Raw genomic sequence first — 52,717 nt, forward strand, 5'->3', positions numbered from 1 at the left:
GGGGCGGAAGGCCCTAAGGGGCCTTACCCCCGGCCTGACGGCCGGGGCGCCGCTGACGCGGCGTCAGCCGGGGGTGCCGCCTACGGCGTCACCGTGCGTGGTGTGGCCTCGGCTGCGCCTCGGCGGGCGGTGGGTGGTTGGGGGAATTCGCCGGTGGCGAATTCGTGGGGCGCGGCACGCGCCGTTGGGGCGGGCGTCGGCGTCGCTGCGCTCCGCCATTCTCGGGGCGTTGTGCCGGGCCTACGGCCCGTCAATCGGTCGACTTTCCCGTCTTGTTGGGCCGGTGTTTTCACGGCCCTACGGGCCGGTTTGCTGGCAGGGTTTCCCGGGCTGCGCCCGGGGGTTCGCGTTGACGATGTGACGCGGAATTCAGGTAGCGGCCCCTTGCCCCGTTCGGGCGGGGGGCCGGCCCCGGGCCTGCGGCCCTGGCGTTGACGATGTGTCGCGGACTTCTGGTAGTAGCCACAACCCCACCCTCGGGGCCCTTCCCCGGTCCCGGCCGGTGGCCGGTCCCGCCTTGCGGTTGCTGGGCTGTCGGCCCATCCGCCGCCCTCGGAGCGGGGCCTGCGGCCCTCGGGAGTAGCCTGCGGGCCGCCGGGCGGGGCTCGGGCCTCCACCGCCTCGTGGCGGGCCCTCACGAGCGGCCCGGACGGCGGCCCCTGACGGGCCCTCAACCGAGAATCCCGGCCGGGCATCCGAAGCCTTTCCGGCGGTGCTTTCCCGGAGCGTCGTACGGCTCTATCCTACCGGTCCGCGACGGGCGCGGGACGCAAACACACAACCTCGCAGCAACCATCCGTCCCGGCCCTATCCGGTGACACTCCAAGCCGGAATGCGAATTCCCTTCCACTGTCCTTTCACACCGCAATCCGAAAGCCCCGAGCGGCGCAGCGAGCAGAAATCCCATTCAGGCACGCCGGAAAGGGGCCTACGGCCCTCCAGTCCGACACCATGACCGCCGTTCAAAGCCGCCCAGAAAATCCCGACCAGCGTCAACCGAGCAATTCCCGGAGCAGCGACACCGAACCGAACAACGGACCAGGACGGCGGCCAGGACGGCGGCCAGGGCGCAGCAGCGGCGCGCGGCGCCGGGCGGCGTGGACGGGCAGCGGGAACCCGCCGAGGCCGGCGGACCGGGGCAGCCGCTGCAACACGGACTGCAACACGCCCGCCCGCCCCCGCTCCCGGCCACATAACGCCTGGTCAGACCCGCAACACGGCCCCGTGTTGCACCCCCGTGTTGCACCGCGTTGCACCCCCGCGTTGCACCCCGCACCCACCACCCGGCCACCAGCCACCGGCCGCCGAGCACCACCACCAGGACCAGGCCGCCGGGAAGGCCGGCCTTCCCGGCGGCCACCGCCGAGCAGCAGCCGCGGCCCCGCCCCGGCACCCTGTCGCACCCACCTGTCGCGCCCAGACCACACACAGGGGAACAGGGGCATCCGCCCACGTCACACCACACGACACCACCCCAACGCGACAAGCAACGCGACAGCACGCGCGACAGGCCACCGACTACTCCCGAGCCGCCCGGCGAAGGGCGTCCCAGACCGCTTCCTTGGCTCGCCGCGCCTCCTGCTCAGCCAGCTCGACCGCACAGAACTCCTGCCGCAGCCGGTACGCCACTGCGCGGCGCAGCCGGATGCCGGCAGGCCAGTGGGTGCCGCGGGCGTGCCGCCACGTGCCGGGCCTGACCTCGAGCCAGAAGGCCAGCCGCCGCACCGCCCGGGCGGTCGCCTCGTCCCGCCGAGGCCGGCGGTCCAAGCAGAGCAGCTGACCATCGATGTGCCGGCCGAGAAGGGCCAGGAGCTGGGCCTGAACGGTGGTGTAGGCGTCGATCGGGCAGCAGCCCGGACGGCGGGCGGTCAGAGCAGCGTGGTCCCGGCACACCGCCGGGCAGGTCCTGGTCGTCATGGCCCGCACCCTCCGACCAGCGACCTGTGGACAACGGAACAATCCACCGGAACCGAACACCCGCCCCCTCCATCACCCCTGGCCCGCAAATCCAACCCGAATTCACACCACCACCCGGCAACCAACCCGCCAAAACAGCCCAACGAAATTACCGGCGAAATTCAGCGCCGAATGCAGGCCCACAACACGCCACCCGCCCTCCGAACAGCCCCACCCCACCCCCGACCCCACCCCGCCACCACACACAGTCACCACACCCCGGACCACACCCACCCCGACCCACACCCCCAACAGGCACAACCAAAGGTCCAGACAACCCCGCCACCGAGGCCAAAACACGCCCACCACAACCAACAGGTCACACCCTGCGGTCGTGGCGGATCTTCTCATTCGGGCCCGGTGTCACTGGATCGGCACGTAGCGTGGCTGGGTATTGCTGCTGGCAGATCGGAGATCACACGTGTTCGACCAGGCCACCGAACTTCCGCTCCACGTCGTCACCGGGGTGCTGCTCGACGCCGCGCTCCTGTCGCTGACCAGCCCTAGTACCACCGCGTTCCGCAAGAAGTGGGCTGAGGGAGAGGCCACTTACGAGAGCGCGCAGTACGCCGGTCTGCCCGACCCAACGCCGCAGACGGCGCAGGCGCTACGGTGGTTGCTGAACGATGAGCGGCCCGCCACCCGTACCTACGGTCTGATCGCCCACCAGGCCCGTCACCGGTACGACATCCCGGTCCCCTTCACCGCCGGCTGGTTGATCTCCGCCATCAAGTGGGGCGGCAGGGCGGACTCCTTCCCCGTCGAGGCCGACGTCGAGGCCTTCGTCCTGGCCGCCACCACCGAGGCTGCTCTCAAACAGCTCTGACCCAGCACACGGCATGCCGAAGGCGCCGACCACTTGGTGGTGGTCGGCGCCTTCGGTGACCGGATTCAGCGGTGTCGTTCGGGTTCCGTGCGGGGTTGAGTAGGCAGGTCAGAGCCTGCGGTTGAGCAGCAGGGCCAGGATGGTACGGGCTTCGCGTCGGCGGGCCGTCGTGGGGGCGGCGATCGCGGTGAGCGCGAGGACGGTCACGGTGGCCACGTAGCCGGCGGCCGAGGTGGCCAGGGCGAGGGTCGCGGGGTCGTGATTGAGCACAGGGAGTCTCCTGGGGTCGGTGCGGGGCCCGGGCCCGCGCGGTCGGTGCGCGCAGGCCCGACGGGTCAGTGGGCGGCTAGTTCTTGGAGCTGGTGGGCGATGTCGCCGGTGGGCAGGCTGAACGGCCCGCACATCTCGTTGTTGGCTCCGGGCAGTCCGTCGATGGCCTCGCGCAGTGCGTGGTCCGGGCTCGGCAGGCAGGCGGGATCGGGCAGCGGCGGGGCCATGAGCGCCGCCAGGTGCGGGTAGCCGGGTACGTCCGGCAGGGCGGGCGGCAGAGGCGCCGGGGCGTCTTCGTCCATGCGGGCGGCCTGGTGGAACCAGTGCTCCGCGTCACGCAGTTCACCCATGCGGATGTGGTGCAGGTAGAGGCAGTAGGCGGCAGTGAGGTTCCCTGCGCCGGCGGCGAATTGCCACCACCACTGGGCGTCGTAGGGCTGGCCCGTGAGATCGAGCAGGCAGCCGAAGACCAGGCCACCACGCGGCTCCCACCTCGTCACGAGGCCGTCCAGCCAGCTGTAGGCGTCCGGGCCGTTGATCACGAGCTTGGCCAGAGCCGTCAGGTCCCGGTCGGCGTCGTCGAGCTGGGACTCCTTCGCGGTTCCCGCCCCGGCCGGTGCGGCGGGCCGGGGCACGCACACGTCGGACGGCGTGGCCACGGCGGGAACCGCGGCTGCTCGACGAGCGGCCTGCCGGTCGGCGATGTACCGGCGGCCGGCGTCGAAGTCGTACCGGGGGCGGGCATCGGGAGCGGGGGCGGCGGCCTCCAGCAGGCGGTCGATGTTGTGGGTCACCGAATCACTCCTGGTCGTGCTTGGCGGGGCCGGGGCGCAGCAGGCGGCGCGGCGCGAGACGGGCTTCGATCTTGGCCTTGGCCTGCGAGGTGAGCGAGCGGACGGTGGTCTCGTCGACGCCCATCGCCCGGGCCGTGCGCGCGACGCTGTACCTGTTGAGGTAGCGCAGGATGATGACGTCGAACTTGGCTCCCGACAGTTCCAGGACCGCGGCCGCCACCGAGACGCCCACCTCCAGGTCCGTGACGTCGGCGTCGATGCCGGCGATCAGCGGCTCCGCCTCGCGGTGCACCACGATGGAGAACACGACCCGCTCGACCAGCAGGCGGTGCTCCTCGTCCCGGACCCGCTGCGCCTCGACGGTGTGGCGCAGCGCGGCCCAGGCGTAGGCGTGGGGGTTGGGTTGGGTGAGCACGCGGTCCCAGCGGTCGACGAGGGCGAGGAAGACGTCGTCGACGACGCGTTGTGCGAGGGCCGGGTCGTCGAGGACGGTGAGGGCGTAGTCGAAGTAGGGCTGGGCGTGGAGTTCCTGGAAGCCCTGGAAGGCTATGGGCAGGTCGATGCGCGGGGCGGTTCCGGCGGCGTCGGTGAAGGACGGCTCGCTCATCACGCCTCCCGGGCCGGGTGCGGGACGCTGGCGTGCGGCCGCAGGGAGCCGTCGGTCCCCAGGGTGGGGCTGGAGGGAGGGCGGCCGGAGGGTCGGGCGGGGGCGGGGATAGGGGTGTGCATGGGTGTAGGGGTTTCCTCACTGAGGGCGCAGGAAGGGTGTTGGCGTGACGCTCCGTCGGTGATCGGTGGCCGGAGCGTTGCGACAGGCAGCATCATGTCGCTCGAACACCCGGATCGTTCACGGCTCGAAGGTAAAGAGTTGCGGAGCGTCACATTCCAAGGTTTGGGAACCGGTTCCATGTAAAAGCGGACCGATCGGGTCGAAGCCTGACGGTGGCGCGGCCGGGCGACCCCCACGAAGGCTTCAAGTCGTGACGGCGTGCCCAAGCCGGTTTCGAACGGTCCGGAGACCGAGGCTGGGCGATTTCGCGGTCGATGAGGCGGCGCAGGCCGGCCCCCTCGAGCGGCTGGTGGAGCGGGCTTGCGGCGAGGCGCCGCCGAGCAGCGGTTAGGTCACCCGTACGATTACGCGGTGGGAAAGCAGAAGACCTTCGAGTATCCCGACGACTTGATCGAGGCGCAGCAGGCGCTGGTGGCTGTGCAGGCCGAGCGTCGCGCCCACCTGGCAGCGCTGCCTTCCTGGAGCGGCGATCTGGAAGCCGCCCGGCAGGGCCTGAGCGAGGAACAGCTGGCCGAGTCCGCTCGGCTGGAGGAGGCCGAGCGGCAGGCCTCCCATCTCGTGTGGGCCGACGACTACTGGGCGAAGCTGTCGGGTGAGGATCGTGTCGCCGCCCGCTCCCAGCTCAAGCACATCGACGGTCCGGTGTCGTCGGACGAGGTGGCGTAGTCGGCGGATCCTGCGGCTTCGAACATCTGCGCGCCGAGCCCTGAGCCGGGGCCGGCTGAGTACGCGTCCCACGCTGTCTCGGATGTGCCGTGGCAGCGTGGGACGCGGGGATCACGCGGCGATCGCCAGGTCCGGCTGTCGGCCGGGAAGCCATCCCCGCTGTCGCAGCCCCGGGGCCCGGCGACCACACCAGTTGGTGCAGTAGCGGCGGGCCCGGCCGGTGAAGGCCGGCGGCATCGCCTGGGCGCAGACCGGGCAGTGGCCCGCCGGAACGGGGGTGGCCAGGCGTTCCAGCAGGCGCTGGACTCGGTACTGCTCGTCGAGTTCGAAGGGTTCCTGGTCGGCGGTGCAGTTGATGAGGAGCTCAGCGAAGGTGGCCCGCAGTTGGGTGAGGTCGCGGCAGCGGGCGCCGAGGAGGGCGAGGTAGTCCTCGACGGGCCAGGTAGCCAGGGTGGCGGTGCGGGTGAGGTAGAGGCCGACGGTGTCGATGCGGTGGTGGTCGGGGGTGTCGAGGAGGAGGTAGCCGAGGATCTGCCAGGCGGTGGCCTTCTCGAAGCGGTGGGGGTGGCGGGTGCTCTTGATCTCGATCAGTGTGCCGTCGGCCAGGAGATCGGCGTCGGCGGTGATGTCGATACCGGCGAACATCACGCCGCCCTTGCAGTCGGCGGGGTCGGTGGTGGCGCGCAGCGCCTGGAGGGGGCCGGTGGCCGCGTGGTCGAGCTGGGCGGTGACGTCGTCGACCAGGTCGCGGTGGGGCAGGTCCAGGAGGCGTTCCAGGGTTAAGTCCTTGGGGGCTTCGACAGCGGCCAGGAACAGCGGTGTGTAGGTGAAGCCGAAGGGGTTGCGGGCGGCGACCTGGTACCAGGCCGCGGCGAGTAGGAGCCGTGCGAGGTCTTGTTCCTCTTCCCAGGAGCGGTCCATCGGCAGGTCCCGGTTGTCCGGGTCCAGGGCGTGGACGGTCTCGGCCAGGCGCTGGAGGAGCTGTTCGCCGACGACGCCCATGCGCTCGCCGGCCTGGCGGCCGCCCATGCCCCGGCTGATGTCGATGCCCAGGTGGGTGGCCAGGTCGACGGGTTCGGCGGCGGTGAGGGCCAGGCGCAGGCGCTGGTCGATCGCGGTCCCGACCGTCCCGGCCTCGGTGCCTACTCCTTCGGGCGGCATCAGGACGGGCTCGGTGGCGTACCGGGTGCGGAAGTTCTCCCGCAGCGGCTTGGGGCCCGCCGACATCTCCCGGTCCAGGAAACGGCGCAGCGGTGTCCGGGGGCAGCTGAGGCCGGAGGTCAGGCTCATACCGTCCACCGCCCCTCGGTGGCTCTGCTGCGGGCCTGGCCGGCGGGGAGCAGCGGAGAAATGGGTGTGGTCGGCGTGGTGGTGCGCAGGTGGTTCGTCATACCGGGGACGGTAGGGACGTCCTCTGACAGGTTGTAGGACGAACGGAGCAGGCGTGTCGCCCGGCCGGGGACGTCTTCACCCGGCCAGGCGAACCGGTCTTGCGCGTCAGGCCGGGTCCTTCGGCGGGAAGCGCCGCTGAAGGATCTCGGTCCACATGGGCAGGCTGACAAAGCGGTCGGTGTCGTCGGCCTGGGCCTGGACGAGTTCCAGCAGGGCCGCGATGAACGGCGCTGCGGCGTTGTCAGCCGGGACAGCGGCTGCGGCGTCTTGGAGTCGCTGGTGGGCGGCGGGAAAGGCTTTCTTGGCCTGCGCCTCTTGTTCCTTGACCTTCGCGGCGCTGGCCTCCATCAGGATCCGCTCGACCGTGTAGGTGGGGCACTGGTCGGTGTGCCAGATCTCCGTGGCGGCTCCGTCTCGTCCGATCGAGATGGTGCGGATGTCGCCGTTGTCCGGCCCGGCGTGGCAGTCCTCGCAGGCGATATGGCGGTGGGTGTTCGGCTGCTCGGCGTGGGGGTCGGTCACAGGGCACCGGTTCCTTCCTGCGCGGCGGGCCGGTTGTGGGGACCGGCCCGGGAGCGCCATCCAACGCCCGCCGAACAGCAAGGTCAACACCTTTCACCAGGGCACGCCCTGTCAGAACCGGTTGCGCCGTACGACGGGCCGGGCGGGCGGGGCCTGCTCGGTGCCGCGCAGTGCGAGGGCCGCGGTGCGGGTGCGCTCCAGCCAGCTCATGACTTGGCGCAGCGTGGCGGGGTCGAGGGTGCGGGTGAGGTCGCGGACGGCCTGGTGGTCGGCGTCGGTCAGGTTGTAGAGGCCGGCGCGGTCGAGTGCGGTGTAGAGGGGCTGGGCTGCGGTGCCGGCGAGGGAGCGGTGGGCGGCGTCGGTGGTCTGGCGGGCGCGGAGGGCGGCCTCGCGAGCGCAGGCGGCGACGTCCTGCCGGTGATGCTCGAGGCGCAGCGCGTGCTGGAGTGCGGTGTCGTGGTCGGGGTCGTAGCGCTCGGCGCGGGTGGCGGCGGTGTGGTCGTGGATGCGCTGCCACTCGGCGAGGGTGTCGGCTGCGGTGGCGTAGGCCCTCTCGTGGCCGGCGTCGGTGTGCCGGTCGGCGCAGCGTTCCTCGAACTGGGCTTGTTCCAGGGCCTGCTGGATGTTCTCCAGGGTCATCCCGGCCGCCCGGCGGCGGACCCGGCTGGGGAGGTCGCCGAGCAGACCGTGCTCCTGACCGTCGGGCTCGTCCTCGTCGTGGGTGTGGTCGGGGCGGGCGGGGTGCTGGGCGAGGGCGGCGTGCAGCGTCGCGCCGGCCTCCCACGACTCGGCGTGCACGACCGGCTCCGGCGGGCCGTCCGGGCAGGCACTGTGGACGATCCGGCCCTCGACCAGGGCCACCCAGCCGTCCAGGCCGTCGACGTCCTTCTCCACCCAGCCGCGGGCCAGGTCCGCGCCGTGGTGAAGGGTGCGGATGCCGTCATGCCGGGTCCAGCGCAGCCACATCGCGCCGCGCACCGGCGGGGAGTCGAGGATCGGTCGGCCCAGGTCCCGGTCGGCGGGCGCGGGCCGGCTGCTGTACAGGGCCAGCTCCAGCCGTTCGGGTGCGGTGGCGGGGTCGGGGCGGGTGGTGTTGGTCATCGCGCGGTGCCTCCGGAAGTCGGGAACGAGGTGCGACGACCGTCCCGGCCTGGTGGGCCGGGACGGCGGGGTCTTGCGGGGCGGGTCAGCCGGTGACGGTCTCGGCGTGCCGGGTGAGCGCGTCCAGGAGCGCGGCCTGGTGGTCGGTCAGCTTGCCCTCGATGCGGGCCTTGTCCTGCTTGCGCAGCCACGTGCCGGGGCGGAAGGTCGGGTCGTCGCCGAGGCCGGTGCGGTTGGCGGGACCGTCGAGGGTTCCGCCGGCGGCGAGGTAGGCAAGCAGGCGGCGGTAGGAGCGGTTCCAGTCCGGCTCCAGGCGCCACAGCTCGTCCAGCGCGTCGAGCTTGGCCACCTGGTCCTTGGTGAGGCCCGCGGCCTTGCGCTGGCGGCGCATCCACGCGCCGACCGCGTAGTCGTCGAGCTTCGCGGTCGCCGGGATCGCCAGGTGACCGTGCTGGTGGTGGAACGCGGCGGCGTAGGCGTAGCCGCGTTCCCAGGCGTTGGCGTTCTTCGACCAGATCATCCCGAGGGCGTCCAGCTCCGAGACGCGTGCCGGGTCGAGCAGGCCCTGGCCGTTGAGGTGGCGCTGGCGGGTGAGCCACGAGATCAGCTCGGCGTGCTTCGCCCTGTCGGTGGGGTCGAGGTGGCCGTGCCGGAGATGGAAGACCGCCGCGACGGCGTGCATCCGCTGCCACTCGACCGCGCGCGGATTGAACGCCCGGAGCTTGACGGTCTGGAGGATCTTCGCGGCGTGCTGCCGGGCGTTGATCCGCAGCCACTCGATCGGCGACTCGACCGGGGCCGGCTGCTGCTCGCTCTCCCCGGCCTCCGCGGCCTCGCCCTCGGCCGGCTTGGCCGCGGTGGTGTGCGCGGTGCCCTGCGAGCGGCTGGCGCGCAGCTCGGTGATCCGGCCGACCACCCGGGCGTCGTGCGCGGCCAGGGCGCGCAGGACCCGCCAGATGGTGCGGAACGAGCTGGCCTCGATCTCGGCGTCGGCCTCCGCCTTCACGGCCTCCCCGGCGTCGTGGACCTCGGACGGGTGCGCAGCGGCGGTGTCGTCGCCGACCTCCGGCGTCGGCAGGTAGACCGGGATGATGACCCAGGACACCTTGCCCTGCCGGTAGGACTGGCGCAGCGCTCGCCCGACCGCCTGGACGATGTCGATGACGCTCGACTTCGGGTCCGCGAAGCAGATGGCGTCCACGGCGGCGACGTCGATGCCCTCCGTCAGGAGCCGACTGTTGCAGAGGATGCCGCACTCCTCGCCGTCTTCGCCGGTGTGGGCCTTGAAGTCGGCGAACGCGGCCCGGCGGTCCTTGAGCCGGTCGGTGCCGGCCACCGCCCTCGCCCAGATCCGCTCCGGCCGCTCCGCGTCGGGCAGCAGCTCCGAGGCCTCCAGCAGGGTGCTCGCGAACTCCCGCGCCCCAGCCACCCGCGAGTGGAACGTGATCACGCGGCGCAGGCTGAGGTCGGCGACCGCGCGCAGCACCGCGACCTGGAGGGCCAGGCGCAGCAGTTCCTCGTTGCTGCGCTGGGAGCGCAGGTCGGCGACGGCGGGGAGGTTGAGCAGCTCGCGCAGGTCCTCGTCGGTGACCACCGGCACGAGCACCCGGTAGTCGGCGAGGTAGCCGTGCTCGATCCCCTGTCCGAGCGTCCAGGTGAAGCAGACCTTGCCGTAGATCTCCTCCGAGTCCATGGAGCAGAGCACGGGCAGCTTCTCGGCGCCGTCGGCGTCGGCGAGGTCGGCCAGGCCGTCCTTCGCCCGCCGGTCGTCCGCGATCCTGGGCGTGGCGGTGAAGTACAGCCGGCGCTTCGCCGGGACCTGGGCGTCGTCGTGGATCGCGGCCCACGCCTTGCCCTCCGAACCGGCCGTGCGGTGGGCCTCGTCGATGACCACCAGGTCCCAGGCGGGGAGGCCGAAGTCGCGGTGGGCCTGGACGATCCGCTCCAGGCTCGCGTAGGTGGCGTACACGGTGACCGGCTCGCCGGGCTTCTCCTTGGCGAGCAGGTCGGCGATGCGCGGGGCCTGTGTGGTCACCTGGGCGTGGACGCGGCCGCCGGCCTCGGCGCTCTCCAGCGCCTCCTCCCGCGAGCACGCCGCGACGGCCAGGCCCCGGCGACCGCCCCGCAGCGACCACGCTTCGGCGGTCTGCTCCAGCAGCTCGATCGTCGGCACCAGGACCAGCATCCGGCCGCGCGCGGCGAGGCGGCGGGCGCAGCCGGCGGCGATCAGCGTCTTGCCGGAGCCGGTCGCCGCGACAACCGTCGCGCGGCCGCCGTCCTTCACCTCGCGCACCGCGGCCGTGACGGCGTCCTTCTGGAACCAGTGCAGAGGCAGCGGGTTCACCGCGGCCGTGCCGGACGGCTGCGCCGGGACCGGCTGAGCGGCTGCGGCGCAGAACGCGGCCGGCACGTCGGCCTCGGTGGCGGTGGTGGTCTCCACGGCGGTGCTTCTCCTTCGGATGCTGAGACGGCGGGGCCGGTGCGGGCGGTGCTGTGGGAGGGTCGGGGCGGGCGGCCTCTCCCCGGGGCCAGGTCATGGATGGGGAGAGGCCGACCTGTGACTGAGCGCTTCACTTGGCCAGTTGAGCAAATCCGCTGACCAGCGGCGATGCCTCAAGGCCATCCCTCCGTGGAACGGGCCTTGGGGCTTCGCAACCCGCTGACCAGGAACATCGTCGGGCGCTCAACTGGCCAACTCGGCCGCTAACTGGCCAAGTGAAGCGCTCAGTCACACGACCGGACTCTCTACTGCTGCTGGGGCGGCACCCAGCCGCGGACTTCCAGGTAGGCAATGTCGGCGTCCTCGACCGCGCGGCCGGTCTCCACCAGCCAGGCCCGCATCGCCTCGGTGACGTCGCCGTGGTGGTCGGCGACCCGCTGGGACCACTCGGCGGCGTCGAACCCGCCGGTGGACGCGGAGCCGTAGGTGCGCTCCTCGGTGCCGTCCGCGCGGGGGATGAAGCCGCGGCGCAGGCCCGGGGAGTCCTCGGTTGAGCCGGCCGACATCGTGTACTGGTTGGCCTTCATCCGGACGGTGAAGGCCAGGCGGCCGCCGGCCTGGCCGGTCTCGTGCACCACGGGCGCGAGGTGGGAGGCGCCGGACTTGATGGCCTGCTTGCCCGCGCGGCCGGCCATCGACTCGCCGGGCTTGCCGACGACGTCCTTGCCGCGCACCCGGGCCTTCTGTCCCGTCTTGGTGGTGCGGCGCTTGGTGTTCGCCTCGGCGATCCCGGACAGCGCCTCGGTGTCGCGCTCGCCGCCGCGCACCGCGCGGACGACCTGGCGCAGCGCGCCGACGAACGCCTTGCCCTTGCCCTTGGTGAAGAACTGGCTGACCAGGCTCGCGTCGCGGCCGAGCATCTTGGCGACCTGGCGCTTGGTGTAGCCCTGATCGATCAGCTCCTGGGTCAGCCTCGCGGCCTCGTTCGGGTTGTTCGGGTCGGCCGGGCTCACTGGTCAGCTCCCATCTGCGCGAGTTCGGCGCGGCCCAAGCCGCGCAGCTTGAGGTACTGCTCCTGAGAGGTCGGGTGCTCCACCGGACCGGTCAGGTGGCCCTTGAGGAGGTAGTCGCCGGGCTCGCCCCGGTACGGCCACGGCTGGCGCTCGGTCAGCGCGATGCCGTCCGTGCCGAAGTACACGACCGTGCCGGGCTTCGCGTGGAGAGCCCCGGCGTAGCCGATGACCTCCTTGCCCTGGCGGTACTTCATGTCCAGCAGCGCCGCGCGGGCCCCCGACCACACGTAGGCCGCCCACTCGGGGTGTGCGTACGGGTCGCGGGAGAACCCGGCCTGCCGCTGCCACGTCACCACCTCGCCGTCCTGGCCCAGGATCTCCACCCCGGCCGGCAGCGCCTCGCCGAGCGGGGTGGTGCCGGAGACCAGGCGCGGGCGCTGCGCGAAGCCGCCGAGACCGAACAGCAGCACCGACCTGACCGCACGAGAGGCGAGGTAGGCCGCCTGCCGCTGCCGCTCGTCGCCGTGCAGCTTCGACAGGTTGGTCAAGTCCGCCCAGGCGGCCTTGAGGCGCTTGCCCCACTCGTCGAGCGGCTTGCCGTCCTCGAAGAGCAGGCCGCCGAGGACCTCGATCCGCCACGGCGCGATGTGGTTCGACAGGGCGAGGTGGACCTCCGCACCGCCCGCCCAGGTGGTGAAGGTTGCGCCGGGCTCGCAGGGGTAGATCCAGGCACGGTCACCGGTGACGGGGGCCGGCAGCAGGCCGACGTGGTTCCAGCCGGCCGGGACGGTCACCCGCACATTCCAGTGCGAGCACGACATCAGCACCTTCGTCTGCTCGGCCTCCGTCATCGCGGCGAACGCGCTGGCGGTGATCCGGCGCGGGGTACCGACCGGGGACTTCCACAAGTGCTTGGCGTAGGCGAAGGTGCGGTCGTACTCGACCAACGCCGGGAGCTGCTCCGGCACCCGCGGGGGCAGGATCAGCTCGGTGCGGCCCTGGCCGCCGGTGGCATGCAGCAGGCCGCGCAGTTCCTCGGACAGCACCGGGTAGCCCCCGGCCCACTTGCCGGTCGTCGGGATGGTGCGCGACCACAGGTCCCGGCCGGTCTGGCTCGGGGAGCCCATCAGGACCGCGTCGTCCCAGTGGCGGCGCAGCGCCTGCCACAGCAGCGTGAACGCGTGACGGCAGGTCACGACGTCCGCGCCATCCGGGTCGAACCACTCCCCCATGCTCCGGATCTCGGTGGTGCCCCCGTCGGGCGCGCTCACGGGGGCATAGCGGCCGACCGGCTGGCGCTGGTGAACGAAGTGCCCGGCCAGCTTGTCCCGGCCCGAACCCACCGCGGTCGTCCACCGCTCCGACGGCGTGTTCAGCCAAGCCGCGACCGCGTCCTTGAGCGTGGAGTAGCGCTCGGCTCCGTCGTGCCACGGGGCGCCGGCGGTGATGTAGATCCGCTCGGTGCCGGGCGCGGCGTGCAGCACGGCGTCCAGGATCTCGCCCGGGGTGCGGGCGCCGAGGTCGACTCGGACGACCTGGTCGCGGACCGCGAGCATCCCGGCCGCCGCGTCCAGGAACACCGTGGAGCGGGCCTGTTGCGTGAAGTTGGGGCGCTTGGAGACCAGGCCCGTGGTGACGGCCTCGAACCGGGCACCGGCCGGGCCCTCCGGAAGGGTGGGCAGCTCACGCGGACCGGCCTCGACCACCGAGCGCGGCGCGGCAGCGACCGGAGCGACCGAGGCGGCCGGGACGACCGGCGCAGCGGCGGGGGCGGGCTGCTCGGCGACGGCCTGGTCCTCGACCTCGGTCGGCGCCTTGGTCACCGGGGCGGCCGGAGCCGGCTGCTCGATGACGGGGGCCGGGCAGGTCAGCGCCGGGGCGACCGCGACGGCGGGCTCGGCGACCGGCGCGGCATTCGCCGCCTCGACGGGCGCAGCGGCGGCGGCCTGGTCGTCGGCCTTGGGGGCACGCACGGCGGCCGGGGTCGGGTCCAGCAGCGGCGCGATCCGCACGACGTCGCCCACCGACAGCCCGGAGGCCTTCGCGATGGCCGGCGCCTGGGCGCCCTCGTACCCCGCCAGCCCGGCAACCCGGCGCGCACGCTGGGCGGTGAGCTTGTCCAGCTCCTTCTGCGCGGCCGCGACCGCCTTCTCGGCGGCCGTGATCTCGGTACGCAGCTCGCGCAGACCGGCGAGCTCGGCGGTGTACGACTTCCGGTCCATCAGGCTTACTCCCCCTCGTCGGTGGTCGGGTTGGTGGTGACGTAGGCGATCGGGCCGCCCGACACCGACGGCAGGCGGGTGCCAAGCAGCAGGCCCGCCAGGCGGACGTCCTCGGGGTCGGCCGGGTCGGCGGCGTTGGCGGGGGCGGTGAGGTCGGTCAGGTAGCCGGCCATCCGCGCCTTCGGGAATCGGAATCGAGCCGCGGTGCCGACCGTGCCGTCCGACTCCCACTCGGTCAGGCCGGTCAGCACCGCGACGACGAACCCGGCCACCGTCACCGGCAGCACTCCGCCGCCCGCGACCCGGGCCGGGTCGCACCGCCACCAGCCGGACAGCGCGGCCAGCAGCTGCGCCTCGTTCAGCGCGGTGCCGAAGCCGATCCAGTCGCGGTCCGGCTCGTCCACCTTCGCGGGGGCATCCGAGCGCAGCACCGCCACCTCCGGGGTGCCGAGCACGGTCAGGTCGGCGGCGGGCCGGGCCTGCAACTGCTGGAGAGCGGCCAGCGGGAACACCTGCCGACCTTGCTCGCGCACGCCGGGGACCACGCCGGTGGCCATCAGCTTCTTCACCGTCGGGATCGAGCACCCCAGTGCCGTCCCGGCTTGACCGGTCGTCACGAACACACCCACAACCTCCACGCCTATTCATCTAACTTGAAACGCTAGGGCGACTCTACGCCTCCCCTCCGACACTGTCCACGCCTTTTTAGTAAGTCGTACAAGCATGTCCGGTGAGGCGGTCCGCCCCGGTTTGTCAGTGCCTGGTGGGACCGTGGTCGGTTACCAACCCCGGAAGGAGCTGAAGAAGATGACTCCTCGCCAGCAGAAGGCCGTGGTGATCCTCGGCGCGGCCCTGGTCGGCACCTACGTGCTCGGCAACGTCGCCAAGGGCCAGGCCCGCGTGCTCGGCCTCAACGCGGCCCAGCTCGCCGCGCTGAGCGCGGGCGTCGCGTTCGCCCTGCGCAACGCCTAAGCACGGCCCGTACGGTCCGGCCCGGTCACCATCACGGTGGCCGGGCCGGACCGCTTCCCCGGGCCTACTCGGCGTCGGCCTCCGGGCGGGGCGCCGGGCACGCGCCGCAGCAGCCCGGGGCGGGGAGGCCGGCCGGGGCCTCGGGGGTGCGCAGCTTGCGGACGGCGGCCACGGCGTTCACGGCGGCCGGGACGGTGGAGAGGACGGAGCTGAGGTTGCGGACGGCGTGGGCGAGCTGGTCGGCCTGCGGGCCGGCCGGGTCGGCGACGGCCTCGGCGAGGAACTGCAGAGCGGACTGAACGGTCGTCATGACGCCCCCCTTCGAGAGAGGTGTGTTCCTTCACCCCTTCGAGGCGCTCAGAGTCCACCACCAGACAGGACCCGCGCGCAGAAACGTCTATGGCCTGGGGCGCAGCACCACGATCCGGCAAGAGATTTCGGGATGGGTAATGGCACGGATACGCCCCCGCCCCGGCACCGTTGGGGTGCTGGGGCGGGGCCGTGGCGCGGTGGTGTCGTCAGGGGCGGCCGCGTCCCGGGCGGAGTCGGCGCTGTGGTGGTGTCCGCGTCCATGGCGGGGGTTGGCTACGGGACGTCGTTGGCCGGTCCGGCTTCCGGCTCGGACCGAAGGGCGGCCGGGTCCATCGCGGCGACCGCGCGGGCCAAGTTCATAACGGAGCCCAGGACGTTCTGCGCCTCTGCGTTCGTCTCGACGCCAGGGTCTCGCAGCATGCCGATCGCGCGGCCGAGTGCCTCGGAGAACCGCTGGCTCCGCAGTGGCCAGTCCGGCAGGGTGGCCGCCATGCAGCGGGCGATCGCGTCGGGGCCGGGGTCGCCCTGGTCGCCGAGCAGGAGATCGTTGGCCAGCTGCTGGTCGGCTCGGCTGGGGGTCCACAGGTCGGCCTGGAGTTCGTCGCGGATGTCGCCGACCGTGTCGCCGACGGCGGTCCCGGGAGTGAATCCGGACTCGACGATGATCTGCTTCAACAGCGCGCGGCTCTCTTCCGCGGTGGCGCCGCGGTCGGCCCATCGGGGTTTCCAGTCCGTGCCGCACCGGGTGCAGATCAGGGTGAGCTCGTCGTCCCAGCGTCCCTGTGCGATGTGGCCCATCGTCAACGAGCACCGGTCACAGGCCAGCGGGAGGAGGACCTCCGAGACGAAGTAGTCCCCGCTCAGGGTCGAGTAGTCGGCGACCAGGCCCTCCGGCAGCGGGGCCACCCAGTCCACCGTCCGCACCCTGATCTCGCCGGCGATTCTGAGCTGCCACAGATGTCCGGTGGTAGCGCCTGGAGGAAGTGCGTATTCGATCGCCATGCGGGGCCTTCCCCTGCTCGATTCCGATGGCTCTGGGATACCACGGCCGTCGCCCTCCCCGGGACGGGAACGGCACATCCCGCCTACCCCACCGCCGGCCGGTCCGCAGGTGTGGTCAGTTCCTACCAAGCGTCAACACCGTCGAACCCGACCGGCCCGCTGTCCGCCTCCCGCCCTGCCCAGCCCTGCTCCAGCGCCTCAGACTCACCGCGCAGCAGGTCGCCGATCCAGTCGGCGACGCCAGCCGACAGCACGACGGTGCGCTGCTGGATGCCGTGTGGGGTTCCGATCGTGACCCAGATCTCCTGAGGATCACCGGGGGCTGCGGCCAGGTCGGCGAAGGACTCCAGGACATCGGCGAGATCGTCGGCCGCGCCCGCGCTGTCGGCACTCACCAGCCCGCCGGACCGGTGCCGGGGGATGGCTCCGGAACCTGCCGGACGGTCGCCGGGCTGAACAGGTACCAGGCCCAGTCGTCCGGGTCGGCGCCCCAGCGCACCAGCGCGACCCAGCGGGTCGATCCCTGGTGGAGGCGCCACAGCTCGACCCGGCCGGGCCTCCACCGGCCGCCGATTCGAATCTCCACCCAGCGCCAGCGTGGCTCCACCGTCCAGCAGCGGCCGGGACCAGACATCAGCTCGCGCGGGGCGCGCTCCGCGTCCCCGGGCTGGTACTCCGGGTGGCGGGGGCGGGAGAAGGGAACGGCGGCGGTCACATCCCCACCTTATCGCTCATATGTTCGATTCACTATTCGAAGGACGCTCCCGCCCAGGTCAGAGCCTGTCGGCCGACGCGAGAGCGCGGGCGCAGCATGGAGGAGAGGAGGCATGCGATGCCGAACGCGATCGCCAAGATGACCGTCAGTTTCTCGCTCGTGTCGATCCCAGTGACCCTCTTCGCGGCGACCGGCCGGCACACGGTGCCGCTGCACCAGGTCCACGCCGCCGACGGCGGCCGGATCAGGCAGAAGCGTGTATGCGAGCTGGACGGCGCGGAGGTGCCGTACGAGGACGTAGCCCGTGGCTACGAGGCCCCGGACGGGCGCACCGTCGTACTGACCCACGACGACCTCGCCGACCTCCCGCTCGCGACCACCCGGGAGATCAAGGTCCTGGGCTTCCTGGAGGCCGCCCGGGCGGATCCGGTCGCCTACGACAAGGCCTACTACCTGGGACCGTCCAGCCCGGCAGCTGCCCGCCCGTACGCACTGAACCCCGGGGAATTGCACTGAATGCAAGCTGGTCTCCCGGTGAAGGCCGAGCACCTGGGACTCTTCGGCGCGCGTATGTTAACGCGGAACCACCCTCCCGAGCAGCCACGTTGCCACTGGCCGTGCATGTGATGCATGATTCGCGCGGTAAGTGAACGGCGCGGCTGGCGGGGAGGGGCCGGTGACGGACACGGGAGCCCGGGACGGACGTGCTCGCATGGTCCTGCTCGACGGCGTCGCCTTGCTGCACCCGGAAGACGCCGTGTTCGAGGCCATGCTGGAAGGCTGGGCACGGCAGCAGCGCGGCGGACGCCGCTTGAAGAAAGACACGATCGAGCGGCGGCAGCGGATCGTGCGCCGGTTCATGGAAGCCGTCAACGAGTACCCATGGACGTGGACCGCTGGACACGTTGACGAGTGGATGACCTATCTCGTCGCTGAGAAGGACCGGTCGAAGGCGACCGTCCGTGGCTACCAGGAAGCGCTGCGGTTGTTCTGCGACTACATAACCTCGCCGTACTACGCGTGGCCCGAGGAGTGCCAAACCCGTTTCGGCACCTACCCAGTGCAGGTGTGTCACGAGTGGAACACCGCTGCCCATCTGTCCGACTATGAAGGGCGCCCCGAGCGGCGCCCGATGACCCGCGAAGAGATCCAGTGCTTCCTCGATCACGCTGACGAACAGGTCGACCGAGCGGTGCGGCTACGCCGCAAAGGCGCGCTCGCCGCGTACCGGGACGCGACGGTGTTCAAGGTCATCTACGGGTGGGGGCTGCGCTGCAACGAGGCGTCGCAGCTCGATACGTGCGACTTCTACCGCAGTCCGAAGGCACCCGAGCTGGGCCGGTTCGGCAAGCTCCAGGTCCGCTACGGCAAAGCGAGCAAGGGCTCCCCTCCACGCCGTCGGATGGTGCTCAGCGTCATGCCCTGGGCGGTGGAAGCGGTCGAGGACTACGTCGTCAACATCCGCCCGCGGTACCAGGCCAGCGACAAGCCGACGCTGTGGCTGACCGAACGGGGAGGCCGACTCAAGCCACGGGAGATCGAAGACCGCTTCGCGCAGTACCGCGACGAGCTCGGGCTGGACAAGGATCTGACCCCGCACTGCCTGCGACATTCCCACGTGACGCACCAGATCGAAGACGGTGCGGATCCGAAATTTGTGCAGGAGCAGGTCGGCCACCGGTTCGCGTCAACCACGGCCATCTACACCGGAGTCAGCGGAGACTTCATGGACACCATGATGCGTAAGGCCCTTGACCACGCGTACGCCGCAGACCAGGAGATGCGATGACCGCCAAGCTCGACTACCAGTGGCACCTGCGCACCATCATGGCGAACCGGGGCATGTTCTCTACGACCGACTTGCGGCCGTTGCTTGCCGAGCGGGGCATCGACCTGTCGCCGAGCCAGGTCTACCGATTGGTGGTCGAGAAACCGGAGCGGCTCAGCTTGAAGACTCTGGTGGCGCTCATGGACATTCTCGGCTGCCGGATGGAGGAGCTCGTCGAACCGGTGGCTGCCGCTTCCCGGGGACGCCGGCGTGCCGCGAGCGGCGGCGGGGAGGCAGGGATCGGCTCGTTCAGGCCCACGCCGGCCCGCATCGTCCGGGAGACCGACGGGTGACCACCACCGAGGAACTGCCAGGGTATGCCGCGGACCCGGACGGCGTGATCAGCCAGGCGGTCCTGCGCGCCGAGCCAGGGCTGAGCGCGGACATCGTGGCGCAGGTCGTTTCGCAGGTGGCACCCGACCGCGTGCGTCGCCGCCGTCTGGCCAAGAGTCTCCAGGAAGATCCCGACCTGCTGATCTCCGGCCGGCCAGTAGGCCCGCGCATCGTCGGAGACCTGATCGACGCACTACGGCGGGCTGGGGCGGCCCGCGTCGTGCCTCCCAGTTGCGGACACTGCGGTCGGCAGAGGCGTCTGACCTACGTCGAGGGGACAGTACGCGTCTGCGGAACGTGTGGACACCGGCGGTTCGCACGCCCGGAGGCGTGCAGCGTCTGCGGCATGGCCCGCGCGGTGGCCCGCAGGGACCGGAACGGGCTCAGCCAGTGCGGCCAGTGCGCTCGGCGCGACGACCCGGACCAGTACGCGGCCGTGGTGCACGGTCACCTGGTCGGGCTGGCGACGGGCTTGGACGAGGAGACGTTGGCGGAGGTCATACGACAAGCAGCCCCCAAGCCGTTCGCCATTCGCAAGCTCGCCTACGAGCTGGAGGCGCGCCCCTCCCTCCTCACCGGTGACGGCGCCCACGGGTCGGGTCGACTCATCACACTCCTCGAACTCCTCACCGCGCGTAAGGCCCGGAACGTCGTACTGCCGCCGTGTCCCTGGTGCGGACGCCTCGTGAAGCTGACGACGACCCACGGCGGTCTGCGCTGCTGTTCCTGGTGCCCCAAGCGTCTGCGGGTTGTGCCGTGCTCCGAATGCGGGGAAGTCCGGCGCTCGTACGGCCTCAGCCACGACGGGCGGCGTTTGTGCCGGTCGTGCCGCGACCGCGACCAGGCCAACCACGAGCAGTGCCTTCGATGCGGTCGCACAGGCGAGGTGCGCCAGACAGGTGACCTGGCAGGCGTGTGCTTCGCGTGTGCTTCGCGTGTGCACGGGCCCCCGTCGCGGTCTGCTCCATCTGCAGGCAGACCACCCAATGCCACCGCGCGAACACCGAATCGCCCCGGTGCCCGGCGTGCTCCAAAAAGCCTGAAGAATGCAGCAGCTGCGGCAAGCTGCGGCCCGTCACGACCCGTACCGACGCCGGCGCTCCGCTATGCCGCTCCTGCCACGTCATCGTCAAGAACTGCGACCGATGCGGGCGCCAGACACGCGTCACCACACGTCGCACCAGCGGCGCAACCCTGTGCTACTCCTGCTACCTCAAGGACCCGGACCGCCTTCAGCCATGCGCCGGATGCGGCACCATCGCGATCCCCTACCGCCACGGCCTGTGCAAAGTCTGCGCCGCACCCGCCCGCCTGCGCGAACTCCTCGGCGACGACCGAGGCGTGGTAGCCCCCGCCATGGAACCCCTCTTCCGCGCCCTGGCCGCTGGCGAGCCATCTTCGGTGCTGGCGTGGCTGCAGCAGCCTGAGCGGGCCGCGCTGCTGAGCCAGATCCGCGACACCGGCTCCCCTGTCACCCACGAGCTGCTCGACCAGCTCACCCGTGTCGGCAGCACGCGCCTGCTGCGCATAATCCTCATCGCCACCAGCGTGCTACCCGCGCGCGACGAACAGCTCGCCGCGCTCGAACGCTGGGTCCCGCAGTTCCTCCTGAACGTCCCCAATGCCCCGGAACGCCAGCTCCTGCACACCTTCGCCAACTGGCACTATCTGCGCCGTCTGCGCCGCAGGCACAACTCGAACCGGCCACTGTCACCCCACACCGCAGCCAGCATCCGAGGCTGCCTCACCCAGTCCGCGCAGTTCCTCCAGTGGCTGCGGCAGCGCGGCACCTCACTCACCACGTGTGGGCAGCACGACATCGACAGCTGGCTCTCGGAGGGCACCGTGATGCGGTTCAAGGCCCGCGGCTTCGTGCTGTGGGCCGCCGCCCGCAGCCACATCCCCTGCCCGGTCACCTTCCCACCGATGCCCAGCGACAGGCCGAACAGGACGCTGCCCGACGACGCCGACCGGTGGCGCCTGGTCCACCGCTTCCTGCACGACGCCTCCATCGACACCGTGGACCGCGTCGCCGGCCTCCTCGTCCTCCTCTACGGCCAGCCCCTCACCAAAATCACCAGCCTCACCACCGACCACGTTCTCACCACCGACCACGTTCTCACCACCGACAAGGGCGTCCGGCTCGCCCTTGGCCCCCATCCCGTCCCCGTCCCTCCACCGCTGGACAAACTCCTGCTCACCCTCACCGAAGAACGCGACGGTGCCCGCGCGCTCGGCCGGAACACCGACCACCCCTGGCTCCTGTCCGGCACGCTCCCCGGCCGCCCGCGAAGCGCCCGTCAGCTCCGCGCACGCCTCGCCGCCTACGGCCTCCCCTCCCGTCGCGGACGCAACAGCGCCCTGCTGGACCTCGCCGCTCAGATGCCTCCCGCCGTCCTCAGCGACGTCCTCGGCGTCGCCATCAGAACCGCCACCGACTGGGCCACGGCCGCTGGCGGCACCCGCGCGCAGTACGCCGCCGAGCTCAGCCTCCGCTCAGAGGCGAAGCCGCTTCTTTAGCTGGGCGTCTCGTCGGAGAACGTCGGACCGACGGGGAAGCGGATGGGACTGAGCAGGTAGGGTGTCCGGCCCGGGGCTGGCTCGTTGGCCAGCCAGGGGCCCAGCACCGTGAGCAACTGGTGGGTCATCTGGGCGAGTTCGTCCGGGCTGAGCCAGAGCGTGCCCTGGCGGTAGGAGACCGCGTCCGCGACCGGGTCGGCGCCGTCGCGGTCGAGGTAGGCGTTGAACTCTGCAATCAGCACAGCCATGGCGGCGGCAAAGCCGCGGCGGTGATCGTCCGGCGACATCGCGGCGGCCGCGTCGGCGTCGACGACGGGGCGGTCCTGGCGCAGCCGGTAGTGCCGCTCGACGGCGCCGCGCACCCGTTGCTCGTCGGCCACCTCCAGGAAGCCCGCCTCTGCCAGCAGGGCGACGTGCCGGTACATGGTCACCTTCGGGACCTCGGGCATGCGCTCGCACAGCTGGGAAGTGGTCAGCACCCGGCCGCCGGAAAGCGCGTGCACCACGCGCAGACGCACCGGGTGGAGAAGCACTTCGGTGGTGTCCATGACTCTACTATTTCATAATCGATACTATTATCGAAGCTGGAAACGTATCCGCGGAGGGGAACATGCGTCAGGCATCGGGGCGGGCAGTGCAGGTGAACGGTCGGTCCGTCTACGTGGAGGAGTCCGGCAACGGACCGGACTGGGTGCTCTTCGAAGCAGGCCAGGGCCTGGGGCGCACCTGCTGGGACGCAGTGCTGCCGCTGCTGGCGGATCGGGCGCACCTGGTGGCCTACGACCGCGCCGGCTTCGGCCGCAGTGGCCGGACGGCGGTACAACTGGGCATCGACGACATGGCCGCGGACCTGGTCGCCATGGCTGCGGCAGTTGTCGCCGGCCGGTTCGTGCTGGTTGCCCACAGCATGGGAGGGCTGGTCGCGCGCCGCGCCGTGGAGAGTCTGGGGCCGCGGCTGCAAGGGCTGTTGCTGCTCGATCCGACACCGGAGAGCGCGCCGGTCTACGACACGTTCGACCAGACCGCCAGGAAGGTCGACCGCGCAATGGGCGTAACGCAGGCGCTCGTCCGCTCCCGCCCGCTGGCCCGCATGGTCAGCGGAAACATCGGCCGCGTCTTCCCGGCGGACACCTACGCGACCATGCTCGCCGAGGACTTCGTCCCGGCCGGTATCGCGCAGACGAGGAAGGAGTTCAAAGCCGTCGCCGCGGCCATCCCCCGGTTCCGCGCCGAACCGCCCGGCCTCCCGACGTGCCCGACGCTCCTGCTCTCAGCATCCCGCCCCGTCAAGGGCCGGGAACGGCAACACGCCGTCATCACCGAGCACCAGCGGCGTTGGGTCGAGACGCTGCCGGACGGGCGGTTCGAGAAGGTCGACTCGGCTCACTTCATCCAGGCCGAGCAGCCGGGGATCGTCGCGGACAGAATCACAAGCCTCCTCGACCGACCCAGCCGGACCGGCGCCCGGTCGTCCTGACGACACCCAGGCGCCCACACAGAGCGCCAGGCGGCGCCTCCGAGCCAGCCAGCCCAACCGCCGCTCGTCCGTAACCCCGTTCCATTGCACAGATACAGCGAGGTGAACTCGAACTATGGACGCTTCACAGCCCACTGAGGCTACGCCCGGTGACCCCGACGCGCACACAGGCACTCCCACCGACTCAGCACTGCGCGCATCCGATGCCGACCGCGAGCGGGCCGCAGACGTACTGCAAGCCGCCACAGCCGACGGCCGAGTCTCCACCGGCGAGCTGGAAGAGCGTCTGGAACTGGTCTACAGCGCCAAGTCCAAGGACGAACTGACCTCCATCGTCATGGACCTGCAGCCAGTCCCCTGGTCGAGCGGCGCACCGACCTCGACCAAAGCCGTCGGCGTCCTCAGCAATTTCGTCCGCAAGGGACGCTGGCTGGTGGGAGACAGTCATCGCAGCACCGCGGTCATCAGCTGCGGGGTGATCGATCTCCGTGAGGCCCAGTTCACCGGCCCGGAAACGACGATTCACGTCAACGCATGGCTCGGCACCGTCTACGTCGTCGTCCCCGAAGACGTCGAGGTGCGTGTCGAGGGCACCGGCATCCTGGGCGGGTTCACGCAGGACCGCGAAAGCGCCAACTACTCGGCAGCCCACCGGATGAACATCACCGGCATCGCCGCCTGCGGCAACGTCCATGTCGTCCACCAGCTCCCCCCAGCCAAGGAACGCCGGCTCCAAAAGCGCGAGCAGAGAAGCATCGAAAGCTAGCGGTCCGCAAGTAGATCAAGATCTTCCCGCCCCGGGCGGTCCGAGCCGAGGACCCGTGACGGCGTCAGGCACTGTGACAGGGATGACGGCGACAACGGGCGGTTCGCTCGCAGGACGACCGGCTACTCCACACCCGCCCGCTCCCCGGAGGACATATTCCGCAGCTTCGAATACCCGGGTTCACCAGTACTGCGCCAGGCCATGCTGGAGGCCGGCCAAGTCGCCGTCGCCCGCGTGGCGATCCGCACCCGCGAGTGCCTGGCCGTCCTACGGGTGCGCGAAAACGTCCTCGTGCTCCAGACCTTGCTCTGGCCGGACGAGATCCGCTCCGCCGCCGACATCGCCCCCGAGACCGTCCAGCTGCGCCCCACGGAGGTCCAGCTCGCCCGGACCTTGATGGACGCCATCACCGAGGACTTCCAGCTCGAGACCGAGCACGACGAGTACGCCCACGCCCTGGAGCAAGTCGTCGAAGCCCGCCTCGCCGGGATCGAACCCCCACACGCCCCCGAGTCGCGAGTCCTGCCGCCCGGCGGAACCGTCCTGGACCTCATGGCCGTCCTGGAGCGCGCCCTCGCCGACGCCAAGGAGCGGCACCCGAAGACCAGCGATGCCGTAAAGAGCACCAGCACCACCAAGCAAGCCGGCAAGAAGACCGCAGCCCGCAAGAGCACCAGCAAGGCCCTGCCGCCGAAGGCCGGCGGGGTTGCACGAGGTAAGGGGCCGACCGGGCGCGCATGAGGCCCGGCCGCCGCCCGGCCGTCTTTGCTTGGGTGCCCCCGACAGCAACCTCGAGAAAGGCCTCGTCGTTCGATCGGCGCCTCGGCCGATCCGTCGACATAGCGAGCCCCCGAGCCGAGGCTGTGGGGCGATCGGGGAGTCTGCGGCAGGTGATCTTCAACTTGCCCTAGAGTTACGGGAGTTCCCGGTGGCGAGCCTGCTGCCGGGACTTCGTGTTTCCCGGACGGGTGTGGATCTTGCGATACGTGCGGTTGCTGCGGCGAGGCCCGGTTCTTCTCCTGTGGGGCGCGCAGACGGCGTCGGTATTCGGTGACCGGCTGTACGCGCTGGCGGTGATGTGGCTCGCCTGGCAGAGATCCGGCGGCGCGGCGATGGGGCTGGTGGCTATCGCGGAGTCGGTGCCGTACATCGTGCTCGGCACCATCGGCCGGCGGGTAATGGAGCGGTTCACCACGCTGCGCTCGCTCGCCGTGGTGGATGTGGTCCGCATGGTGCTGGTCGCGGCGCTGCCGTGGACGTGGGAGGTGTTCGGCACGCCCGGGTTGCTGGTGTCTGCCGCACTGCTCGGGGTCGGCGGGGCGCTCTTCGATCCGAACCTCGGTGCGCTCGTCCCGGACCTCGTGCGGCCGCAGGAGGTGCAGGCCGTCAACGGACTGATGGACTCGACCAACCGGATCGCCCGGGTCGCCGGCCCCGGCTCTGCCGGTGTGCTGCTCGCGGTGATGCCGATGGCCGGGCTGTTCTGGCTGGACGGGGCGACGTTCGCGCTGTCCGCCGTCGCGCTGGCCGTGCTGGGCGCCCGCGCCGCCAGCAGGGAGTCCGGGCCGGCGCGTGCCACCGTCGCCTCGGGCGCCGGGCCGCGGGCCCGGACCCTGATGCGCACGCACCCGGAGACCGGGGTGGTGCTGGCCGTCCATGGGGTCGCGATCTTCGCGGGTGCGGTGTCGATCGTGATGCCCGCGCTGGTGGCGGTGCGGCTCGGCGGCGGTGTCGGTACCTACGGCGTGATGCTGGCCGCGACGGGGGCCGGGTCGATCGTCGGCAACATGGCCGCCGGGAACGTCCGTCTCCCGAAGTCCCTCCCACTGTTCTACTGCATCGCCTGGAGCGTCTCCGGGTTGCTGATGGCGGTGACCGGGTCGGTCAGCACGGTCACCGAGCTGGTCGCGGTGTCGGCCGCGTACGGGGCGGTGTCGCCGTTCCTGGCGGTGTCGTTGTCCACGCACCTGGCGCAGTTCCCGCCGGCGGCCCGCCGGCGGCTGCTGACGCTCGACCAGACGGTCATCCGGACCATGGGCACCCTGGCGATGGCGGGGATCCCCGCGCTGGCGGCGGCCCACCCCCGGGCCGGGTTCACCGCTGGCGGCGTCGCCACCGCTCTGGTGGGCCTAGCCGGGTGCGCGGTCGTGGTGTGGTGGGCGAGGACCCGCACGCCGCTGCCGGGTGCGGAGCCGGTGCTGGAGAGCGTGCGCAGCTGATGACGCGAGCGGGGCCGGCCTCCCGGGATGGAGGCCGGCCCTTCGCACTGTCGGTCTCAGATCACGCGATCAGGGACCAGTGGGTGACGGTGATGTCCTCGAGCGGGATGCCCAGCTGCTGGTAGATCCGCTGGTGCATCGCGCCGAACCAGGCGTCGCGCCGGTCGGCGAAGAACGCCGGGTCGTACCAGGCGACGCCGAGCAGCACGGTGCCGCCGCCGTTCGGGTTGCCCGGCTCGGGCTCCCAGTAGGTGCACTGCCAGTCCCAGAGCATCAGCTCCTCCGGGCGGCTGCGCAGCCGCTCGTCGGACTCGCGCAGAGCCTCGATGCACCGCTCGGCGGTGGCGGCGTCGGGGCAGTAGTAGGTGCAGTCGGACTTGCCGATCGGGGTCTTGTCCGCGCGGCGGGCCGCGTCGGCGTCCTCCCCGGTCAGGACGCGCACGCGGGTCACCGCGGTCGCCTGGTCGAGCGTGTCGAGGATGGTCACAGTGGTGCTCTCCTCTCCCTTGTCCTGCCGGACTGCCAGCCCGTGCCGCTGATCGGCACGATGCTGGGGCTCTGGGGGTCGCGCCGCAGGATGGCGCCCGGCGGACGTTCAGCCCGATGCGGGCGCCGCTACCGGTGTTGGTGCCGGAGCGGTGCACCAGGCGGCTGTCCATGAGGACAGCGCAGCCGGCGCGCAGCGGCACGGGGATGGTGGTCTCGGGGGTGAAGCCGACGGCCTGGTCGGCCCGGCCGCGCCCGGTGCCGTTCGCCGGCTCTTTCTCCACCGGCAGGTAGCCAGCCGACTGCGATCCCGGGGCTACCTCAAGGCACCCGTTGGCCTCGGTGGCGTCGGTGACGGCCAGCCACGCCGAGACCGAGCGCTCAGGGTCCAGCTCCAGGCGGGCGTCAATGCCGTCCTGGTGCCACGGGATCTCGAACACCTTCCCCGGCCACTTCGCGACGAGGAACGTGTTCTCCACGGCGACGTCCGGCCCGAGGACAGCCTGGACGGCGGCGAGCAGATTCGGGGAGCGGACGGCCAAGGCGGCCCAGTCCTCGGTCAAGTGGGGGCTGCGGACGATCTCCCGGTCGCGGTGGGCGGCGACCAGGAGAGCGCCGCGGCCGCGCGCCGCGCCGGGAGACGACCACTCGATGGGCGAGCTCATGCCGCGTCGGCCGAGGATGCCGTCAAGCTGAGTGAGCACGGTTTCCTCCGTGGATCGGGCAAGAGCAGCTCGGCCAGCCGGCCGCGGGATGGGTGGCGTGGGCCGGAACGTCGTCGGGGTCGAGGGCGAGCGGGCCGGTGTCGTGGGACCGGGTGCCGTCAGGGCCGACGTCGTAGGTTCGGATGGTCAGGCCCCGCTGGCGATCGGCTGGCGGGACGAAGTCGGCGCTGTTCACCGCGCCGCCCGGCTGCGCAGCTCGCGGAACAGCCGGGCCCGGCGCAGGGCGGCGCTGTGGTTCGGGATGCGGACCACCGTCCTGCCATCGACCATCACCACCAGGTCGTGGCCGGGGTGTCGAGGATGCGGTCTGCTCACGGGCATGGCGGTGCTCCAGCACGTCGCGGGGGTGGGTCGCCACCCGGGGCGTCCACGGTGCCGAGGGGGATCGGCCCCGTCCTCGCACCGGGCGGCATCAACGACGGTAGCGAGTAGCGAAGTGGTCACTCAACGAAGTTGCACGGGATTACACGGATTCATCCGAGGGCGTCGATCGCCGCCGTGATCAGGGCCCGTGCCGGCGCGCCGCGTACCGCGACGTCGGACAGCTCGGCAAAGACCTTCTCGTACATGGCGATCTCGCTGGGCTGGGTGATCGTCAGGTACCCGGAGACCAGCTCCACGTTGACCTGGGTCTGGTCGTAGATCCAGAACCCTTCCACCGGCCAGCCGTTGTCCCGGTCCGGCCGCATCGGCACCACGCCGAGGCTCACGTTGGGCAGCCGTCCGACGGTGAGCAGGTGGCGCAGCTGCTCCAGCATCACCGGGCGGCCGCCGAGGCCGTTGCGCAGGACGCTCTCCTCAATCAGCAGGGCGAAGCGGTGCCGGCCTTCGTAGAGGATGTGCTGACGATCCATCCGCTCGCCGACGGCGGCCTCGACATCGTCGACCAGGCCGCGGCGGTCGCGGATCGCGGTGAGGACCCTGGTGGTGTAGGCGCGGGTCTGCACCATGCCGGGCAGCACCCACGGCGCGTAGGCACGGAAGGAGCGGGTGCGCTCGTAGAGCGGCCGCACGGACTGCTGGGCCTGGCGCAGGCCGGAGCGTTCCATCCGGCGCCACTCCAGGAACATGGCGTCGGCCTGGCGGCTGCGGGCGATGAGGTCGCCGGCCTGGTCGTCGGCGCCGCACGCCGCGCACCAGGCGCGGATGTCCGCGTCCGAGGGCGGGGTCTTGGCGTTGATGATGCGGGAGGTCTTGGCAGGGGTCCACCCGCACCGGGCGGCCAGCTGCTTGCCGTTCAGGCCGGCGTCCAGCATGAGCTCGCGCAGGCGCTCGGCGACGGCTTTGCGGGCGGCCTGGGCGCTGGACGACGGGGAAGCTGGCATGGTCCGGTGCGGGTGGAGGTGATCGGGTCAGACCGTGTACCGGTCGTGCGGGACGGCGCGCTCCCAGACCGCCTCGAACGCGGCGGCGCAGTGCTTGGCCAGGGCGGGATCCTGGAGGATCTCCTCCCCGGCCTCGGCGAGCTGCCCCTCCCCGGTGAAGTGGTGGTAGTGCACCACCTGGTCGTCGAAGACCCAGAAGTCCAGACCCGGCAGGCACAGGTCCTTGGTGTTGCGCCGGGGCAGCCAGCGGACCTGTTCGCCGGCGGCCAGGTTGCCGAAGGTCAGGTCGTGCTCGTAGCGGATGTAGTCGTGGACCGGCTCGGAGACGATCCGCGCCCGCCGCACCACCACCCCGCGGCCAACAGCCTCGGCCACCGCGTCATGCCACCCGTGCCACCACGAGCCGCGATCGGCCGGGTTCAGGCGCTTGCCGTGCTGGAAGGCGATGAACTCCGGATCGTCCAGCATGTAGTGGTCGCGCATCTCCAGATGCACCGCCGAGCGCTGCGCGCGGGCGAGCGCCTTACGAACCGGTGTTGCCACGTGGGGCCTCTCCGTCGGGCCGCGGGATGAACTGAAGCATGTTGGCGGGCAGCCGGATCACCGTCTCGTGCTCCGGGACGTCGGTCGTGTGGCCGGGCACCGAGCCGACCTCCTGCGCCTGCCGGACCGTCGCCTCATCCGCCTTCCAGGACTGGATGATCAGGTCCCCGGTCTCCTCCTCCAACCAGATCGTCGGGGACTGGTCAGATGGGGTGTTCGGCCAGATCCCCAGAAAACGTAGCGTCACAAGAGCCTCCCGCACCAAGCCGGTTACACGGACTTGCATGACGCTCCTCCCCTGGGCGACGACCCGTCAAGGGCACATGGCCCTGCGGTCACCTTTACCGCGGTAAAGGCCGGCGTTCTGGCATTCCTAACGTGTCGAGCTTCGCTCACGGCTGGCGGCGTTAGTAAGGTACCGCCCATGAGTTCCCCAGCCACCTCCAACGACCGCGAGAAGGTCGTATCCAAGCTGCCAGGATGGCTCTGGCAAACGCTCAAGGTCCGAGCGGCACAGCACCGCGTCGAGATCCAGATCGCCGTTGAACGGGGTATCGCGGCCTGGATGGCCCTGGCTTCTGCTCCGGGCACCATCGACACCTCCGGCGCCGAGTCGTTCTCCACCTTCCTGCCCAATGGGCAGTGGGAAGCATTCCGGCAGACGGCGGCCGACCGGGGCGTCTCCCTGACGCAAGGGCTCGCCCAATCCGTGCAGCTGTGGCTGGAGACGAATCCGGCTCCCACCGTGAAACGCGCCAAGCACCCGCGCCGCCGCATCGTCTGCAACCAGAAGGGCGGTGTCGGCAAGACAGCTGTCGCGGCCGGCCTTGGCGCGGCGCTCGCGGAAGACTCCGAGGCGCTTCATCCGGTACGCATCTCCAAGCACTTCGCTGCGCGCCTGGAAGACGTTCAGGGCCCTGACCCGCTCGAGCTCGAGGAGCTGCCCGGCCTCGGCCGTCGCACGCTGCTGGTCGACTTCGACCCGCAGCGTCACCTCACCAAGCAGCTGGGGCAGGAAGAGATCCCCATGGCCCCGGAGATCGACAGCCTCAGCAAGCACATGACGGGGGAAGCCAAACGCGACATCCGCGACCTGGTGGTGCCGATCCAGGACGACCGGTACGGCGGTCGACTCGACCTGCTGCCAGGCTGTCAGGACGGCTTCCTCCTGGACGTTGCCCTGTCGAAGGTGCGCTTCCGGGAGGCCGCCCTCGAGCGCGCGCTGGCCCCGCTTGAGCCGTTCTACGACGAGATCATCGTGGACTGCCCGCCCAGCCTCGGGCTCAGCATGGACGCGGCCATCTACTACGGCCGCCGGCGAGAGGACGAAGACCCCGGGAGCTCCGGCGCCCTGATCGTGGTGCAGGCCGAGGACAGCAGCGCCGACGCCTACGACCTGCTCATCACGCAGATCGAGGACCTCCGCAACGACATGGGCGTAGAGATCGACTACCTCGGCATCGTGGTCAACCTCTACGACCCACGCCGCGGCTTCATCGCCACCTCATCGCTCCAGGCCTGGATCGACATAAAGGATCCGAGGGTGGTCGCAGTCATCGGTGACCTCACCGACCAACGTAAGGCCGTCCGCGTCAAGCAGCCCCTGCTCTCCTTCGCACCGCGCGGCGAGCAGGCCGCCACGATGCGCGCTCTGGCCCGGGAGGTGTCATGACCCGCGTCGCAGACCAACTCGGCACCGGGGCGTCCTTCGCCCGAGCGCAGGGCGGCGTCAGCGCGCGTCGCCAGGCCGTCGCCGCCAGTACCGGGGCGCCCACCACAGGCGCCCCTGACAGCCGACTGCGCGCCTTGCCGCTCACGCAGCTCGTACCGACCCGGTTCAACCCGCGCCGGAACTTCGGTACCGAGGAGGAGCTGCGAGAGTTCGGGCTGAAGCTCAAGAAGAAGCAACTGCAGCCCGCCGTCGCGGTCACTCGTGACGCCTACCTCAAGCTGTGGCCGGGCGAGGCGGAGAACATCGGTGGCGCGCTCTACGTCATCGCCAACGGTGAGCGCCGCTGGCGGGGCTCACGTGCAGCCGACGTTCCCACCCTCGATGTGGTGGTCGACGACGAGGTCGCGACGTCCCGCGCCGACTTCCTGGACGCGGTGCTCTCGGAGAACAACGACCGCGAGGATCTCGATCCGATCGAGCGAGCCCTCGGCATCAGGACGATGGTCGAAGAGCTCGATGGCAAGGCCAAGGTCGCGGAGCACTACGGGAAGTCGGCCGGCTGGGTCACCCAGCAGATGTATCTGCTGGACCTGGCACCGGAACTGCAAGAGCTGGTGAGCTCAGGCGAGCTCCCCCTGCGGGAGACCCGGGCGCTGGCGAAGCTCCCGGTGCGCCAACAGGTGGATGCCTGGCGAGCCCGATCCGCTGAACGGGAGGAGGAGAAAGCTCAGCCACGGCAACCGAGGAACCGCCAGAAGCAGTCGAGCGATGCAGACGCACCCGGCAGCGACGCGCAGCCGGGCTTTACCGCGGTAAAGAAGAGCGCGACCGACGGCGCCGCCGAGGCCTCCGGAGCCGTGGGCTTTACCGCGGTAAAGCCCACGGGCGAAGCCGCGCCTTCCTCAGCAGCCCAACGTGATGCCTCCGTGCCGCATCAGGCCTCGGCGGAAGGCAGCTCAGCAGCCGACCCACTTGCTGACTTTGCCGTCTACGTCAGTAAGGCCGGCGCCTTCGCCGACTCGGTCCAGGGCCTGGCCCAGGCGTACGCCAAGGCCAGGGAGACTGACCCGGACCGTACGGCCGAACTCGCGGCGCAGCTCCGCGCCTACGTGCTGCGCGTTGTTGACCAGCTTCCTGACGTGGGCGCCGCCGAGGACGCGACGGCGTAGGCCGCAGAACGCAAAGAGGCCCCGTATCGGCGCGAATGCGCGGGTACGGGGCCTACATGTTGATACTGCTGCTGAGGGGGTGGTCGGGCTCGCCGAGAGCCGCACCGGGGAGCTGGGCCCAGCGGCTACGAAGGCGCCGGGGCCGACCCGGGGGCGGGACTGACTTTAGGGGTAGCCGGGCCGGCGTTCGGCGAGGTCGTTGTCGCCCCAAGGTGTCGAGGCGGGCGATGATCCGCCGGGCGGTGCCGCGCCGCGCCGCCCAAGATCATTCTTGCCCGATTGTCCAAGAATGATCTTGGGTGGAGGGTTCCGAAACGCAAAAAGGCCCACCCCTTCGGCTGATGCCGAGGGGTGGGCCCGTTGTTCAGGTCTGCGGGACGGTGGCGATCAGGCTGCCACAGCTGGGGTCGGGACGGATCGGGGAATGCCGGGCCAGATGGTGCCGCAGGTGCGGCACTCGTGACCGAGCGGGCTGGGCGCACCGAGGGCCCGCATCTTGGCCGACATGTAGTGGCCGGTGGTGGTCAGGCGAGCGCAGTCGGGACAGCGGCTGGGGACGGCGAGCAGCTCGAAGTCACCCAGGCCGGGGATGTCGAGCAGGGTGACCGCCTGGGCGCCGGCCTCGTCCTGGTCGGCGAACTCGAAGTTCCAGGCTCCTTCGCTGTCCTCGTCCAGCGGCTGCGCGGTGAGGGTGCCGAAGGTGTGGGTGATGCGCGGGAGCTCGCTGACCATCGGCCGATAGCGCTCGAGGCGCTCGGTGCGCAGCAGACGGTTGGCGGCGGCGGTCATGCGGCGGGCGTCGTGGTGGCCGAGGGCGAGGAAGGCTTCGGCGTCTTCGTCGCAGCAGGCGATGGTCAGGCAGTAGAGGGTGGTGAAGCCGGCGGGGGCGGTCATGTCGGTGGTCCTCCTGGGGGTCAGTTGGCGTGCTGGCGCAGGTGCTTGGCGACTTCGGGGGTGACGAGGAGCTTGAGGTAGTTGGTGACGGTCTCGCCGCAGGCGGAGCAGGTGGCGCCGTAGCCGGTGCGGCCGGTGCAGTCGCTGGTCGGGTCCTTGGGGCGGCCAGTGCGCTGGTTGACCTGGTGGGTGCAGGGGGTGCCGTCGGCGTGGACGCCGGTGATGGGCATGGTCGTGCGGGGCATGAGGCCTTCCTGGATCAGGCGGTGGTCGGGGTGTGCTGGCGGCGGCCACGGCGGCCGCGGCCCTTGTCGGCGTACATGGCGAGGTCGGCGGCGTGGAGGAGGGCGGGGAGGCTGCGGTTGAGGTGGCCGGCGGGGGTGGCTGAGCCGATGGAGGCGTCGACGGCGACCGTCGTGCCGTGGTGGTCGACGGGCTGCTCGAGGAGCGAGCGAAGGTCGGCGATCCGTGCGGGCAGGCTGGCGGGGTCGGTGTCGAGGACGGCGGCGAACTCGTCGCCGCCGAGCCGGCTGACGACCGCGCCCGGCCCGGCCCAGTCGGCCAGGCGGCGGCCCGTCGCGGTGAGGACCGCGTCACCGACCTCGTGGCCATGGGGGTCGTTGACGGCCTTGAAGTCGACCAGGTCCAGCATCAGCACCGCGGGTGCTGCGGCCGTGGCGAGGAGCCGCTCGGCAGTGGCGGTGAAGGCGGCGCGGGTGGGCAGGCCGGTGAGCGGGTCGCGGCGGGCGTCCTCCAGGCGCCGCGCGAGGTCGTCGCGTTCGGCGAGCAGCACCCGGGCGGCGGGCAGGAGGGCGAGCAGGTCTCGGTGCAGGGCCCGGGCGGCGTCGGCGTCCTCGGGACCCGGGGCGTGCTGGTAGCGGTCGAGGGTGGCCTCGGCGCGGGCGATCAGGGCGGTGGCTGTGGTTATGGCGGTGCTGCTCCCTTCCGGGGACGCGACGGGGCTGGCGGCCCGGGTGGGGCCGCCGAGGGGTTCAGGGCTGCTTGGGCTGGAGGGTGAGGAGCCGTCCGATGCGGACCTGGTCGTGGCCGGCCCAGCCCCGGCCGGGGTGGTCCGGGTCCGGGGCGAGGTGGACGTGCTGCTCGGTGGCGAGCGACCAGTCGGCCCAGGGCAGGTCGGTGATGCGTGGGGAGTGGACGAGGCGGGTGGCGGTGGCGATGCGCAGCAGGAACAGGGCCATGCGTTGGCCGTAGGCGGCGGGGGACTCGCTGCGGCCGCGGGCGGGGTTGGACGCGGCGGCGAAGTCGCCGAGGGGACGACGGGCGGTGCCAGCCGGGCCGTAGGGCCGCTGCTGGTGCAGGCCCCAGGCGCGGTCGAGCAGCGGGTCGTCCGGAGCGCAGTAGCCGATCACCGCCTCGGTGCGGCCGCCCACGGGCCGGGTCGTGTAGAGCAGCGCGTAGGCGCCCCAGTCAGGCCCGGCGCCGCCGCCGACGCGGGACAGGGTGACCCTGCCCGCGCCGGCGGCGTGGCCCGGCACGGTGTGCGGGCGGGCGGCCATGGTCAGCTGGCCTGGGCGAGCGCGTCGGGGTGAGCGTCGTACCAGGCGCGCAGCACCGTCTGGGGGATGACGCCGCGGTCTGCGACCGGGTGCCCGTGCTGGTTCGCCCAGGCGCGGATCGTGTTGCGGACGGTCTTGTCGGCGGGCTGCGCCAGCTCGGCGGAGCCAGCAGTCCTCCCGGCCGAGGTGGCCCGGATGCTCGCCGAGGTGGCGGGCTTGCCGGCCTTGGCGTCGCGCAGGGCCTGCTCGGCGCTCGCCAGCTGCGCCTTGAGGGTGGCGACCTGCTGCTCGTACGTGGCCACGGCCTGGTCGGCCTCGCGCTGTCCGGCGAGCTTCTCCAGCGCCTGGCGGGCCTGGTCGGCCAGGCGCTGGACCTTGGCCTGCGGGTGCTGGGCGCCCCAGGCGAGGAGCTCGTCCACGGCGGTGCCGAACTCCGGGCCCGGCCCGGCCTCGGTCTGCGGGTGCCGGGCAGCGAGGGCCTGCAGCTCGGCCTCGGTCAGGCCGGTGGCAGCGAGGATCTTGAGCGGGCTGTCGCCCCGGTAGCGCATGGACAGGGCGACCTCTCGGGTCATCGGGTCCAGGTTCGCCAGGACATCCCCCTGGTCGGCCGGCTCGGTGGTGAGGGTGTCGGACACGGTGGTGCCTCCGTGGGTCTGGTCGGGACGGCCGGCGGTGTCGGCCTGGGTGGTGGGTTCGGTGCGAGCCGGGCGAGTTCGTCCTCGCCGCTGGGCAGGCCGAGCGCGGTCAGGAGCAGGACCAGGTCCTCCTCGTCGCGGGCGCTGCGGGCGGTGCGCACGGCGGCGTCGGCGTCCTGGCGCGGCTCGGTGGGGGTCAGGTCGATGCTCTCGGCGGCGATCATGACGGTGGCCGGGTTGGCAGTGTCGCTGGGCATCGGTCAGCCGATCGCGGTCGGCGCGGTGAGGAAGCGGACGTCCCAGGACGCCAGGGTGTAGAGGTGCAGGACCTCCAGGAGCAGCTCGTCGATCTCGCCGTCGCCCGTCGGGTCGTCCGGGTCGGATACGTAGATGGTCGGAGGGCTCGTCAGGCGCAGGTGGATGGCCAGGCGGTGGGCGGGGGCGTCGTCGGGGTCGACGTCGGCGCGCAGCTCCCAGATCTGGCCGGGCGCGGCCAGGATGAGCGGGTCGCCGTCGGTGGCGCGCTCGCACGCCAGGCGCAGCGCGACGGGTTCGGGCAGCAGGTCGTCGTGCTGGAGGGCGGTGGCGGCGCGGCGGATGACGGTGGCGGCCAGGTGGGGGCCGAGGATCAGGTCCAGCGGCACGGCCTGGTCGTGGGGGTCGGTGCTCATGCTGCGGTCCTCCTGGGGGTGGTGGTGCGCAGGGCGGCCAGGAGCTGGGCGCGGTGTTCGGCGGCGAGCGGGTCGGCGGCGACCGGCCCGGGCTGGGTGGTGCGGTTGCGGCGGCGGGCCGGTGGGGCGGGGCACTGGGGGACGAGTTCGGCGGCCAGGCGCCGGTCGAGGTCCTCGGGCAGCACGTGGTTGGTCATCGCGCACCGGCCTTCGGCGCCCCGGGGAGGACCGGGCTCATCAGCAGCAGGTGGAGCAGGGAAGCGTCGTCGCTGGAGTGCGTGGCGGGCAGGCCGCAGGTCCAGCAGTCGGCCTCGGGCCCGGACCAGGCCACCGAGCAGGTGGCGCAGGCGTAGCGGGAGCGGTGCGGGCGGGGGGCGAGGCGTCCGATGGTGCGGATCGCGGCGGCGGCCTGGCGGCGCTGGTCGGGGCTGAGGGCGGGGGAGGGGAGGGTGTGGGTGAGGACGGCGGTGGCCATACTGAGCTGTTCCTTCGGTCTCGTGTCGGAGGGATGGCCCGGGTTCGGTCGGTCGGCTGTGAGAGGCATTGGTTCGGCCGGATCCGGGGAAGGCCGCGGCCCGCCTGATCCGTCAGGCGGGCCGCGGTGCTGTGAGCGGGAGGTGTCAGCCCGGGTAGTCGTCGGCGCTGGCGTACGGCGCGGCGCTGGCCCAGGGGTCGTCGTCCGGTAGCGGGTGGGGTGACGGTGGCAGGGTGGCGAGGCAGCGGTGCCGGTAGCCGCCCTCGAAGGTGTAGCCGCTGCCGCCGCACTCGCAGGCCTCGCCGTGAACGTGGTGCTGGCGGCCGACAGGGCAGTCGACGGGCTCCTGGTGGACCGGTACGAAGATCCCGTCGCCCTGGTCGTCCCAGGTCATGACTTCCATAACTTCACCGGTGCCGCCGCATCCGCCGACGCAGTTCGCGTCGTGCGGCTCGTCCGGGCACGGGGAGCCGTCGTCGACGTAGTCGACCTCGCCCAGGACGTCGGCGGCCCGGCGCAGCAACTGCTCGGCCTCGTCCATCTGGAGGGCGAGTCCGGGGTGGCCAGCGGCGCGCAGGTCGGTGGCCAGGTCGCGGACCAGGTCGCCGAGCAGGTGGGCCGGGGCCTGCTCCTGGAGGGCCTGGAGGACGTCGGCGGGGTCCGTCCAGTCACCGGAGGCGAGCCAGTCGTGCAGGTGCCCGACGCCCTCGCGCAGCGGCGGGCAGGGCAGCTCGCCCCACCGGTCCGCGGTCTCGTCCGGCACCGGGCCGGTGGTGGCCTGGCGCCGAAGGTGCAGCGTGATCCCGGCGGCGGCCAGCGCGGTGCCGGCCGCGGCGGTCAGGAGTGCGATGCGCTTCACGCTTCACCGGTCCAGGCGCCGGTCGGGTCGTCGCTGATCTCCGCCGACGGGCCGGTGCCGACGGCCAGGCCGTTCTCGACGACCGGCAGGTGGACGTGGCGGTGTGTCACGGCCACGGCCGCGCCGACGCCCCGCAGCAACTCGGCGACCTTGCGGGCCAGGACAACGCTGCGGTGCTTTCCGCCCCTGCAGTAGACGTGCAGGGCGACCGGCTGGCCGGGCAGCGCGGCAGCCTGGGCGAGGACGCGCAGCACGGTGCGCTCGGCGATCTCGACCGCGCCGGGAGTGGCCAGCACGTAGTCGTAGACGACCTGGTCCAAGCCGCTGGAGTGGAGCATCACTTCGCGGACCTCGGGGTCCTCCGGGGGATTGCGCAGCGCGGTCGTCAGATCCAGCGTCAGGGCGTCACCGAGGGGCGGGTCCTGGTGCAGGACGCCGTAGCTGGTGATCTCCACCCGGGTGTGCGGGGCGATCAGCGGTACGAGCAGCTCGGCGATCATCTGGACGCTGCCGCCGATCCAGACCGTCAGGTCCGCCGCGGTGCGGCCGGGGTAGTGGGCGAGGATCGCGGCGGGGTCGGCGTGCTCGCCGGCGGCGCGCAGGTGGCCGATCGCAGCGGCGAGCTGCGCGATCAGCGGGGACTCGATCCGCTCCAGCCGCAGCAGTCGGCGGTCGCAGGACTCGGGGGTGGCGAGGGTTTCGGGTGCCACGGTTCTCCGATCACAAGGAGTGGGGTCCGGCCGGGCGGCCGCGCCGCTCGCCACTGCGCCCCGCCTGCCGGGCCTGGGGTGGCCGGCGGGCGGGGCGCGGTGGCGGGCAGCGTCACAGCCCGGAGAACTCCGGTGCGTCAGTGGCCGGGGCGGGCCATCGAGCGGCAGGTGGCGGCGTGGCCGTTGGCGTCCTCGTGGGCCTTGTTCCGCTCGGTCGGCAGGTACGGGTCGCCGAAGGCGTTCACCGAGCCTCGGGTGTCGCAGCCCCCGCACGTCCAGGTGAAGCCGTCAACCTCGTACCAGCGGTCGCTGATGTAGGGGCGGCCCTGGGCGGTGTAATTGGTGCGGAACCGGCGGGTCATCAGGTCGACGTGGGCGCCGCCGACGGTCAGGTAGCGGGCGAGGACGCCCTCGGGCCAGGCGGTGGCCCACGTCGTGCTGGTGCTCATCGGGATTCCTTCCGGGTTGGTCTGTGGCGTTGGTCAGGCGGTGCGGTGGTGCCGGATCTCGTCGAAGCCCTCGCCGGGCAGCGTGAGGCGGGCGGCGCGGGCCATCGCGTGCTGCCAGCGCAGGACGTCCTCCGGCACGCGCTCGTGGTCCGGACGCAGGGCATTGCGAGCCAGGCAGGTCGGCAGTGGCGCGTCCACCCAGGCCGCGACGCAGCGCCGGCCGTACTGGTGCGCCAGCTCCACCAGCTGCAGGCGGTGCTGGGCCTCGACTGAGGTGTTGTCCACGATCGACGTCTTGGCCCTGCGTAGGCGCATGCCGAGGATCTGGTGCTGGAGCAGGACGGCGTCAGCAGTTGCGTCCTGGTCTCCCGGGGCCGAGGCAACGGCGCGCAGACGGTCCAGGCTGACGATCTGGTGCGCGGGAACGGCGGAGAGCAGGCTCGACTTGCCGCTCGCCGAGCAACCGACCATCACGACCAGGTCGCCGGGCTTGACCGGGCCGAGGACGCCTTCGGGGGTGGTGCTGTGCTTCATGGGCTGGCCTTCCAGATGCCGGCGGGCGGGTGTCAGCGGGCGAGGACGGCGGCGGCCACGGTTTCGAAGGCGTGGTGGACGGCGCCGTCCATGCAGTACGCGCCGTTCATGCCGTGGTCGGCGAGGCGGTAGAAGTTGCCCTTGCCGATGGCGTCGGCGAACCGCTGGAGGAGCCCGCCCGGAACCCTTCGGTCGATGGCGTAATGCGTCAGACCCGAGATGGCGAGGGCGGCGGCGACCTGGCCGGGGTGCAGCCGCAGGCCGAGCGCGCGGGCGCCGAGGACAAGGGCGGCGGCCTGGGTGGCCGAGTAGGTCAGGCAGTGGATCGCGCACGCCCGGCGGCCGGCGGCGGTGCCGTGGACGGTGCCGTCGTCACCGGTGACCGGTGCCGCGTCGGTGGCCCCCTTCGTACGGGCGCAGTGGTCGCTCTGCACAAGGTGGTCACCGACATCGGCGCCGGCGCGCAGCAGGGCGTAGGCGGCGGCGAAGCGGGCGGCGCGAGCGGGGTGGGTGGTCTTCACGGGTGCCTCCGGATTCGTGTGCCGGCCAGGCGGCCGCGCCGCGCACCACGGCGCCCCGCCCCCGGGCCTGGTGGGCACGGGAGCGGGTCGCCGTGGTGGGCAGCGTCAGGGCCCGGGACGAGAGTCAGAGGTACTGGAGCTCGGCGGTGCTCTGGGCGGCGGGCAGGGCGCGGGAAGCGGCGGCCGCCACGCGCTGGCGCAGGTCCTCAGCGGTTCGGAGGGCGTGGAGCAGTTCCCGGTAGAGCGCGTACTGGCCGGGGTCGTCGAGGTCGAGGTTGGTCTCGGCCGCGGCCGCGAGGCTGCACAGGTAGACGACGATGTCGGCGCTCTCCTGGTGCAGGTCGACCAGACCGGGCTGAAACGCGAGCAGGCTGGTCATTTTCCACAGGGCGGCGCGGAGCTCGGCGTCGTGGCCGGCGCGGGCAGTGTCGAGGTTGGCCTCCAGGGCGGCGGCCAGGGCCGCCGGGTCGTGCAGGGCGAGCTCGTAGCCGAGGCGGCGCATCAGGCGGGCGGGCAGGAAGCGGAGCAGGCGGTTCACGGGATCTCCAGGCGGTGGTGGCGGATGTCGGCCGGGCGGCCGCGCCGCGCACCACGGCGCCCCGCCGCCGGGCCTGGTGGGCACGGGGACGGGGCGCGGTGGTGGGCAGCGTCAGGGCCCGGGACGGCGGTCAGTCGAGTCCGGCGCGCAGCTCGTCGGCACGGGCCTGGGCGGCCTGCGCGGCCTGGGGGTTGAGGGCGGCTCCCCGGGCCGCGGCTTCGGTGAGGGTGCGGATGAGGCTCTGGCGGGTGGCCTGGTCCAGGGGCGGCATGGGGCGGCCGTCGCGCCTGGCGGCCCATCGGGCGGCGAGGGGCTCGAGGTCGGACAGGTCCGCCCGGTACTGCGGGGCGGCGCGGTCGGGGCTGGTGGTCATCGGTCCTCCGATGGGTGTGCGGGGTGGTGTCTCTCGTGGACCAGGGCTCGGCGTGATTAGGCGGCGAGGGCGGCGAGTTGCTCGCGCTCCTCGTCGGACAGTTCGCTGCAAGGCAGGCAGGAACCGAGCGACTTCAGCGGCAGGCAGAAGTCGTAGGTGACGCGGCAGACCGGGCACGTCATCCGGGCCTTCATGGCCTTGTCGAGCGCTGCCCGCATCGCGGGCGTCACCGAGCGCACCGGCTTGGCGCCAGCGACCGGGTAGAGATGGCCGACCCGGGTTCCGCCTCGGCACACGACCTGGGCGGCGACCGGCTGGCCGCCGGGGCGCAGGCCCATCGCGCGCAGCTGGCGGCGGGTGGCCATCCGTTCTTTCTCGGGGCCGAACTTCCAGGGGAAGGTCGGGATGCCGTGGTGCTCGCCGGTCGGGTCGAGGTCGATCGCGCGCACTGCTGGTCTCCCGGTCAGTCAGTGGTGGCCTGCTGCTCGAAGTGGTCGGCGAGGTGGCGCAGGATGCCGACCACGGTGGCGGCCGGGATCCTGCCGTGGACGTCGGCGACGCTGTTCTTGTCGACGGTGATGATCAGCGGGTAGTCGTCGGTGTTGATCACCTTGACGTCGAAGTCGGGCACGGTTGCCTCTCGGTGAGCTGGTCGGGGCAGGGGAGCGGCCGGGACCGCGCGGGCGGTCCCGGCCGGGGCGGCTGGTCAGAAGTCGTGGTCGTCGCCGAGTTCGTCGGCGAGCTCGCAGGCCATGTCGTAGCTGTCGCGCAGGTGGCGCGCGGCACGGCGCAGCAGGGCGGGCTGGTCGACGTCGTTGGCGTGGTGGGCCTCGGTGAGCAGCCTGGCGGCGGATTCGAGCGTCTCGGCGTCCTGGTCGTGGCGGGCCCGGTCGAGGAACGAGGCGGCGTCGTTCACGAGCTCGATCAGCGTGGTGGCGTCGATGCCGGTCGGGCCGGCGGGAACGGTGGGGTTGCTGTCCTGGCGGGCGATGTAGGCGAGGTGGCGGCCGTGGCGCTGAGCCAGGCTGGCGAAGGTCGGCGTGGCGGTGGCGGTCTTGGGCATGGGGTCGCTCCCCTGTGGATGGGTGTCGGCCGGGCGGCCGCGCCGCGCACCACTGCGCCCCGCTCGCCGGGCCTGGTCGGCACGGGAATGGGGCGCAGTGGTGGGCAGCGTCACGGCCCGGTCGTCAGTGGTGGAGCAGGCTCCAGGCGATCAGCAGGATGAGGCCGATGGTGACCAGGACGGCCTTGGGGGAGATGCCGACGGCGGCTTCCAGGCGCCTGATCTCGGCGTGGATGGCGTCGCATTCGGCCTGGATTCCGGCGTGGGAGGGGCTGCCGGGGGTAAGGCCGGCCAGGATCCCGGAGCGGTGGTGGAGCCGTTCGTAGAGCGCTGCGATGCGGACCTCGCGGGATATCGCCCAGCTCATCGGTGGTGGTGCCTTCCTGTCGGCGGTGCGGGGGCAGGTGGTGGGGGTGGCGGCCGGTGGGCCGCCACCCCGGGGGCCGGGTCAGTGGCGCTGGTCGAACGGGCCGGACGGATTCGGCAGTGACGTGAGCCGGACCGGTCCGGGGGAGGGCTGGGGCGCGGGTGCCTGGACGGTGATCTGCGGCTGGACTTCGGTCCTGTTGATCACCAGCGGGCGCAGGGTGAAGGAGATGCCGCGCAGGGCGAGGGCGGAGGCGGCGGCGAGGGCGGCCGTGGTGATGCCGACGGCTACCGGGCGGCCTGCGGGGTCCGTGCCGCTCCAGACCATGGCGACGGTGGCGACGGACCAACTCGTCCAGGCCAGGCGCCAGGTCGCGGCCTGAGAGAAGCAGGCGAGGGCCCCGGCGGCAAGGCCGAAGGTCTTCCACGCGCCGTACGCGGTGGCTGCGGTGAGCGGTGCGGGCGTGTGGGCCGCGAGGTAGGCGTGGACGGGGTGGGTGATGGTGGCGGCCAGGCCGTCGCCGGTGCCGGGGATGTGCTCGGGCAGGTGGACGGCGCCGATGAGGGCGGCCGCGGCCTGGAGGAGGATGCCGCCGGCGGTGCCGAGGACCAGGGCCGCGGCGGCGAGGGCCACGGTGTAGGCGAGGACGCGGACCCAGCGTTCGGCGCTGTCCCAGTCGTTGATCGCGGCGGTCAGCTCGCGGCGGCGCTGGTCGAGCCAGCCGCCGGGGGCGGTGAGGCGGCGCAGTCGCCGGGCTGCGGCCTCGCGCAGCGTGCCGGGGTGCTGCTCGTCGGAGGAGGTGCCGGGCTGGTGCTGGCCGAACGGGGAGTTGGGCTGGTTCACGGCGTCTTCCTGTTCTGGTCTGGTGATCGGTGAAAGGCCGGCCGCGTCGTGCGGCCGACCCGGGGTGCCTGGGTACGAAAGGTGGCCGGTTTGGCCGCGCAGTGCGGTCGGGCGGCCTGGCCGGTTCAGCCGTTGTGGTTGTTGATGACCCCGCGCCAGCCGGCGGACTGCTTGCCGATGGTGGTGGTGTGGTTGCGGTGGACCAGCGCCAGGACGGTGCCGGTCGCGCTGGCGCCGTCGCCGCTGGCGGTCGCGGACGCCCCGGCGCCAGCGCTGGAGGCCACGGAGCGGAGCTTGCCGAGCAGCGCGGCGACGCCGATCACCACGGCGGCCACGGTGGCGGCCGCCCACATCAGCACCTTGCCGATCTGGTCCGCATACGGGGCGACCTCGCCGACCCCGGCGCCGACCATCCAGGTCAGGCCGCCGACGGCGAGCGCTCCGGCGCAGCCGTAGAGGATGCCCTGACGGAGGGCCAGCGGCAGGCCCTGCTCGGCGGCGGGCTGCGCCGGGGCGGCCGGGGCGGGCTGCTGCTGCGCGGCGGCGGCGGTGGCGAGCGGGTTGTGCACGGGGACGGCGATGACCTTGCCGTCGACCAGGGCGGGGATGAGAGCCGGGGTGGTGGGGGAGGGCTGGAGCGGGACGGCGACGATCTGGCCGTCGAGGGAGGCCGGGACGAAGCCGTCCTGGAGGAGGTAGGCGTTGAGGTCGACCGCCGTGTCGGCGGCGGCGGGGGTGCCGGTGTAGATGCTGTCCACGGGGTGCTCCAAAGGGTGGCGGGAGGGGCTTGCTCGGGTCGGGGGCGCCGGGCGCCTTCTGGGGTCGCCGGGCCCAGCCGCCGGGTGGCGGGGCGGGTCCGGCGGCCCCCGGAGAGGCCGGGAGCGGGCGGTTACTGCTCGGTGGGGGCCCAGGTGCGGAAGGTGCGGCCGGAGACGATGCGGTTCTCGGCGATCAGGCCCCGGCCCGGCATGGACCGGAAGCCGAGGACGATCACCTGGGCGTGGGAGAGGCGCAGCGGCAGGGGGATCGAGCTCGGCAGTGCGCCCTTGCCCTCGGCCCGCAGGGCGATCCCGGCCAGGCGGCCGGTGGTGGCGATCTCGTTCGCGAGGTACGCGGCCTCCATACAGCTGGCGGATGAGTACGACCCGTGGCCGAGGGTGATGGAGATCAGCGGGCGCTCGGGGGTCGGCGCGTACGGGCCGGCGGTGTCGGCGCCGGCCGCGAGGCGCTCGTGCATCAGGGCGACCGCGTCGCGCAGCAGGTCGACGGTCTCGCCGCGGGTGGTGGTGGTGCGGTCGGCCAGGCCGGGGCGGATGCCGTAGCGGGAGGCGGCCCAGGACTGGGTGAGGTCGCTGGCGTGCTCGGCGGCCAGGAGGTGGTCGATCAGCGTGCTGGAGCCGGCGCCGGTCTCGGCGGCGATCTGGCAGTGCGCGGCGCCGTCGGTGTTCCACAGCGACGCCCGGGCCTGGGTGCCGTCGGCGTAGCGGCCGATGGCGATGGTGCCGGTGGCGGGGTCGAGGAGCTGGTCGGCCGGCGGGCGGGTCGCCGGGTCGGCGAGCTGGGCCCGCTCCTCGTGGTCGCGGGTCAGTTCGGCGTAGCGCTCGGCGGCGTGGGCGGAGGTCATGGCGTGGTGTCCCTTCGGGAGACGGTCGTGCCCGCCGCTCCGGGGTGGGGCGGCGGGCACGGTTCGGTCGGGGTGGCGGCGGTGGTCAGTTGGGGAGGCGGGTGGAGCGGCCGAGCGCGCTGATCTCGCGGATCAGGCGGGCCGCCTCGGGGGACTGCTTGCCGGTGCGGGACTGCCCGGCCAGGTACGCGGCCTCGTCGACGACGAAGACGACCTGGCGGGGCGGGCCGGGCGGCAGCTCGGGGTGCCGGGGCGCGGCGGGCAGCTCCCTGCGGAAGCGCAGCTCCATCGCCGCCCGATGGGCGGCAAGCGCGGTGAAGGCGTCCTCGAAGGTGCCCTTGAAGGGCCGGGGCTGCACGCGCGGGTCGAGGGAGGCCTCGGCGAGGAGCAGGTCGACCGGGCTGACCTGGTCGGAGCCGAGCGGGGTGGCGGTGACGCGGTGGGTGTTCACGGGCGGGTGTCCTTCCGGGCGCGGTGGGCTGGTCGGAGTGGGGGCTGGTCAGGAGGCGGCGTTGCTGAGCGCGGTGACCAGGTTGGTGAGCAACTGGTTGATGGCGGGGCCGGCGCCGGTGGAGGAGAGGGTGAAGCCGAACAGCACGAGGGCCAGGCCGGGCCAGAAGCCGACCGCGCGGCCCCGGTAGAGGACGACGGTGATGACGCCGAAGAGGACGGCGAGGGAGACGGTGACGGCCACGGGTACTCCTGGCGGGGGTGGTTGGCGGGTTGGGCGGACAGGCGGCCGGGGCGGGTGTTTGCTGGCCGGGCCTGGTGGTACGTCAGGTTCGGGCTGCGCCCCGCACCACTGGGGTGCGGGGCTGGGAGACGAGGGGGTTGTGGTGGCGCACGTGCACTACGCCTGCTGGAACTGCGATGCGGACAACCGGGTACACGGCGAGGGCTGCGACTGCTGCAACGTCGTTGAGGTCCCCGAGTCCTGGTTCTGCTGGAACTGCGACGCGGAGAACTTCTGCGACGACGACTGACCGCTGATCAGCCGCGCAGGCCGGTGAGTGCGTTGCGGACGCCGCCGAGGCTGACCTTGCGGCCGCCGTCGGCGTTGACGGCGGCGAGGATCTCCAGGTCGTCCAGGTCCTCGCCGTCGGTGCTCTCCAGCACCGCCAGCACGCGGTCGGTGAGGTTGAGCCGGGAGGCGGTCCGCGGCTCGGGAGCGGAGACGGGGATGACGGGGACCGGCGCGCTGCGCGCACCCCGACCGCCCCCGCCCCGGTTCCCTCCGCCACTCCCGCGGCCCCGGCCGCCCGCGCCGCCGGCTTCGGGTTCCTCGAACTTCTCCGGGCACGCGGCCTGGTAGGCCTCCATGCCGTCGAGTTTCCCGACGTAGGCCTCGCCCGCAGGCTCCCAGGACTCCTTCTCCAGCGTGGCGTGCGGGCCGTCGCCGTACAGGGCGAGCATCTCGGGGTCCAGGCCCTCGGTCGGCACTTCGGAGCCGACCTTGAAGAACCGCATGCGGGCGGTGGGGTGCAGGCCCGAGAGGTGGTAGCCGCTGCCCTGGGTACCGGGCCGGTCCTCGTCCGCCTCCGTGTCGTCGAACTGCGACACGAGCTCGACGGCGCCCGCGTACTTCGGGATCGCGGCGAGCTTCTGCCCGGCCGGGAGCAGGCCGTCGGAGACCAACTGCCGCATGAGGTTGGAGGTCCAGCGCAGCAGGATCACCTCGCCCTCCTTGAGCATGGAGCGCAGGGTGTCGGAGCCGCCGAGCTCCTCGAGGTGGCCGGCCTGCGCGAACAGCGCGATGCCCATCCCGAGCGAGCGGCCGGTCCGGCCGATGTCCTTGATGTAGAACGTCGCCTCGTCCCGGTAGGGCGCCCCCTTCTCCAGCAGCCGGTTCGCCTCGTCCACCACCATGTACATCAGCGGGTCCGGGCGGTTCATCAGGAACTTCGAGCGCCCCGCGGCGGCGTACCGGATTTCGCGGGCCTTCATGACGTTCCAGAAGGTCCGCAGCTGCGCGATGGCGCCTTCCTGCGTGTAGACGCACCAGTCGCAGTTGCCGCGCGCCTCGGGGGCGGACTGGCCGCCCTTGAGGTCGGCGTAGAACACGCCGATGCCGGAGCGCTTCATCGCGGCGAGGATGATCTGCCCGCCGGTGGACTTCCCGGCGCCGGTGGTCCCGAACAGCAGCATGCGCTGCGCCGAGCCGGCCTTCGGGTCGTACAGGCGCAACCGGGTGCGGCGTCCGTTGTGGTGCAGGCCGACCCAGATCCGGCCGGCGGCGTCGATGACCAGGCACTCGGGGTCGGGCAGGATCACGTCGGCGAGGGGGTCTTCGGGGTAGATGGTGACCAGGCCGCGGCTGCCGTGGGTCTCGACGGCGAGGCGGGCGGGGTCCTTGATGTTCATCGCGTCGGCGAGGCGGGCCATGTCGTAGCCGATGACGTCGCCGGGCGGGGCCTGGACGGTCAGCTCGTAGATGAGCCCCATGTCAGTGCAATTCCTTCGTGTCGGTGTCGATGATGCGAACGCCCGTGATGACCGTGCCGGGCATGCCCTTGGGGGCGATGTTCTTCACCCAGTGCGCGTACGGGTCGAGGGCGGCCTGGTCGGCGGTGCCCACCGACAGGCGCCGCACCCCGGCGCCGCGGCCCGGCACCTTCTCGACGCTGATCTCCTCCTCGTCCCAGTCCAGAAGCGCGGACAGGGCGGTGATGGAGATCGTGGGCACCGGCGTGCCGGGCACGGCGGCGCGGATCAAGGCGGTCACCCCCTTCTCGCCGGTGCGCTCGACGTCGGTCAGGACGGTGCCGGGGGCGACACCGCCCTCGACGGCGACCCGCTGCGCCCACCAGATCGACATCGGGTGGGTGGAGCCAGCCGGGACCAGGGCGGCGGCCTGCTGCTCCTGGACCTGTTGGACAGCCTCGGGGGTGAGGGAGCGCTCGCGGCCCGCGAGGACGCGGGCCATGCGGGCCGGGCGGACCTTCCAGGTCACGACCGCCCATGCGGCGTCCAGCGCGAGCTCCCACCAGTGCAGGCCGTGGACCAGGCGCTCGGTGACGAGCAGTCCGGCCGCGCTGACGGGGGAGACGAGGTAGAGCGCGGTGGCGGCGTCGCGGATGCGGCCGCTCGGGAGGGTCGCCGACCAGATCAGCCCCCAGGCGCTGGCGGCCCCGGCGCCGCTGAGTGTGATGGCGAAGGGCAGGGGGTCGGTGGTGAGCGCGCCGGCCGCCAGTCCCGCCGTGGTGGCGAGGGTGGCGGTGCGGCCGGCGTAGCCGCGGGCGACGGCGATGCGCCCGCGCAGCGGGCCGAGGGACATCATCGGAAGGCTCTCCTTCGCGGGTGCCGCCGGGGAAGCGGCGGGGCGGGGGTGTGCGAAGGGGCGGCCGGGCGCCGACCCGTCGGGGCGGCACCGGCCGCCCCCGTGGGGTCAGCGGTTGGCGTAGAACTCGCGGTCGGCCAGCTCGCCCTCCTTGGCGGCGATCACGTCGTCGACCGGCCCGTAGTCGGACTCGTGCGCGTCGGCGGTGGCCTGGAACAGGGTGGAGAGCTCGGCGGTGGCGGCGGCCATGGCCTCGGCCTCCTCCAGGACGGAGAGCATCACCGCGGCGGCGTCGCGGTGCTCGGCGACGGTGTCCCGGTCGACGTTCATCCCGGCGGCCTGGTCCGCGAGGCGCTGCACCGACTTGGCGCAGCCCTCGACGTACTCGTAGGTGCCGGTGACCTGCTCGGACAGGTAGGCCAGGCGCACCGCGGCGATGGCGAGCTGGCCGACGACGATGCCGTAGCTGACGGCGTCGCGGATCACCTCGCCGGCGGCGGCGAGCACCCCGCCGGTGGAGATCTCCAGATCGGCGCCGCCGCCGGCGGGCCGGTCGGTGGGGGCCTGGTGGACGGCGGCCGGGGCGTGGCTTGCGACCGGCGCGAGGTCGGTGTCGGACATCGGCTCTCCCTTCCTACTTCTCGTGGTAGTCGCGCTCGGCGGGGGCGGCGTGGCCCATGTCGCGCGTGATGTCGGCGACCGGCTTGTCACGGCGGGCCGCGTTCGTGCCGGCCGCCGCGATGGCCTCCGCGGCGGCCGGGATCGCCTCGGCGACCGCGTCGGCCGTCGCCTTGACCTCCTCGGTCTTCTCGATCAGGGAGGCGACCATGGATTCCAGGACGCCCGGGACCTTCAGGTCGACGACCTTGGCGTGCAGTGCCTCCAGGCGGCCGAGCAGCTTCTCGCAGCCCCCCGCCGCCAGGCGCGCGTCGTCGGCGCCCTGCAGAATCTCCTCCGCCATGTCGGCATCCGCCTCGATGACGTCGTGGATCGTCAGGTCCGAGTCACCGGCGTACTGGGTGCCGGAGCCCGTTCTGGGCACGGGGATGGTCACGTGTCGTCCTCCAACGGGTGATGCCAGCGGCATCGGGGTCGGGCGGGTGGTTCCGGGCCGCACGTGCGGACCGTCGTACGGGGCGCGCGGCAACGCGGCCTGGCCCCGGCCGATCGCCGGGGCGGCCTTGTCGGGGTCGGGCCGGTCGTAGCGGCGCACCTTGTGCTCCGTGCTGTGCATCCAGCCGGGCGGCGGACCGAACCCGTCCGTGCCCGTCCCGGCGGCCTGGCCCGTGGGGCCGGTGCCGGTGCTGCTGGCCTGCTGCGAGCGGCGGGCGTTCGCCCGCTGGGCCCGCTCGCGTGCCTGCCGCGCCTTGCGCTCCTGGCGCTCCGTGCGCTGGCGGGCCTTGCGTTCCTGCTGCTCCTGGCGCTTTCGGGCCCGGAGGTCTTCCGGGCTGCCGGGGGCGGTGGTGCCGGGCCTGCGCAGCCGCCAGGGCCGCGATCCGGGCGCCCCGCCCGGGGTGAACAGCCGCCGGAAGCGGCGACCCTTTCGAGCGCCGGCCGCCGACGCCGTCCCGGTCGCGCCCGCCGAGCCGCTTCCGGTGCCGGGCGTCCCGGGGCGTACGGCCAGCTCGGTGCTCGGCGCGGCCGGCTGCGCGGGGGCCGTCGTTCCGTCCTTCGCTTCCTTGGGCTTCTTGCCGTTCAGGATCCGGTCGACCGCCCGCTTGCGCAGCGCGCCGCGGATGGTGTCCGGGGTGGCGCCGCCGCCGGTGTGGGCGCCGGTCGGTTTCCAGCTGCCGGTGGTGATCCGGTCGGCGACCCGGCGCCGCGCGGCGCCGCGCACGGTGTCCGGCCCGGCTGGTTGCCGCTCGGGCCGCGTCTGCCGGTCGGCTTTGGTCTGCCGGTCCGGCTTGCTCCGGTCGGGGCCGGGCTGCCGGTCCTTCGGGCCGTTCAGGATCCGGTCGGCGGCGCGCTGGCGGGTCGCTCCGCGGATCGTGTCCGGCCCGGCGAGCTGGCGGCCCGGGCGGTCCTGACGGGAGTTCAAGGGACCGTTCCGAGGCCCGTTTTGGGGCCCGTTTTGGGGCCCGGAATTGCGCTCCAGACGACTATTTCGGCCGGAGGCCTCCAGGGCGCCCCTGCGGGCCTCCTGGACCCGCCCGGGCCCGATGCTGCCCGTAGGCCCCGAGCCGCCGCCCTGCCCGCCTCCATGGCCCGTATCGGGCTTCTTCGGCTGCGGCCCGGTCGGCCCGGTGGGCGCGGTGGAGCGGAACGTGGAAGGTACCGGACCATTAGTCCGGCCCGAATTCTGAGGGGAATTCGGGCCGCCATTGCGGGTGGTCCGGCCGAATTCCGGGCCGGACTGGAAACGGCCCCGCTGCTGCGCCGCCAGGGTGGACGCGCGGGCCTTTTCGAGTTCCGTGTTCGCTTTTCCGGCGGCGGTTCTCTGCTGGTCCCGGACGGCCTTGAAGTGCTCCGTGCGGGCTTTCAGGTAGCCGACGGCGTGATAGGCGCCGCGCAGGGCGGCGACCGTGATTCCCGCCATCATCACGGTGGACATCGCGGCGGTCCCGGCGAAGGAACCGGCTCCGGCGGCCGGCGCCGCCTCCATTCCGCTAGCGGTGGCTTCCTCACGGCCGGAAAGGTCGGGGCCTTCCTCCACGGAAAGAGAGGCGGGCGGCGCGAATTCGGTGGTCAGCGGGGCCAGGGTGGGCAGCCCGTCGCCCGGGCCGTCCTCGCCCACGACCCCCGGCAGGCTCAGGCCGGGGAGGGTGTGCACGGTCCCCCCGGTGGTGTCGTCGGCCATCCGGCCGCCTCCAATCGTTCGTCACTGTCCGTCACCGATCCGGGGTCTCTCGCGTGCGCGCACAGTGCGCGCACGTGGAGACCCCGGATCGCGGCATCGCGGCGGTTTCGGTGAGCGCGAAGAGTCACCCCGCCGCCCGGGCTCTCAGGAGCCGGCGCGGGCCTGCGTCCATGCGGTGAGGAGCCGCACCAGGTCCGCCCACGCCGCCTCGTCCTTGCCGGCCATCGCGCGGGCCAGGTCCCACAGGACCGGTGCCCGTTCCGCATTCGTTCCGGCCGACCTGACCCGCGCGTTCCAGTGGGCGGCCTGGCCCGGTGTGAGCGGCATTTCACGCCTCCTTCAGGAAATCCAGGAATGTCGCCGGGGGCTGGTCATTGGGCGTTCCGGTGCCGTTTCCGTTCGCGTTTTCGGCGAGCCCGGAGGAAATGCCGTGCAGGCTCGCCGCCGTGTTCACCGCCTGGATTCCCTGCGCCTTCTGGGCCCCGGCCTTGTTGGCCTTCTGGAGGGCCTTCGCCTTCGCGCGGGCCTCGCGCTTGACCGGGAGCTCCACGTAGAAGCGGTTGTAAGAGGCGTCGATCTTTCCGGCCGCATTCACCGCATCGCGCAGGTGCTTTTCCAGGGCGGCCATCGGCCGGGTCGCGCGGAATGCGCGGACCTTCGCTTCCATGGGCTTGTCGCCCTCGAATCGGATGTCCTCCAGGGCCGACTTGTACTCGTGCAGCAGCGCCTGGACCTCGTTGGCCATCTGCCGCAGCCGCTCGCGCTGCTGGGCGGCGTACAGGTTGGTGCCCTGCGGGCGGAGCAGGTGCTCCGACGTCCACCCGTTCTTGTGGTGCTGGGACATGCGGGTCCTCCAGGAAGGGGAAGTTGGTCGACCCGGGCTCCGGCCGGATGCACGGGTCGCTACGGTGGTGCTCGGTGCCGTCGGCACCTTCGGCGGCCACCAGGGCGATTCCCGCGCCCTGGTGGCCACCGGAGCGGCCGACCACATGTGTTGCTCTCAGTGACCATCCGGCGGGGGACCGGGCCGCTCGTCCGTCGCACCGTCAGGTGCGCGGGACCGGCCCGGTCTCAGCCGGTCTGCTTGAAGCGGCTCCGGGCGGTCTCAAGCCGCCGCCCGGCCGTCGCCCGGGACTTGCCGATGACCTTCATCGCGTCGTCCAGTGAGACCGCGTCCTTGTCGCCCCGGCGGTACATGAGACTGAGCAGCGCGGTGATCTCGCCCTCGATCTCGGCGTCCTGGCTGGAGGAGCGGCGCCGGGTCTCACCGGTGCGCTTCACCAGCGCGGCGCCCGGCCCGGTCTCAGCATCGGTCTCACGGTCTGACCTGCGGGTCTCACACTCGCCGCCGCCGGTCTCAACCAGTCTCATCACGGGCCCGGTCTCACCGCCGTCGGTCTCACGAAGGCCAGGCCAGATCTCAACCCGGTCTCGCCCTCCGTTCACGTCAGCCGTGAGACCAGCAGGGAGAGCGGTGGGGTCGTCGCTGAGACCGACGTACAGCGGCCCGTCGATCTCACCCTCGTCCGTGGCGGTCTCACTCTCACCGGCGTCCGGAACGGTCTCGTCGGGGCCGCCCCCGTCCTCCTGGGTGATGTGGTGCAGACGCCACATCACCCACGGCGCGATCGCCGCGACGGTCACAATGAGCCACCACTTCGGATGGCCGTGGACGTCGACGCCGAACAAGCCGGCGTTGGCCAGGTGGTAGACGGCGTTGGCGGCGACCATCAGCACGATCGCCCCGAGCACGTCCCGGTGGCGGCGGAAGGACTGGACGACGTAGACGTCGATCGACAGGGGCAACGCCCAGGCGATCCCCGCGGGCCATCCGGACAGCCGAGCGAGAGCGAACTCACCGCTGGCGGTCAGCACGATCGTCGCGCCCAGCGCGACCCGCGGCCCCCAGAGGTCGACGAACTTCTGCCGGCGCCGGGTCTTGGCGACCAGCGCCTCGGCCTGCTCGGCCTCCTGACGGATCGCCGCCAGCCGCTGCTCGGCCGCCTCCTGCTGCCGGCCACTGGCGAGGTCGAGCCCGCGGGCCCGCCCCTCCGCGGCGGCCACCAGCTGGAAGGCCTCGTCCTTGGCGGCGACTAGGAGCTGGGCGGCCTCGCTCTCCGCCTTGGCGATCTCGCCGGAGGCCTTCGCCTCCGCCATCGCCCGCACCTCCGCGACAGCCTCCGTGGCCTGCGCCTCAGCGCCGGCCAGCAGGTCGGCCGCCTCCTGGCGGCGCTGGTCGGCCTCCACCTCGGCCTGCGCCGCGATGCCCACCGCCCGCTCCCGCGCCTCGTCCAGGAGCTGCGCCGCCTCCTCCGCGGCGGCCTCGACCTGCGCGCGGGCCTGCTCGCGCAGCGCCTCCGCGTCGGCCTGGCCCTCCTCACGAGCCTTCGCCGCCGACTCGCGCCGGGCGGTGGCGTCCTGCTCGGCGGCGGCGATCAGGTCCTCGGCGCGCTGCCTGGCGTCGGCGACCAGCTGCTCGGCGTGCGCGGTGCTCGCCGCGGCCTCCGCCTCGGC

Annotated in this window: 67 protein-coding genes and 1 pseudogene (1 of these 68 cut by a window edge); 14 read left to right on the forward strand and 54 right to left on the reverse strand. The window is 72.3% G+C overall.

What is annotated here, in order from left to right:
• Positions 1-1,518: 1,518 nt before the first annotated feature.
• Positions 1,519-1,917 carry a hypothetical protein gene (locus ACIG5E_RS33540; protein ID WP_396539995.1) on the reverse strand — a complete coding sequence of 133 codons (399 nt, stop codon included), beginning with the start codon at positions 1,915-1,917 and terminating at the stop codon, positions 1,519-1,521.
• Between the two features lie 460 nt (positions 1,918-2,377).
• On the opposite strand from ACIG5E_RS33540, the gene ACIG5E_RS33545 reads away from it, so the two are divergent.
• Complete coding sequence (locus ACIG5E_RS33545) at positions 2,378-2,782, forward strand: hypothetical protein (RefSeq protein ID WP_396539997.1); 405 nt, start codon at positions 2,378-2,380, stop codon at positions 2,780-2,782.
• Positions 2,783-2,890: 108 nt separating this feature from the next.
• On the opposite strand, the gene ACIG5E_RS33550 is transcribed toward ACIG5E_RS33545, so the two are convergent.
• From ACIG5E_RS33550 to ACIG5E_RS33560, 3 genes are all read right to left on the reverse strand, one after another.
• On the reverse strand, positions 2,891-3,052 hold the full coding sequence (locus ACIG5E_RS33550) for a hypothetical protein (RefSeq protein ID WP_396539999.1): 162 nt from the start codon (positions 3,050-3,052) through the stop codon (positions 2,891-2,893).
• A 65-nt stretch (positions 3,053-3,117) separates the two neighbouring features.
• Positions 3,118-3,846, reverse strand: a complete 729-nt coding sequence (locus ACIG5E_RS33555) for a hypothetical protein (RefSeq protein ID WP_396540001.1) — start codon at positions 3,844-3,846, stop codon at positions 3,118-3,120.
• 4 nt (positions 3,847-3,850) lie between these two features.
• On the reverse strand, positions 3,851-4,453 hold the full coding sequence (locus tag ACIG5E_RS33560) for an RNA polymerase sigma factor (RefSeq protein WP_396540003.1): 603 nt from the start codon (positions 4,451-4,453) through the stop codon (positions 3,851-3,853).
• A gap of 534 nt (positions 4,454-4,987) precedes the next feature.
• Between ACIG5E_RS33560 and ACIG5E_RS33565 the strand changes: the two genes are divergently transcribed.
• Positions 4,988-5,302, forward strand: coding sequence for a hypothetical protein (locus tag ACIG5E_RS33565; RefSeq protein ID WP_396540005.1), 315 nt, complete (start codon positions 4,988-4,990; stop codon positions 5,300-5,302).
• 111 nt (positions 5,303-5,413) lie between these two features.
• On the opposite strand, the gene ACIG5E_RS33570 is transcribed toward ACIG5E_RS33565, so the two are convergent.
• From ACIG5E_RS33570 to ACIG5E_RS33600, 7 genes are all read right to left on the reverse strand, one after another.
• A complete protein-coding gene (locus tag ACIG5E_RS33570) occupies positions 5,414-6,592 on the reverse strand; it encodes a hypothetical protein (protein ID WP_396540007.1) in 1,179 nt (392 codons plus the stop codon).
• Between the two features lie 207 nt (positions 6,593-6,799).
• On the reverse strand, positions 6,800-7,216 hold the full coding sequence (locus ACIG5E_RS33575) for a hypothetical protein (protein WP_396540009.1): 417 nt from the start codon (positions 7,214-7,216) through the stop codon (positions 6,800-6,802).
• Between the two features lie 111 nt (positions 7,217-7,327).
• On the reverse strand, positions 7,328-8,317 hold the full coding sequence (locus tag ACIG5E_RS33580; protein ID WP_396540011.1) for a hypothetical protein: 990 nt from the start codon (positions 8,315-8,317) through the stop codon (positions 7,328-7,330).
• A gap of 85 nt (positions 8,318-8,402) precedes the next feature.
• The gene (locus tag ACIG5E_RS33585; protein WP_396540013.1) at positions 8,403-10,757 is read right to left on the reverse strand and encodes a Helicase associated domain protein; all 2,355 of its coding nucleotides are present in this window, start codon (positions 10,755-10,757) and stop codon (positions 8,403-8,405) included.
• A gap of 305 nt (positions 10,758-11,062) precedes the next feature.
• On the reverse strand, positions 11,063-11,770 hold the full coding sequence (locus tag ACIG5E_RS33590) for a helix-turn-helix domain containing protein (protein ID WP_396540015.1): 708 nt from the start codon (positions 11,768-11,770) through the stop codon (positions 11,063-11,065).
• Positions 11,767-13,992: a hypothetical protein gene (locus ACIG5E_RS33595; RefSeq protein WP_396540017.1), complete on the reverse strand. Its 2,226-nt coding sequence runs from the start codon at positions 13,990-13,992 to the stop codon at positions 11,767-11,769. Before ACIG5E_RS33595 ends, ACIG5E_RS33590 begins: the two co-directional genes overlap by 4 nt.
• Positions 13,993-13,997: 5 nt before the next feature.
• Entirely contained in the window at positions 13,998-14,609 is a 612-nt protein-coding gene (locus tag ACIG5E_RS33600; RefSeq protein WP_396540019.1) for a DNA-binding protein, read from the reverse strand.
• Between the two features lie 190 nt (positions 14,610-14,799).
• Here ACIG5E_RS33600 and ACIG5E_RS33605 point away from each other — a divergent pair, with 190 nt between their 5' ends.
• Complete coding sequence (locus ACIG5E_RS33605; RefSeq protein WP_396540021.1) at positions 14,800-14,964, forward strand: hypothetical protein; 165 nt, start codon at positions 14,800-14,802, stop codon at positions 14,962-14,964.
• A gap of 64 nt (positions 14,965-15,028) precedes the next feature.
• Here ACIG5E_RS33605 and ACIG5E_RS33610 read toward each other — a convergent pair whose 3' ends face one another.
• The 4 genes from ACIG5E_RS33610 to ACIG5E_RS33625 all read right to left on the reverse strand — a co-directional run bounded on the left by ACIG5E_RS33610 (position 15,029) and on the right by ACIG5E_RS33625 (position 16,993).
• Complete coding sequence (locus ACIG5E_RS33610) at positions 15,029-15,274, reverse strand: hypothetical protein (RefSeq protein WP_396540023.1); 246 nt, start codon at positions 15,272-15,274, stop codon at positions 15,029-15,031.
• Between the two features lie 275 nt (positions 15,275-15,549).
• Positions 15,550-16,278 carry a hypothetical protein gene (locus tag ACIG5E_RS33615; protein WP_396540025.1) on the reverse strand — a complete coding sequence of 243 codons (729 nt, stop codon included), beginning with the start codon at positions 16,276-16,278 and terminating at the stop codon, positions 15,550-15,552.
• Positions 16,279-16,400: 122 nt separating this feature from the next.
• A complete protein-coding gene (locus tag ACIG5E_RS33620) occupies positions 16,401-16,673 on the reverse strand; it encodes a hypothetical protein (RefSeq protein ID WP_396540027.1) in 273 nt (90 codons plus the stop codon).
• A complete protein-coding gene (locus tag ACIG5E_RS33625) occupies positions 16,670-16,993 on the reverse strand; it encodes a hypothetical protein (RefSeq protein ID WP_396540029.1) in 324 nt (107 codons plus the stop codon). Before ACIG5E_RS33625 ends, ACIG5E_RS33620 begins: the two co-directional genes overlap by 4 nt.
• Before the next feature lie 117 nt (positions 16,994-17,110).
• On the opposite strand from ACIG5E_RS33625, the gene ACIG5E_RS33630 reads away from it, so the two are divergent.
• The 4 genes from ACIG5E_RS33630 to ACIG5E_RS33645 all read left to right on the forward strand — a co-directional run bounded on the left by ACIG5E_RS33630 (position 17,111) and on the right by ACIG5E_RS33645 (position 21,674).
• The gene (locus tag ACIG5E_RS33630; protein ID WP_396540031.1) at positions 17,111-17,509 is read left to right on the forward strand and encodes a Ku protein; all 399 of its coding nucleotides are present in this window, start codon (positions 17,111-17,113) and stop codon (positions 17,507-17,509) included.
• A gap of 196 nt (positions 17,510-17,705) precedes the next feature.
• Positions 17,706-18,782 carry a tyrosine-type recombinase/integrase gene (locus ACIG5E_RS33635; RefSeq protein WP_396540033.1) on the forward strand — a complete coding sequence of 359 codons (1,077 nt, stop codon included), beginning with the start codon at positions 17,706-17,708 and terminating at the stop codon, positions 18,780-18,782.
• Entirely contained in the window at positions 18,779-19,114 is a 336-nt protein-coding gene (locus ACIG5E_RS33640; RefSeq protein WP_396540035.1) for a helix-turn-helix domain-containing protein, read from the forward strand. Before ACIG5E_RS33635 ends, ACIG5E_RS33640 begins: the two co-directional genes overlap by 4 nt.
• Before the next feature lie 1,396 nt (positions 19,115-20,510).
• The gene (locus tag ACIG5E_RS33645) at positions 20,511-21,674 is read left to right on the forward strand and encodes a hypothetical protein (protein WP_396540037.1); all 1,164 of its coding nucleotides are present in this window, start codon (positions 20,511-20,513) and stop codon (positions 21,672-21,674) included.
• Here ACIG5E_RS33645 and ACIG5E_RS33650 read toward each other — a convergent pair.
• Positions 21,671-22,222, reverse strand: coding sequence for a helix-turn-helix domain-containing protein (locus tag ACIG5E_RS33650; protein ID WP_396540039.1), 552 nt, complete (start codon positions 22,220-22,222; stop codon positions 21,671-21,673). The genes ACIG5E_RS33645 and ACIG5E_RS33650 overlap by 4 nt on opposite strands.
• A gap of 62 nt (positions 22,223-22,284) precedes the next feature.
• Here ACIG5E_RS33650 and ACIG5E_RS33655 point away from each other — a divergent pair, with 62 nt between their 5' ends.
• The 4 genes from ACIG5E_RS33655 (at position 22,285) to ACIG5E_RS33670 (ending at position 26,136) form a co-directional block, all read left to right on the forward strand.
• Complete coding sequence (locus ACIG5E_RS33655; RefSeq protein ID WP_396540041.1) at positions 22,285-23,151, forward strand: alpha/beta fold hydrolase; 867 nt, start codon at positions 22,285-22,287, stop codon at positions 23,149-23,151.
• Between the two features lie 115 nt (positions 23,152-23,266).
• Positions 23,267-23,917: a DUF1707 domain-containing protein gene (locus ACIG5E_RS33660; protein WP_396540043.1), complete on the forward strand. Its 651-nt coding sequence runs from the start codon at positions 23,267-23,269 to the stop codon at positions 23,915-23,917.
• Positions 23,918-24,106: 189 nt separating this feature from the next.
• Complete coding sequence (locus ACIG5E_RS33665) at positions 24,107-24,658, forward strand: Ku protein (RefSeq protein ID WP_396540133.1); 552 nt, start codon at positions 24,107-24,109, stop codon at positions 24,656-24,658.
• A 245-nt stretch (positions 24,659-24,903) separates the two neighbouring features.
• The gene (locus ACIG5E_RS33670) at positions 24,904-26,136 is read left to right on the forward strand and encodes an MFS transporter (RefSeq protein ID WP_396540045.1); all 1,233 of its coding nucleotides are present in this window, start codon (positions 24,904-24,906) and stop codon (positions 26,134-26,136) included.
• Between the two features lie 61 nt (positions 26,137-26,197).
• Here ACIG5E_RS33670 and ACIG5E_RS33675 read toward each other — a convergent pair whose 3' ends face one another.
• From ACIG5E_RS33675 to ACIG5E_RS33700, 6 genes and pseudogenes are all read right to left on the reverse strand, one after another.
• Positions 26,198-26,623: a hypothetical protein gene (locus ACIG5E_RS33675; RefSeq protein ID WP_396540047.1), complete on the reverse strand. Its 426-nt coding sequence runs from the start codon at positions 26,621-26,623 to the stop codon at positions 26,198-26,200.
• A gap of 175 nt (positions 26,624-26,798) precedes the next feature.
• Positions 26,799-27,287, reverse strand: a pseudogene (locus ACIG5E_RS33680) (phytanoyl-CoA dioxygenase family protein); the annotation flags it as partial.
• Between the two features lie 231 nt (positions 27,288-27,518).
• Positions 27,519-27,668, reverse strand: a complete 150-nt coding sequence (locus ACIG5E_RS33685; protein WP_396540049.1) for a hypothetical protein — start codon at positions 27,666-27,668, stop codon at positions 27,519-27,521.
• Between the two features lie 152 nt (positions 27,669-27,820).
• Entirely contained in the window at positions 27,821-28,672 is an 852-nt protein-coding gene (locus ACIG5E_RS33690; RefSeq protein WP_396540051.1) for a helix-turn-helix domain-containing protein, read from the reverse strand.
• A gap of 27 nt (positions 28,673-28,699) precedes the next feature.
• Complete coding sequence (locus ACIG5E_RS33695; RefSeq protein ID WP_396540053.1) at positions 28,700-29,215, reverse strand: DUF6879 family protein; 516 nt, start codon at positions 29,213-29,215, stop codon at positions 28,700-28,702.
• On the reverse strand, positions 29,196-29,462 hold the full coding sequence (locus ACIG5E_RS33700) for a hypothetical protein (RefSeq protein ID WP_396540055.1): 267 nt from the start codon (positions 29,460-29,462) through the stop codon (positions 29,196-29,198). Before ACIG5E_RS33700 ends, ACIG5E_RS33695 begins: the two co-directional genes overlap by 20 nt.
• A gap of 177 nt (positions 29,463-29,639) precedes the next feature.
• Here ACIG5E_RS33700 and ACIG5E_RS33705 point away from each other — a divergent pair, with 177 nt between their 5' ends.
• Positions 29,640-30,887: a ParA family protein gene (locus ACIG5E_RS33705; RefSeq protein ID WP_396540057.1), complete on the forward strand. Its 1,248-nt coding sequence runs from the start codon at positions 29,640-29,642 to the stop codon at positions 30,885-30,887.
• Positions 30,884-32,056 carry a ParB/RepB/Spo0J family partition protein gene (locus ACIG5E_RS33710; protein WP_396540059.1) on the forward strand — a complete coding sequence of 391 codons (1,173 nt, stop codon included), beginning with the start codon at positions 30,884-30,886 and terminating at the stop codon, positions 32,054-32,056. The genes ACIG5E_RS33705 and ACIG5E_RS33710 overlap by 4 nt, the downstream gene beginning before the upstream one ends.
• Positions 32,057-32,443: 387 nt before the next feature.
• On the opposite strand, the gene ACIG5E_RS33715 is transcribed toward ACIG5E_RS33710, so the two are convergent.
• The 25 genes from ACIG5E_RS33715 to ACIG5E_RS33835 all read right to left on the reverse strand — a co-directional run bounded on the left by ACIG5E_RS33715 (position 32,444) and on the right by ACIG5E_RS33835 (position 44,823).
• Positions 32,444-32,950, reverse strand: coding sequence for a hypothetical protein (locus ACIG5E_RS33715; protein ID WP_396540061.1), 507 nt, complete (start codon positions 32,948-32,950; stop codon positions 32,444-32,446).
• 20 nt (positions 32,951-32,970) lie between these two features.
• Positions 32,971-33,195: a hypothetical protein gene (locus tag ACIG5E_RS33720; RefSeq protein WP_396540063.1), complete on the reverse strand. Its 225-nt coding sequence runs from the start codon at positions 33,193-33,195 to the stop codon at positions 32,971-32,973.
• 14 nt (positions 33,196-33,209) lie between these two features.
• Positions 33,210-33,743, reverse strand: coding sequence for a GGDEF domain-containing protein (locus ACIG5E_RS33725; RefSeq protein ID WP_396540065.1), 534 nt, complete (start codon positions 33,741-33,743; stop codon positions 33,210-33,212).
• Between the two features lie 199 nt (positions 33,744-33,942).
• Positions 33,943-34,467: a hypothetical protein gene (locus tag ACIG5E_RS33730; RefSeq protein WP_396540067.1), complete on the reverse strand. Its 525-nt coding sequence runs from the start codon at positions 34,465-34,467 to the stop codon at positions 33,943-33,945.
• Positions 34,468-34,469: 2 nt separating this feature from the next.
• Positions 34,470-35,102: a histone-like nucleoid-structuring protein Lsr2 gene (locus ACIG5E_RS33735; RefSeq protein WP_396540069.1), complete on the reverse strand. Its 633-nt coding sequence runs from the start codon at positions 35,100-35,102 to the stop codon at positions 34,470-34,472.
• On the reverse strand, positions 35,036-35,359 hold the full coding sequence (locus tag ACIG5E_RS33740; RefSeq protein ID WP_396540072.1) for a hypothetical protein: 324 nt from the start codon (positions 35,357-35,359) through the stop codon (positions 35,036-35,038). The genes ACIG5E_RS33735 and ACIG5E_RS33740 overlap by 67 nt, the downstream gene beginning before the upstream one ends.
• A 3-nt stretch (positions 35,360-35,362) precedes the next feature.
• Positions 35,363-35,773, reverse strand: a complete 411-nt coding sequence (locus ACIG5E_RS33745) for a hypothetical protein (RefSeq protein WP_396540074.1) — start codon at positions 35,771-35,773, stop codon at positions 35,363-35,365.
• Positions 35,770-35,970 carry a hypothetical protein gene (locus ACIG5E_RS33750; protein ID WP_396540076.1) on the reverse strand — a complete coding sequence of 67 codons (201 nt, stop codon included), beginning with the start codon at positions 35,968-35,970 and terminating at the stop codon, positions 35,770-35,772. Before ACIG5E_RS33750 ends, ACIG5E_RS33745 begins: the two co-directional genes overlap by 4 nt.
• Positions 35,967-36,248 carry a hypothetical protein gene (locus ACIG5E_RS33755; RefSeq protein ID WP_396540078.1) on the reverse strand — a complete coding sequence of 94 codons (282 nt, stop codon included), beginning with the start codon at positions 36,246-36,248 and terminating at the stop codon, positions 35,967-35,969. The genes ACIG5E_RS33750 and ACIG5E_RS33755 overlap by 4 nt, the downstream gene beginning before the upstream one ends.
• A 145-nt stretch (positions 36,249-36,393) precedes the next feature.
• On the reverse strand, positions 36,394-37,107 hold the full coding sequence (locus ACIG5E_RS33760; protein ID WP_396540080.1) for a hypothetical protein: 714 nt from the start codon (positions 37,105-37,107) through the stop codon (positions 36,394-36,396).
• Positions 37,104-37,817, reverse strand: a complete 714-nt coding sequence (locus ACIG5E_RS33765; protein ID WP_396540083.1) for a hypothetical protein — start codon at positions 37,815-37,817, stop codon at positions 37,104-37,106. The genes ACIG5E_RS33760 and ACIG5E_RS33765 overlap by 4 nt, the downstream gene beginning before the upstream one ends.
• Before the next feature lie 137 nt (positions 37,818-37,954).
• Entirely contained in the window at positions 37,955-38,266 is a 312-nt protein-coding gene (locus tag ACIG5E_RS33770) for a hypothetical protein (RefSeq protein ID WP_396540085.1), read from the reverse strand.
• Positions 38,267-38,299: 33 nt separating this feature from the next.
• Positions 38,300-38,800: an AAA family ATPase gene (locus ACIG5E_RS33775; RefSeq protein ID WP_396540087.1), complete on the reverse strand. Its 501-nt coding sequence runs from the start codon at positions 38,798-38,800 to the stop codon at positions 38,300-38,302.
• Positions 38,801-38,832: 32 nt separating this feature from the next.
• A complete protein-coding gene (locus tag ACIG5E_RS33780) occupies positions 38,833-39,321 on the reverse strand; it encodes a hypothetical protein (protein WP_396540089.1) in 489 nt (162 codons plus the stop codon).
• Positions 39,322-39,445: 124 nt separating this feature from the next.
• The gene (locus ACIG5E_RS33785; protein ID WP_396540091.1) at positions 39,446-39,859 is read right to left on the reverse strand and encodes a hypothetical protein; all 414 of its coding nucleotides are present in this window, start codon (positions 39,857-39,859) and stop codon (positions 39,446-39,448) included.
• A 130-nt stretch (positions 39,860-39,989) separates the two neighbouring features.
• Complete coding sequence (locus ACIG5E_RS33790) at positions 39,990-40,232, reverse strand: hypothetical protein (protein WP_396540093.1); 243 nt, start codon at positions 40,230-40,232, stop codon at positions 39,990-39,992.
• A 56-nt stretch (positions 40,233-40,288) separates the two neighbouring features.
• Complete coding sequence (locus ACIG5E_RS33795) at positions 40,289-40,681, reverse strand: RRQRL motif-containing zinc-binding protein (RefSeq protein ID WP_396540095.1); 393 nt, start codon at positions 40,679-40,681, stop codon at positions 40,289-40,291.
• A gap of 14 nt (positions 40,682-40,695) precedes the next feature.
• Positions 40,696-40,863, reverse strand: a complete 168-nt coding sequence (locus ACIG5E_RS33800) for a hypothetical protein (RefSeq protein WP_157881888.1) — start codon at positions 40,861-40,863, stop codon at positions 40,696-40,698.
• 75 nt (positions 40,864-40,938) lie between these two features.
• Positions 40,939-41,295, reverse strand: a complete 357-nt coding sequence (locus ACIG5E_RS33805; protein ID WP_396540097.1) for a hypothetical protein — start codon at positions 41,293-41,295, stop codon at positions 40,939-40,941.
• A gap of 124 nt (positions 41,296-41,419) precedes the next feature.
• Entirely contained in the window at positions 41,420-41,662 is a 243-nt protein-coding gene (locus ACIG5E_RS33810; protein WP_396540099.1) for a hypothetical protein, read from the reverse strand.
• An 81-nt stretch (positions 41,663-41,743) separates the two neighbouring features.
• The gene (locus ACIG5E_RS33815; protein ID WP_396540101.1) at positions 41,744-42,505 is read right to left on the reverse strand and encodes a hypothetical protein; all 762 of its coding nucleotides are present in this window, start codon (positions 42,503-42,505) and stop codon (positions 41,744-41,746) included.
• A 125-nt stretch (positions 42,506-42,630) separates the two neighbouring features.
• Entirely contained in the window at positions 42,631-43,263 is a 633-nt protein-coding gene (locus ACIG5E_RS33820; RefSeq protein WP_396540103.1) for a hypothetical protein, read from the reverse strand.
• Positions 43,264-43,394: 131 nt separating this feature from the next.
• Complete coding sequence (locus ACIG5E_RS33825) at positions 43,395-44,129, reverse strand: hypothetical protein (RefSeq protein ID WP_396540105.1); 735 nt, start codon at positions 44,127-44,129, stop codon at positions 43,395-43,397.
• 85 nt (positions 44,130-44,214) lie between these two features.
• The gene (locus ACIG5E_RS33830) at positions 44,215-44,580 is read right to left on the reverse strand and encodes a hypothetical protein (protein ID WP_396540107.1); all 366 of its coding nucleotides are present in this window, start codon (positions 44,578-44,580) and stop codon (positions 44,215-44,217) included.
• Between the two features lie 48 nt (positions 44,581-44,628).
• Complete coding sequence (locus tag ACIG5E_RS33835) at positions 44,629-44,823, reverse strand: hypothetical protein (RefSeq protein ID WP_396540109.1); 195 nt, start codon at positions 44,821-44,823, stop codon at positions 44,629-44,631.
• Between the two features lie 142 nt (positions 44,824-44,965).
• Here ACIG5E_RS33835 and ACIG5E_RS33840 point away from each other — a divergent pair, with 142 nt between their 5' ends.
• Positions 44,966-45,112 carry a hypothetical protein gene (locus tag ACIG5E_RS33840; protein WP_318277776.1) on the forward strand — a complete coding sequence of 49 codons (147 nt, stop codon included), beginning with the start codon at positions 44,966-44,968 and terminating at the stop codon, positions 45,110-45,112.
• 7 nt (positions 45,113-45,119) lie between these two features.
• Here ACIG5E_RS33840 and ACIG5E_RS33845 read toward each other — a convergent pair whose 3' ends face one another.
• From ACIG5E_RS33845 to ACIG5E_RS33875, 7 genes are all read right to left on the reverse strand, one after another.
• Complete coding sequence (locus tag ACIG5E_RS33845; RefSeq protein ID WP_396540111.1) at positions 45,120-46,571, reverse strand: transfer protein; 1,452 nt, start codon at positions 46,569-46,571, stop codon at positions 45,120-45,122.
• Position 46,572: 1 nt separating this feature from the next.
• Positions 46,573-47,406 (reverse strand): hypothetical protein, encoded by an 834-nt coding sequence (locus ACIG5E_RS33850; RefSeq protein WP_396540113.1) that lies wholly within the window; start codon positions 47,404-47,406, stop codon positions 46,573-46,575.
• A 108-nt stretch (positions 47,407-47,514) separates the two neighbouring features.
• On the reverse strand, positions 47,515-48,027 hold the full coding sequence (locus tag ACIG5E_RS33855; RefSeq protein WP_396540115.1) for a hypothetical protein: 513 nt from the start codon (positions 48,025-48,027) through the stop codon (positions 47,515-47,517).
• A gap of 13 nt (positions 48,028-48,040) precedes the next feature.
• Positions 48,041-50,203, reverse strand: a complete 2,163-nt coding sequence (locus ACIG5E_RS33860; protein WP_396540117.1) for a hypothetical protein — start codon at positions 50,201-50,203, stop codon at positions 48,041-48,043.
• Between the two features lie 144 nt (positions 50,204-50,347).
• Positions 50,348-50,530, reverse strand: coding sequence for a hypothetical protein (locus ACIG5E_RS33865; RefSeq protein WP_396540119.1), 183 nt, complete (start codon positions 50,528-50,530; stop codon positions 50,348-50,350).
• A gap of 1 nt (position 50,531) precedes the next feature.
• Positions 50,532-51,047 carry a hypothetical protein gene (locus tag ACIG5E_RS33870; RefSeq protein ID WP_396540121.1) on the reverse strand — a complete coding sequence of 172 codons (516 nt, stop codon included), beginning with the start codon at positions 51,045-51,047 and terminating at the stop codon, positions 50,532-50,534.
• A 227-nt stretch (positions 51,048-51,274) separates the two neighbouring features.
• Positions 51,275-52,717 carry the 3' portion of a hypothetical protein gene (locus ACIG5E_RS33875; RefSeq protein WP_396540123.1) on the reverse strand. Its footprint extends 627 nt past the window's final position, so only the last 1,443 of its 2,070 coding nucleotides appear in the window; the start codon falls outside the window, past its right edge; the stop codon is at positions 51,275-51,277.

The sequence above is a fragment of the Kitasatospora sp. NPDC053057 genome (genome assembly GCF_044546945.1).
Taxonomy (GTDB): domain Bacteria; phylum Actinomycetota; class Actinomycetes; order Streptomycetales; family Streptomycetaceae; genus Kitasatospora.

What these genes read in the sequence shown, in the direction of transcription:
- ACIG5E_RS33825 (WP_396540105.1), bottom strand. Translation starts at nt 44,129, where the DNA reads ATGACCTCCGCCCACGCCGCCGAGCGCTACGCCGAACTGACCCGCGAC.
- ACIG5E_RS33595 (WP_396540017.1), bottom strand. Translation starts at nt 13,992, where the DNA reads ATGGACCGGAAGTCGTACACCGCCGAGCTCGCCGGTCTGCGCGAGCTG.
- ACIG5E_RS33605 (WP_396540021.1), top strand. Translation starts at nt 14,800, where the DNA reads ATGACTCCTCGCCAGCAGAAGGCCGTGGTGATCCTCGGCGCGGCCCTG.
- ACIG5E_RS33860 (WP_396540117.1), bottom strand. Translation starts at nt 50,203, where the DNA reads ATGGCCGACGACACCACCGGGGGGACCGTGCACACCCTCCCCGGCCTG.
- ACIG5E_RS33710 (WP_396540059.1), top strand. Translation starts at nt 30,884, where the DNA reads ATGACCCGCGTCGCAGACCAACTCGGCACCGGGGCGTCCTTCGCCCGA.
- ACIG5E_RS33705 (WP_396540057.1), top strand. Translation starts at nt 29,640, where the DNA reads ATGAGTTCCCCAGCCACCTCCAACGACCGCGAGAAGGTCGTATCCAAG.
- ACIG5E_RS33610 (WP_396540023.1), bottom strand. Translation starts at nt 15,274, where the DNA reads ATGACGACCGTTCAGTCCGCTCTGCAGTTCCTCGCCGAGGCCGTCGCC.
- ACIG5E_RS33615 (WP_396540025.1), bottom strand. Translation starts at nt 16,278, where the DNA reads ATGGCGATCGAATACGCACTTCCTCCAGGCGCTACCACCGGACATCTG.
- ACIG5E_RS33650 (WP_396540039.1), bottom strand. Translation starts at nt 22,222, where the DNA reads ATGGACACCACCGAAGTGCTTCTCCACCCGGTGCGTCTGCGCGTGGTG.
- ACIG5E_RS33645 (WP_396540037.1), top strand. Translation starts at nt 20,511, where the DNA reads ATGGAACCCCTCTTCCGCGCCCTGGCCGCTGGCGAGCCATCTTCGGTG.
- ACIG5E_RS33720 (WP_396540063.1), bottom strand. Translation starts at nt 33,195, where the DNA reads ATGCCCCGCACGACCATGCCCATCACCGGCGTCCACGCCGACGGCACC.
- ACIG5E_RS33845 (WP_396540111.1), bottom strand. Translation starts at nt 46,571, where the DNA reads ATGGGGCTCATCTACGAGCTGACCGTCCAGGCCCCGCCCGGCGACGTC.
- ACIG5E_RS33850 (WP_396540113.1), bottom strand. Translation starts at nt 47,406, where the DNA reads ATGATGTCCCTCGGCCCGCTGCGCGGGCGCATCGCCGTCGCCCGCGGC.
- ACIG5E_RS33855 (WP_396540115.1), bottom strand. Translation starts at nt 48,027, where the DNA reads ATGTCCGACACCGACCTCGCGCCGGTCGCAAGCCACGCCCCGGCCGCC.
- ACIG5E_RS33745 (WP_396540074.1), bottom strand. Translation starts at nt 35,773, where the DNA reads ATGAGCACCGACCCCCACGACCAGGCCGTGCCGCTGGACCTGATCCTC.
- ACIG5E_RS33775 (WP_396540087.1), bottom strand. Translation starts at nt 38,800, where the DNA reads ATGAAGCACAGCACCACCCCCGAAGGCGTCCTCGGCCCGGTCAAGCCC.
- ACIG5E_RS33580 (WP_396540011.1), bottom strand. Translation starts at nt 8,317, where the DNA reads ATGACCAACACCACCCGCCCCGACCCCGCCACCGCACCCGAACGGCTG.
- ACIG5E_RS33685 (WP_396540049.1), bottom strand. Translation starts at nt 27,668, where the DNA reads ATGCCCGTGAGCAGACCGCATCCTCGACACCCCGGCCACGACCTGGTG.
- ACIG5E_RS33750 (WP_396540076.1), bottom strand. Translation starts at nt 35,970, where the DNA reads ATGACCAACCACGTGCTGCCCGAGGACCTCGACCGGCGCCTGGCCGCC.
- ACIG5E_RS33635 (WP_396540033.1), top strand. Translation starts at nt 17,706, where the DNA reads ATGGTCCTGCTCGACGGCGTCGCCTTGCTGCACCCGGAAGACGCCGTG.
- ACIG5E_RS33570 (WP_396540007.1), bottom strand. Translation starts at nt 6,592, where the DNA reads ATGAGCCTGACCTCCGGCCTCAGCTGCCCCCGGACACCGCTGCGCCGT.
- ACIG5E_RS33715 (WP_396540061.1), bottom strand. Translation starts at nt 32,950, where the DNA reads ATGACCGCCCCCGCCGGCTTCACCACCCTCTACTGCCTGACCATCGCC.
- ACIG5E_RS33560 (WP_396540003.1), bottom strand. Translation starts at nt 4,453, where the DNA reads ATGAGCGAGCCGTCCTTCACCGACGCCGCCGGAACCGCCCCGCGCATC.
- ACIG5E_RS33865 (WP_396540119.1), bottom strand. Translation starts at nt 50,530, where the DNA reads ATGCCGCTCACACCGGGCCAGGCCGCCCACTGGAACGCGCGGGTCAGG.
- ACIG5E_RS33740 (WP_396540072.1), bottom strand. Translation starts at nt 35,359, where the DNA reads ATGCCCAGCGACACTGCCAACCCGGCCACCGTCATGATCGCCGCCGAG.
- ACIG5E_RS33790 (WP_396540093.1), bottom strand. Translation starts at nt 40,232, where the DNA reads ATGACCACCAGCCCCGACCGCGCCGCCCCGCAGTACCGGGCGGACCTG.
- ACIG5E_RS33640 (WP_396540035.1), top strand. Translation starts at nt 18,779, where the DNA reads ATGACCGCCAAGCTCGACTACCAGTGGCACCTGCGCACCATCATGGCG.
- ACIG5E_RS33770 (WP_396540085.1), bottom strand. Translation starts at nt 38,266, where the DNA reads ATGAGCACCAGCACGACGTGGGCCACCGCCTGGCCCGAGGGCGTCCTC.
- ACIG5E_RS33660 (WP_396540043.1), top strand. Translation starts at nt 23,267, where the DNA reads ATGGACGCTTCACAGCCCACTGAGGCTACGCCCGGTGACCCCGACGCG.
- ACIG5E_RS33730 (WP_396540067.1), bottom strand. Translation starts at nt 34,467, where the DNA reads ATGGCCGCCCGCCCGCACACCGTGCCGGGCCACGCCGCCGGCGCGGGC.
- ACIG5E_RS33755 (WP_396540078.1), bottom strand. Translation starts at nt 36,248, where the DNA reads ATGGCCACCGCCGTCCTCACCCACACCCTCCCCTCCCCCGCCCTCAGC.
- ACIG5E_RS33690 (WP_396540051.1), bottom strand. Translation starts at nt 28,672, where the DNA reads ATGCCAGCTTCCCCGTCGTCCAGCGCCCAGGCCGCCCGCAAAGCCGTC.
- ACIG5E_RS33655 (WP_396540041.1), top strand. Translation starts at nt 22,285, where the DNA reads ATGCGTCAGGCATCGGGGCGGGCAGTGCAGGTGAACGGTCGGTCCGTC.
- ACIG5E_RS33630 (WP_396540031.1), top strand. Translation starts at nt 17,111, where the DNA reads ATGCCGAACGCGATCGCCAAGATGACCGTCAGTTTCTCGCTCGTGTCG.
- ACIG5E_RS33805 (WP_396540097.1), bottom strand. Translation starts at nt 41,295, where the DNA reads ATGCCCAAGACCGCCACCGCCACGCCGACCTTCGCCAGCCTGGCTCAG.
- ACIG5E_RS33540 (WP_396539995.1), bottom strand. Translation starts at nt 1,917, where the DNA reads ATGACGACCAGGACCTGCCCGGCGGTGTGCCGGGACCACGCTGCTCTG.
- ACIG5E_RS33810 (WP_396540099.1), bottom strand. Translation starts at nt 41,662, where the DNA reads ATGAGCTGGGCGATATCCCGCGAGGTCCGCATCGCAGCGCTCTACGAA.
- ACIG5E_RS33870 (WP_396540121.1), bottom strand. Translation starts at nt 51,047, where the DNA reads ATGTCCCAGCACCACAAGAACGGGTGGACGTCGGAGCACCTGCTCCGC.